This window comes from Enterococcus dongliensis (assembly GCF_031927985.1).
GTDB lineage: Bacteria > Bacillota > Bacilli > Lactobacillales > Enterococcaceae > Enterococcus_A > Enterococcus_A dongliensis.
On the sequence record NZ_JARPZC010000001.1, the window covers coordinates 173,014 to 230,684 of the forward strand.

A 57,671-nucleotide genomic window follows, 5' to 3' on the forward strand; every position below is an offset into this window, starting at 1 on the left:
GCTTCATCATGCCGATACTTGCCAAACGTGAACAGGAAAAATCACTCCAACAATAACTTCATCCTAACTGCAGATTATTCTTTACGAAAATTGTCTGCAGTTTTTGCTATTCAAAAACATTTCTACTCGTGGTAAGATGTTCTTTATGTAATATTTAATTATTTTTTAATCAATTTCATAGAAACAGGTGAAAGTTATGTTATTAGGATCAGTGGTCAACTGTCTTGCCATTATCGCAGGGAGTTTTTCCGGCATTATCTTACGCAATATCACAGAACAAACAAAAGACACAGTCACCAAAGGAATCGCTCTAGGAGTCATTGTTCTAGCGTTGCAAATGTCATTGCAGGCGAGCTCTTTTATCGTGATTATCATCAGTATCTGTCTTGGTGGGATGATCGGCGAGTTCTTAAAAATCGAAGACTCTATGACTCGATTAGGTTTGTTTTTAGAAAAACGTTTTGCCCGCGGAAATAGTAATTTTGCTGAAGGCTTTGTCACAGCTACGTTGATCTATTTGATCGGTTCGATGGGGATTATCGGAGCGATTGAAAGCGGGGTTTCCGGCAGCCATCAAACATTATTTACTAAAGCCGTGATGGACGGTTTCATGTCGATCATGTTGACTGCTTCATTAGGTATCGGTGTTCTTTTTTCCGCTTTTCCTGTTTTGATTTATCAAGGAGCAATCACTATTTTTGCTAGTGTCATCGTTCGTTATTTACCAAAAGAATTACTCGACAGTCTGATGAATGAGATCAGTGCTATTGGCGGATTGATGATCTTAGCAATCGGCTTAAACGTCATGAAACTGACTAAGATTCGCGTTTCTAACTATTTACCGGGGATTTTGGTTCTGATTGCTATCATGATCGTTCAATATTATTATTGATCCATTAGCTGATTTGAACCAGATAAGTGATTTTTTAATTTCTCATTATTTAGAGGTGTTATGACGGTATATTTGTCATAGCACCTCGTTTGTTTTAATCTGGATACATCGAATTTTTTAGTAACAAATTGATAGATTTTATAATCATTTTTGGCAGTGTATACTAATAAGGACTTAGAAAGAAGGCCGTTATGTCTGATTATTTTAATGAACTAGAAGCGTTTTGGGATGAGTTTGCTGAAGAGTATGAGATCATCCAACAAGAATCTGCCTTACCGATCGCACAAGAGCTGTGTGATTTCCTATTAACTCAAAAAATTTTGCCTTGCCAAACATTTTTAGATTTGGCAGGTGGAACAGGCCGCTATCTCCCCGCTTTGCAACAATATGTGAAAACATATGACCTCGTAGATATTTCTAAGAAAATGTTGTCTTTAGCGGCGACCAAAGCAGATTCCCATGTCCGACTGATTAAACAAGCACAAGAAATATTTTTGTCTCAGCACACTCACAGGTATGATCTTGTTTTTTCTACGATGAATCCTGCATTGCAGACTCAAGCAGATTTATTGGCATTTTGTCAGGCAAGTCGTGATTGGTGCTTAATATTTCGACTAGTCAAAGAAGAAGATCAGCTCTTCTCCCCTTATGAGAAGATCAACCCTGATTTATTATTAAATGAACACTACAAACAATTGTTAGCTGATCTAAAAATTCCTTATCACACCAAGCGATTCTGTTACAGCCAACAGGAAATGATCCCTCGAGAATTCTTTCAAGCCTATTTTTCTAATGAGTTTTCTCCAGCAGAATTGGCAAATATGATCAAACAAAACTTTGGTACTGCAGATCAAAAGCTTAATCAGTCATTTTTCGACTTTGAATTGATTTATTTTCAAGTTTCAAATGCTTATAATAAAAAGGAAGTTAAATTTCCAAGGAGCTGAAAAAAATGGAAGAAAGAACCTTTCAACGCATCAAAGAATTAACAGAATTACAAGGAACTAGTGGGTTTGAAGAAGATATCCGTCATTACATGAAAACAGCGCTTGCTCCATTAGTTGATGACATCCAACAAGATGGTCTAGGCGGAATTTTTGGGTTGCGTCATGCAGAAAAAAACAAACCACGAGTGATGGTCGCAGCTCATATGGATGAAGTCGGCTTTTTATTGACTGAGATCACTTCGCGTGGATTATTCAAAGTAGTACCTTTAGGTGGCTGGAATCCTTATGTCGTTTCAGCTCAGCGTTTTACGTTAAAGACAAATAAAGGCAATTATCCTTGTATTTCTTCTTCTGTTCCACCACATTTATTACGAGGAACCAATGGACAAGGTCAAATAAAAATCGAAGATATTCTTTTTGATGCTGGCTTTGAATCAAAAGAAGAAGCCCTATCTTACGGTGTTTTACCTGGAGATACAATCGTTCCCCAAACCGAGACAATCAAAACAGCCAACGGAAAAAATATTATCAGTAAGGCTTGGGACAATCGTTATGGCTGTACTGTTGTTTTAGAAGCGTTAGAAGCGTTGCAAAAAGAATCATTGGATTACACATTGATTGCTGGCGCAAATGTACAAGAAGAAGTTGGATTACGCGGTGCAAAACCTGCTGTTACGAAATTCCAACCAGATTTATTTTTCGCAGTAGATTGTTCAGCTGCAGATGATCTGACCACAACAAACGGAACCTTTGGTCATTTAGGTGAAGGGACCCTCCTACGAATTCAAGATCCTGGCATGATCTTACTGCCTCGTTTGCGAGAATATTTATTAGATACTGCCGAAACACACAATATCCCTTATCAATACTTTGTTTCTAAAGGAGGAACCGATGCTGGCGCAGCACATACTTCTAATCAAGGAATTCCAAGTACTGTCATCGGTGTTTGTGGTCGCTATATCCATACTCACCAAACGATGTTCAGTATCGCTGATTTTGATGCTGCAAAAGAAATGTTAATTCAGGTGTTAAAAGGATTAGATGAAAGTACTATCCAAACAATCATTGCTGGAAAATAGTTGTTTAATAAAAATTAAATAACTTACAAATCTAAGCTATTCAAGCAGAATTCTTAACTAAGTAAAAATTTTTCTTTGTTAATTCAACATTTTTCTTGTAATCGGAAATACTTTCCGTTAAAATTTAACTATATTAATAACTCCTTAGGGGAGTAACCGGCAACAAACGTTGTTGTGATATCAACAGTAAGAAAACCAGTAATGGTTCTCTGGTATCGTATGAAATGGTGAGACCTAAGACAAGTGTGACCCACTTGCCTTAGGTCTCTTTTTATTTTAACAAGTTAGTGAGATGACATACATACCGCTGATTACAACAGAGAAAATGGCCGGAAAAAGTAAATAAACTTATTGGAGGATGAAAATTGACAAAACACGTTTATCAAAAAGAAACAACACAATTGATGCAAGACTTAAATACAACTACAGCTGGTTTAACTCAAGCAGAGGCGCAACAAAGGCTGCAAGAAATGGGACTGAATCAACTAGCAGAAGCTAAGAAAAAATCAGCTTTGTTCTTATTTTTAGAAACTTTCAAAGATGCGATGGTAATCGTCTTATTGATCGTTGCCATTGTTCAAATGATCATGGGTGCCCATGTAGAAGCACTTGTTATTTTTGCCGTATTATTATTAAACTCACTGGTCAGTGTGATCCAAGCAAAAAAAGCAGAAGGTTCACTTGATGCGCTGAAAAAATTGGCCGCTCCTGATGCTAGTGTGCTTCGAGCAGGACAAGAACAAAGTATTCCGGCTAAAGAAATCGTGACGGGAGACATCGTCATCTTAGAAGCTGGCGACTACGTTCCTGCCGATGGTCGCCTACTTGAAGCAAGCACTTTAAAAGTAGATGAAGGAATGTTGACAGGTGAGTCAACTCCAGCAGAAAAAGAAATTACGACTCTTTCCAAAGAAGCGCCGATTGGTGATCGAATCAATATGGTCTTTAGCGGAACAATCGTCACATATGGTCGCGGAAAATTTCTAGTCACAGCAACAGGTAACACGACCGAGATCGGACAAGTCGCCGATTTACTCAAATCAACTACTGAACAGAAAACACCCTTACAACGTGGATTAGATCTTTTCAGCAAAAAATTAAGTTTTGCCATTTTAATCCTATCGTTAGTAATTTTAGGTGTGCAACTGCTTCGAATCTTTTTAGATGGTTCCGTCGATGTAACTCAAGATATTTTGAATGCCTTTATGTTTGCTGTTGCTGTTGCTGTCGCTGCCATTCCTGAAGCATTGCAATCTATCGTAACAATCGTCTTGTCATTAGGAACAAAAAAAATGGCCAAACATCATGCGATCATTCGCAAGTTGCCGGCTGTTGAGACTTTAGGATCGACAAGTATCATTTGTACTGACAAAACAGGCACGCTGACTCAAAATAAAATGACTGTCGTAGATCATTACTTAGCTAATGGACAAAGCGGGGAATTTTCAACTGATCCTAAAAAATGGCAAACAGATGAACAACGTTTGATCGAAATCAGTGTTTTAGCAAATGATGCAACGATCAGTAAAGACGGAACAAAATTAGGCGATCCAACCGAAATCGCGTTGATCGACTTTAGTGAAAATAAAAATCAATCCTATCAAAAATTGCGAAAACAATATCCTCGCGAGGATGAACTTCCCTTTGATTCTGATCGCAAGTTAATGTCAACGCTCCATACGATCGATCAACAAAAAATCATGGTCACTAAAGGCGGCCCAGATATCGTCTTTGAACGCAGCACAAAAGTATTACGAAATGGCCAAATTGTTGAATTTACTGCAGAGCTGAAAAATCAGTTTCAAAAACAAAACGAAGTCTTCGCTGAACGTGCTTTGCGTGTTTTAGCCTTTGCTTATAAAGAAGTTGCCACCGATTCTCTTACATTAGCTGAGGAAGAAGACCTTGTTTTAGTGGGATTGTTAGCAATGATTGATCCGCCGCGCGCAGAAGTTTTCCAAGCAGTCGCCGATGCCAATTCTGCTGGTATCCAAACAGTGATGATCACTGGTGATCACAAGACTACAGCAGTCGCGATCGCCAAAGAGATTGGGATCTTCCAACCAGGTGATCAAGCATTGACTGGTGTTGAATTGGATCAGTTAAGTGAAGTCGAACTGGCTGAAAAATTAGCAAAAATCACGGTTTACGCACGCGTATCGCCAGAAAATAAAATTCGAATCGTTCGAGCTTGGCAAGAAAAAGGAAAAATATCGGCGATGACTGGAGACGGTGTCAATGATGCTCCAGCTTTAAAACAAGCGGATATCGGGATCGCCATGGGAACTGGAACAGATGTCGCAAAAGATGCTGCTGCGATGGTTTTGACTGATGATAATTTTGCATCGATCATTAAAGCTGTTGAAGTTGGCAGAAATGTTTTTGATAATATCAAAAAAGCAGTCGCTTATCTATTTGCTGGAAATTTAGGTGCTATCATCGCAATCGTTTTTGCTTTAGCAATTGGTTGGTCAAACCCGTTCACTGCTTTGCAATTGCTGTTTATCAATTTAGTCAATGACTCGCTTCCAGCAATCGCATTAGGAATGGAAAAAGCCGAACCAACGATTATGAAACGTCAGCCGCGAGATCCTAATAGCGGGATCTTTACTGGAAAAACATTGATCTCTGTGACCTATCGTGGGATTTTGATTGCTTTAGCTGTAATCACTGCTCAATGGTTAGGAAATCAACAATCACCTGAACTGGGGGTTGCGATGGCCTTTACTACATTGATTTTAAGTCGAACGCTGCAAACTTTTGCCGCTCGTTCAAACACACAAACCTCATTACAAGTAGGGTTGTTCTCTAACAAAATGGTCTTGCTGGCCATTCTTGTCTGTGGTGGACTATTCAGTTTGACCTTGTTGCCCGGTTTACGCGAAGTTTTTGCTATCCCAGGTACTTTTGCTCTAAAAGAAATCGGCTTAGCCTTATCGCTAGCCACATCAGCTGTGTTGCTGATGGAAATCACTAAATTGATTCTAGTAAAAATTCAGGAACCAAAATCAGAGATACAGTTAACTAGAAATTAAAAATATCCACAAAAAAACTTCCTGAGTTCGATTTTCAATCGAATTTAGGAAGCTTTTTTATCGAATACTACTTTATTCATTTATAAAAATTGTTGCAAATATCTTTGAATTCGCGGATTATCACTTTCAAAGAAGGCTTGGCTGCTGCCGTCAAAAGTAACTTTCCCATCTTCTAAAAAAACAATGCGATCTGCGACTTTGCGTGCAAACTCTAAATGATGGGTCACAACAATCTGACCATTTCCTGCTTCTGCTAACTCTTTGATTACTTGCAATACTTCTTGAGCTAGTTCTGGATCAAGTGCGCTCGTAGGCTCATCATACAGCATAAACTCCGGTTCCATCGCTAGAGCACGAGCAATCGCTACTCGCTGCATTTGTCCGCCAGACAATTGTTTGGGGCGTTCAAGAGCTTTATCTGACAAACCAACTTTTTCTAGCAAGATTTCTGCTTGCTTTCGTGCTTGATCTTTTGGAATTTTCTTCACCTGTGTAGGACCTTCCATGACGTTTTGGATCACTGTCAAATGGGGGAAAAGGTTGTATGCTTGAAAAACGATACTGAAATGTCCACGATATTCTTTCAATTGACGAAAAGATAAATTTTGCGGAAAAGAAAGTTTGTCTTGATCAATTGTGATCGTACCTCTGTCTGGTGTCTCTAATAAATCGATTGAACGCAATAAAGTACTTTTGCCTGAACCAGAGGGTCCTAAGATGACCGTTGTCTCACCAGGCTCAAACGTCAGATCGATTGCTTTTAACACTTGGTTGCCGTTAAAATTCTTGTTTAATTTTTCGATCGTTAACATGGTCATTCCTCCTAATAAATCATCCGTTTTTCAAGTACCGATTGGAGATAATTCAAGAAGGTACAAAAGATCAAATAATAAATCGCCACCATACTATAAAGCAGCAACGGCTCATACGTCCGAGCAGCGATCCGCTGTGCAGTCATGAAAATTTCAACAATCGTGATACTGGCTGCTAATGAGGTGTCTTTGACCAGACTGACAAAACTATTCGATAGAGGCGGCAAAGCAATCTTGAAAGCTTGCGGCGCAATGATCCGGTATAAAATCTGCCAGCGGCTCATACCTAATGAAGCGGCCGATTCGTATTGACCTTGCGGGATTGCTAATAAAGCAGAACGAATATTTTCAGAAGCATACGCGCCGGTATTCAGTGAAAAAGTCAAAATTGCGGCAGTCCAAGCGTCCATTTGAATTCCTACCGATGGCAGTCCAAAGAAAACAATAAATAATTGGACCAATAAAGGCGTTCCTCGAAAGATCCAAACGTATAAAAAGAAGATTCCGTTTAAGATTCGATTTTTTGTAATCCGTGCCAAAGCAGTGATCAACGCTAGGACCATTCCCAGCGTAAAAGAAATCAAGGTCAAAGGGACCGTCATTTTCAACAGTGCCCAAAACAACGGCAGCGCTGAGCTTTGAATGATATCAATTGTTCGTTCCATTTTATTTACTCCTTGTTTTAGCCGAATCTTTTTATTGTTCGTATAGAAAAAACGAACTTTGTTTTGCAAAGATAGCTGACAGTATTTTTACTTAGAGATATCTTTTTTGAAATATTTTTCGGATAGCTTCGTCAGCGTACCATCTGCTTTTAATTCTTTAATGGCTTTATCGACTTTTTTTGCTAACTCTTTATCCTTTTTATGGAACATCGCTGCTACTTCTGTGGCTTCGTCTGACGTTTTTACGATTTTAATCGGAGCCTCTGGTTTTTGATTCAAATAGTCATAATAAGTCACGTCATCATTTAGTGTCGCATCTGCACGATCATCACCAACTAATTCCACCGCTTTACTAAATCCATCTACACTCGAAATTTTTGCTCCTAGATCTTCTGCCATCTGGGCGTAATTACTCGTCAAAGATTGTGCTGCTGTCTTTCCCTTCAAGTCTGCAAAATCTTTGATCTCCGTATTGTTCTTATTCACAATCAATGCTGGATGCGAGATCGAATACGGTGTGCTGAACAAATATTTCTCCTGACGTTCAGGAGTGATTGCTACTTGGTTGAAAACTACATCTGATTTGTTAGCATCAAAGGCTGCTAACATGGAATCCCATGGCGCCTCGACAAATTTCACTTTGTAATCGATCTTTTTAGCAACTGCTTTTGCGACCTCTACATCATAGCCTGTCAATTTGTCATTGTCGTCACGAAAAGAAAAAGGTGAATAGGTTCCCTCTGTTCCCACTCGCAACGTATTATCCGAGCTTGTTTTGTCCGTCGTTTTTGATTGGCAGCCGGCTAAGAACAAAACTCCTACGACTAACAAACTAGCAATAGCTATCATTGATTTTTTCATTTTATTTTTCCTCCAGTGATCGTCTAAGTTTTTTTGATAAACGATCTAATCTTAATATTTTTTATGAATTATCGGCCGTGATATTTGTAAGCAATGCTTGATTTAAATCACTTTGTAAGTCTTCAACTGCTTCAATCCCTACCGATAAACGAATCAGACCATCTTTGATTCCTGCAGCTTCTCGTTGTTCTTTTGGAATCGAAGCATGCGTCATGATTGCAGGTACTTCGATCAAACTTTCGACACCGCCTAAACTTTCAGCCAATGTGATGACTTTCAACGATTCAACAAAGTTTGCAACCTGGCTCTCATCTAGCAATTCAAAAGCGATCATTCCGCCAAAGCCGCGCATTTGTTTAGCAGCCACGTCATGACTCGGATGCTCAGTCAGACCAGGATAATAAACTTTTGCAACAGCCGGATGATTTGATAAAAAGTTTGCAATTATCTCCGCATTTTTTTGATGTGCCTCCATCCGCACAGCCAATGTTTTGATTCCTCGTTGTAGTAACCAGCTATCTTGCGGTCCTAGAACACCGCCGATCGCATTTTGATAAAAACCAATTTTTTCTGCTAGTTCAGCGTTATTTGTTGTTGCTAGTCCCGCAACTAGATCACTGTGTCCACCTAAATATTTGGTTCCGCTATGCAATACGATGTCCGCGCCTAATCTCAACGGCTGTTGCAGATAAGGTGTCGCAAAAGTATTGTCTACAATCGTCAGCAATTCATGTTTTTTTGCCCAAGCCGCACTTTTTTCTAAATCGATAATCTTTAATAACGGATTGCTAGGAGATTCTAAATACAGTGCCTTTGTTTGATCAGTCAGTGCGGCTTCAAGTTGAGAAAGTTCGCGACTGTCTACCATCGTATAACTCAATCCTAAAGGTTTGAATACTTTTTCAAGCAAACGAAATGTACCGCCATAAACATCATCGCCTAAAATCAGATGATCTCCCGGCTGAAACACAGATAAGACCGCATGAATTGCCGCCAAGCCTGATCCAAAAGCAAAACCTTTCACACCGCCTTCAAGTTCTGCGATCAAAGCTTCTAACGCCTGACGTGTTGGGTTGCCAGAACGAGAATATTCAAAGTCTCCAGGCTGTCCCAATTTTTTTTGACGATATGTTGATGTTTGATAGATTGGTACGCTGACTGCTCCAGTCAATGGGTCTTCACTGATTCCTCCGTGGATCAATTGGGTGGATAATTGCATAAGATTCTTCCTCCTGATTTTGTTTTATCTGAATTTTGCTGGATAGCGACAACACATGGTGGTTCCTCCTCTTTTTAGCAAAGTTCCTAATTTTACGGACAAAAAAAGAGGTGCAAGCTATTAAAGCTGCACCTCTGATCGTTAAAAGTTAGACGTTGCCTTCTTTTCAAACGAGTCCAGAACAGTTAATAGACATGACAAAATGGTATGCTGCTTTTTGCACCATACAACAACATGCTGATTCAACTGTTTGAAACTGACGAATTGTATTGTTGTTTGTCATGTGTCCTGACCTCCTTAAATGATTGCCCTAAATTTATCATTTACAAAATGAGAAGTCAATAAATAAATTATTAAAAAATATTAAATAACAAAAAAAGAAAAATAATTTCTATTGTCTACAATCTGAAAAGACTTGAACTAATTAGTTCAAGTCTTTTTCTAAAACATCGGAAACATGGTAATAACCTGGTGATTGTTTGGCTAAGAACACCGCACAATCACATGCACCTTTAGCAAATCCACGCCAGTCTGTCGCATGATGACTAATTTCCAATCGTTCGCCAAAACCACCGAATAAAACAGTATGGCTGCTAGGAGTATCCCCCATTCGCAAAGAATGAAAACCGATCGTTCCTGCTTCTCGCTCACCAACACCTTCTCGACCATAAGTTGCGCTGTCTGAAAGGCTTATTCCTAATTCATCAGCAATCAATTCTCCCATTTCTTTTGCCGTACCACTTGGTGCATCTTTTTTCCAGCGGTCATGCATTTCTACAATCTCAATATCGGTCTCTTCTCCAATCATCGCTGTGGCTATTTGTAATAAGTTGTTCATCACATTGACCAATTTCGATGTATTCGCAGCATAAAGTACAGGAATTGTTTCACTAGCTTTTTGAAAAAATTGTTTCTCCTTTGGATTAAATCCAGTCGTCCCACAAACGAGGGCTTTTTTGTATTTTTCTGCCAATCGTAAAACTTCTAGTCCCATTTCCTTAGTGGAAAAATCAATAATCACATCGCTTGCTTCAATCACTTCTGTTAAGTCATCCACGACTGGTACACCTAGATTACGCCCAAGAAGAGTCACTTGTCCTAAATCTTGCCCAATATAATCACGACCTTTAGGACCGACCCCTGCAACTAGCTTTAACTCTTCACTCTCAGCAGCAAGCTGAGTAATCAAGCGTCCCATTTTTCCGCGTGGTCCAACAACAATCGTTTTTATCCTTTTTTTCTCTTCAGTCATTTTATAAAAGATCCTCTCTATTATTTTATTGACTTCAAATAAACCGCTTTCAATACCAGTGTATCATAAAAATTTAATAAAAAAATCACCTGAGAAAAGATCTCTCAAGTGATCAAAAAAAGATTCGTAGAAACGACCATAAATAACGTAATAAACGATATAAAATAAATAAAAGAAAGATATTCCCTAAGACAAAACGCAGACCATTTCCAACACTTGCTTGTAAATTACGCAAAGTGAATCGCCGTAAAAAACGCGGCATTTTAGTATAGCCATTCCGCCTTAAGCGAAATTTTTCTTCGTATGTAAGATCTAATATGTCATAATAGATGATCTGTAATGGTTCTCGTGTAAAAAATGCCTTAGAAAAGCCGACCATCAGTGTGTATTGTTTATTATTCGAAGGTAAGTTACGGACACCTTTTTTATTGATCCGAATTTTTTTATCATCCATCACATTGTAACTGTATTCCTCTTCTTGAATTTTATGAATCTGGATTTGTGGTTGATTCTCTCTAAGAAATGCCTGATACACTTCGGAAAACTTTTGCTTTTCTAAAAACAAAAAAATCAAGATCCCTATTAATACGACCATCAACAAGAAATTCAATACCAAATTATCTTGAAAGATTCCACTGTACCCCATGATTATGGCTAATGCAATCCCGCTAATGACGATCCGCTTCCAATAATAGTTTTGGTACATGGTCCGGATCGTACGCTCATAATAATCAAAATCCGCTGCAGCACTCATCATTGCTCCTCCTTAAAGTTTATTTTCATTTAGTATACCGGAGCACCCGTTAAATGTCAGGTTGTATAAATTATAGACATGAAATGACTCTCCTCTTTTAAGTTATCTTTAAAAATAAAACAATATCCTAATTTGTGTTCTATCATTATTTCTAGTAAGGAGTATAATAACTATAGAAAATCGTCTAGTTGAGCAAGGGAGTATACGTATGAAGATTGCCATTATTTTTTCATTTATCATACTTGTGTTAGTTAATTTTTATCTTTTTCATGTCTATTTTAAAGAGAAAAAAATCAGCGATACATTTGAGCGGTTAGCTGTAATGTTTGGTGCAAATATGAGTGTATTGTTTGTCGATAGTTTGATCCTTTTCTTCAGTGCGTTGATAGAAGAAGGTTCTTTTTTGATGATTATTCTTTCGACACTCTAAATTTTTCTACACTCGCCTTTCTAATGATCCCTTTAACTCAAAAGGATATGGCTTAGATTCAGCCATATCCTTTTTTTGCTATTTTAATTTTTCCAATCTGTGCTGCTCCAATTGCGCCTGTATGTTGGGACAATGGGTCTCTTTTGACTGAATTTTTTCTACTCAATTAGTTGATTTGTGTCGCAGCTAAGGCAAAGTCACCGATAGCATTTCGAATTCCTGCTACGCTAGTCATATTTTTAGTCAATACGACCAGCGCAAACGGATTATCTTCTGTTAAGACCAGTCCGATATCATTTTCTGCATTATCCAATTCTCCAGTTTTATTGGCTACTGTGATTTCACCGGCCAATTTACTTGGGATTTTTGTACGGACTGTTTGACCTTTCATAATTTCTAGCATCGTTGATTGTGGATAATTTTCCCGTTGTTGATAAAGTTTCTTCAAAAAAATCATGCAATCATTCAATGAAGTATAATTCTCTTTGCCTTGACTACGTGCTACATTATCCAACATTTTCCGCTCTACTCGCGTATCTCGGTACCCTTGTGCTTGAAAAAACTGATTCAATGTCTCCATCCCAAAGTGTTCAATCAATACATTCGTCGCTTCGTTATCACTTTGCTGGATCATCGGAATAATCCACTCATTCAGCGATTTCCCTTGAACAATCTCCGTTGGATTGGCTTTAGTAAATGCATATTCCATGATAAAAACTTTGATTACACTAGCAGAAACAGTCGGTGCAGAATTATGACTGGATAATTCTTGATTGTTTTTAAAATAATAGACTCCGTAATAAACCTGTTCCGCATTGGCAAGCAATCCAGAAGGATCTAATTGTATTTGCACTTCACTTGACTGCTGCGTACTGATAGTACTCGAATGGGTCGTCTTCTGACTTGTTTCAATTACTGACTGTTTGCTGCTTTTTTCTATGCTGCTCGACTCAATGACTGCCGGTGTTGCTTGTTGAGCAAAAAACTTAGTGACTACTAAATAAGTAGAACTAGCTAACAGCAAAAATAAGATCCCTATCCAACTATATTTTGTAATTTTTGATCTTTTCGGGCTGGAATGTCTTCCCAAAAGACTTCAACTTCTTTCTTGTAAAATTTTTTAAGAAATCCAGACCTCGTTGACTCCGTCATTTTTCGAGACACCATCAGTCAACGCCAACCGTGAAGAATAAGAAAGATACCCGTAATAGATCTGCGTGCCGCCGCCATCCCAAGCAACTGTAATTTGTACGTTTGGATTGATTAATTTAGTATCCGGCATATCAGAAGGATATTGTTCGTTTGTTTCATAACTTAAAACATCTCCGCTTGCGCTAGTAATCGTAGCTTTGCCAAAATATTGCGTGCCATTAACATTTTTTTGAGTCACACTACCATTGGCTCCGATAGTCAAAGCACTTTGTCGTTGGCTTGTTTGCGAATAATAAAAATAGTACGTATTTGCCCACTTAGCATAATCACCGCTAAAAGCACTTGAACTTCCGGAAGTCGTTACATCAGGACGCTCTGTTTCTTGAGCTTTTTGTGCAGCTTCTTTATCATCTGCTTGTTTTAATCCTTCTTCATTTTTCTCAGTCAGTTCATCAACTTCATCTGCGATAGCGGAAAATTCATTCTTCCCTAGATCACTAGCTGAGATACGACTCAATTTTAAATTTGATTTCTTATATTCTCCGTTAATCGTTAATTCTTTAGCTTCAGCGATGATATCATCATACTTACTTGTATCTACTGAACTAGACGAAACAGTTGTCGTCGGTGCCGCTTCATTAGTTGATCGATTTGCCACAGCAAAACCAACACCAACAATAACAGCTAATAATGCGACGCCTCCAATAATAAACCATTTTGAACCATTGGATCTTTTAGCGGCTGGTGCCTGACCCATTTCCTGTAGATTACTCCCTTGATTTCTTTTAAATGATTCAGTTTTAGCAAATTCATACCCACAATTTTCACAAAATAACGCTTGATCACTGTTTTCTTTCCCACACTTCGGACAAATCTTCATTTTCCCCTACTCCTTTTCCTTGAGTTCGATCAACTAAAATGATGCTTGTTTTTATATTTATTTTATCATACTACCCGTTCTAAAAAATAAATTTTTTATTGTTTCATGTCGCTATTTTTTTATATAAAAAAGAACTTACCTTTTCTGATAAGTTCTCTAGTTTCATTTAGTTGCGGCCAAACTAAAATCAGCGATGGCGCTTCGGATTTTTACGATATCTGAAACATCTTGGGTCAGTACAACAATCGCAAACGGATTGTCTTTTGACAGTACGAGCCCACCGTCATTTTCGACGTTCTGCTGTTCTCCGGAGATATTTGCCACAGGAACATCCGTTGGTATTTTTTGAGGAATCTTAGTTCGAATCGTTTGTCCTGTTAAAAGTTCCAACATAAATTTTTGCGGGTCTTTTTCACGGTCAGTATAGATTTTTTTCAGTAACTTTAGACAATCATTTAAAGAAGTGTAATTATTTCTATCGATGATTCGAACATTGATATCGACTATTCGGTGTTCAATTCGCGTATCCAGATATCCTTGCTCTTTAAAATACGTATTTAAATTATCCATTCCATAGTGATCGATTAATACATTAGTCGCATCTCTATCATTTTGCTGAATCATTGGGGTTAACCATTCAGATAACCGTTTTTCTTGGATTATTTGATCCTTGCCATCTTTTTGAGCAAGTGCGTATTCCATAATAAACAGCTCAATAATGTCGGCTGCAATCGTTGGTTCAGAATTTTCACTTGAAAATTCCTGCTTATCATTGAAATAATAAACACCATAATAGACTTTTCCAGCACTTTCGGTTAACTCTTTGGCTGGTGAAATCAGTTGTTTTTTAATTTGTGCAGCTGTTCTAGACTTTTTTTTCGGATCTACTGTTTTTTTGCTCATGCTCGTTCGTTTAGCAGACTGCGGTGCTGTTTTTTGTTTTTCACGACTTTGGGGTGTTGTTTGTGCCGGTTTGCTTGCAGTATGTTTCTCCTTTGAACTTGTTTGGCTCTCTTTTACTGCAATCGTTTCTTTTGAGTTTTTCAAATGGCTTGAAATACGTGTCACACCAAAATAAGCACCTCCCGCTAACAAAAGTGCTATCAAACCTACAGTCAAATATCTTACTGTTCTTTTTTCATTGGGAGCGGTATGTTTGCCCAAGTGATCCACCTTCTTTCAATAACAATGACTGAGTCAATAATAATTTTATCATAGTTCCCTATTAAAATAAGTTATTTTGAAAATAATTCTGCTTTAATCGATTTAGTAAGTCTGAAAATCACACATAAAAAAGCCTTTAACAGTTTTAACAGCTGTTAAAGGCCCTTATTTCTATTACATCAATGTATCAAACCGATTTTCAATCACTCCTAAATGCAGCTGTTCAAAATCTTGAAAGGCTTGGCAAGTGACTGTTTTTTTATAACAGTTTTCAGCAAGATAGATTGATTTGAATCCAAATTCTTCAGCTTTTTTTACTTTCTCCAATGAATCTTAAATATAATTAACTTTTTGATAAGTCAATTCTACCTGTAAAAAATCGACCAGTTCTTGGGGGATTATCTCCGTCTCTTTCCCTTTAATAGTAAAATCCAAATAATCAGTTAAATGGTCGTTCAATAAAATCTGATTCATCTTTTCTTGATCATAAAAAACCATACCTATTTGCTGCTTGCGACTTTTTAGATACTCCAACAGCTGCTGAATATTCGTCTGATCTTCTTTCAAAAAGATATCTTCGCTAGAAAATACAAAAGTTTCAATCATTTCATTTCCTCCCATTCTTATTTGTTCATCTATTCACTAATATATCCAAATAAAAAATTCTCTATTTAAATAAAAGTAACAACGTTTTTGTCAGTTTTATTGCTTTCAAACTTACATTAAATTTTAATAATTGTCAATATTTTGTTACTTATTTCACTAATAAAATTGTTTCTTGCCAAAAAAGGTGAGACATAATCCATGTCTCACCTTTTTCACTAATTTATAAAAGTTCTTTTACTTTATTAAATAATGTTTTAACATCTTCTGGACGAGTATCGCCTGTTTCAGAATCAATAATTGAGCTATATACGTGAGGAATAACTTTTTTCACTCCTGCATCTAGCGCAATTTTAACGATTTCTTGGAAGTTTTCCAAATCGATTCCACCAGTTGGCTCTAAATAGAAGTCATTTTCAGCACACGCTTTTGCAACGGCTTGATATTCTTCTTTGTGTGATAGTCCTTTCATTGGGAAATACTTAACTGAGCTGCCGCCCATATCTTTCAATAAAGCGATTGCTGTTTCAATTGGGATGATTGCTTCTGGTGATTGAGAACTCAATGGACCAGTTGCTACATTGACATAACCAACTTTGCCACAAGGAGAAACTAAACCGTTGATGATTGTGTCATCTTGTCCCAACAAAGCACGAGAAGCACCTACACCGGTAAAGACTTGATTCACATGTTGTGGTTGTAAATCGCCAGATATCCGTGAAACCATTTGGCTTTGATTTGGATCGCCAGCACCCAGTCCGACTGAAAGAGCATTGTTTGTTGCTTCTTGATATTTTTTCATATCTTCAATAGCAGCTGCATCGCTATCATAGTTTTTCGATAAAACACCTAGAACTACGTGGCCGTCTGCTGCACTGTAACAATCACGGGCATTTTCAACTGAATTTGCTAAAACATTTAAACATACACGATCTTTATAATAATTTGGGGTTAATGACATATCTATTTACTCCTTATCCATAGTAAAGTTTTTTCTTTAGAAAAACAAATCTGATACACCTGTCACTATCTATTGGCAAGCGTTTAGTACTCATTACATGATTGCTTTTAATCGAGTAACGATCTTGTTCATTTCTTCTTCATTTACGGCACGAATATCAAATTCAATAATACCGTTATTGGCTTGGTATTCTCTTGTGTAAATTGCTGGATTTTCTTCTTTTAACGCAGCAATGACGTCTTTTGCTGATCGTTCTAAGACTTTTACACTTGCGCGATAAATATCACGGCCTGCACCATCTTGTACGATAGTTGCTTTTAGGCCTTCGATTTGATTGATTGCATCAATAAATGGAGCCAAACGTTTTTTCATTGAATCGCCTGTTTCACTGCCATCTTTTAAGCGATCTTCTAACGCTTGAGTAAGGCCTAGGATATTGTCTTTACCGATCTTCATCGCACGGCCAATTCCTTTGCCTTGTAGACGAATCCATTCGATATATTTTCCTTTGCCGATTACTAGACCGCTGCTTGGACCTTCAATCGCTTTTGCCCCAGAATAGATCACAAGATCTGCCCCGGCTTTGCTGTATTTATAAAGATCTTCTTCTGCTGCAGCATCTACGATCAACGGCAATTGATGCTTTTTAGCGACCGCCGCTGCTTCTGCTACTGTCAACATACTTTTTTGTACAGTATGATGACTTTTAATATACAAAATTGCCGCTGTATCTGCTGTTATCCTCATCTCGATGTGTGCTGCTGAGCACATATTCGCATAGCCTGCTTCAACCACTTTTCCGCCGCCTTGGCCTACCATCACTTCAACTGGTGTGCCATAGTCAACATTGTGGCCTTTTGGCAAAATAATTTCTCGCTTAGTTATGCGTTCTGTATAAGGGTGATATGCATGATACACACTTCCTTCACCAATCACCGCTGCAACAGATTGTGCGATCCCCGCTGACGCTGAAGATACGATTTGAGTATCCTCTACTTCTAAAAGTTTTGCTAAGTAAGCTCCCGTTTGAACGTGCAGCTCACTCATTTCAAAAAAGTGTTCTCCGCCGAAACGTTGTGCTGCTAGAACATTTTCTGATACTTTTGATACACCTAAAATCGTCATCTTACCTGAAGCGTTGATCACTTCTTTTAGCCCAAATTTATCATAACTAATTGTCATAAACGGTGCCTCCAATAATTGTTTTAACTGGTTTGATCAATTCTTTGGCTGTACGTGTGAATCCATTTGAATCGGTCAATGTTTTTTCTCCATTTGCCAAATCAAAAATCGTCAGATCCGCATCAAAGCCCGCTGCTAATTGACCTTTTTTTGCTAAATTGAAAGAGTCTGCTGGTACAGCCGTTACTTTGTCCAAAATCTCTTCCCATGAATAGCCAACTACTCTTAATTTTTCCATCGTAGTCGACAGATCATAGACCGGTCCGCTTTCACGATTATGATGGTAAATATCTGTGCTAATTGATGTTGCTTTAATTCCTTCGTTTAAAGCTACTTCAGCAACGTGGAAGTTGAAACTATCTGTTCCATGACCAATGTCAAAAACGATTCCTTTATCATACGCTGCTCTAGCAAAATCTTTGATTTTATCTGTATCCTTATTTAAGATACCATTTGGCTTGCCGTTGAAGCAGTGAGTCAAAACATCGCCCTTGTCTAACAACGTCAAGACTTCTTGTAATTCTGGCGGTGCTGAACCAATATGGATCATCAATGGCAGATCATCATTTTCTCGTTGAATATTTTTGGCTAATTCTAAAGGTGTGATTCCATTCTCACCGACAACCGTCTTACTCATTCGTGCTTTAATTCCGACAATGAATTGCGGAAGTTGGGCTAAACGATCATGGACAAGATCTGCTTGGATCTTCGTTAAGTCAGCTAACTCATCTTGTTCAACGATTCCCCATTTTGAGATATTGATCAGCGCATAGACGTTGGTCTTTACTTTCTTCGTCAACTCATAGAAGTCGCCGATATTTTCCGCACCGGTCGTCCCAGCATCAATTACTGTAGTGACTCCTTTGGTTACACCGATTTTGTCTGGATAATCATAGTAAAGCGTCATTTTTTCATAGCAATGAACATGATCATCAATCCATCCTGCTGATACATAGTGTTCTCCAGCTAAATCGATTACTTCCTTTGCTGCTGATTCGATAGCCGTATCAACAGATACAATCACACCATCTTTTATAGCAACTTCAACTTTTTCTCCAGTGATAAGTTTTCCATTTTTGATTAATAAATCAAACATCCTTTACCCTTCTTTCTACTGGATCGCTACTGGGAAGATTGCTCCCAATATCATCGCACCTAGGATTGCTCCACCTGCAATTGGTTTTTTCCAAATATAAAAGACCAATGCTCCAAGCGTTGCCCCGATACCGATTGGAATTGATGCAGTCGTTGCACTCAAGATGATCAATGGGCCTAAGAAACGACCGGAGGAATTTCCGGCACCCATCATTACATCTGCACCAAAGGTAGAATTTGCTTGATTGATCGTAAATTTACGAATCAAGATAATTACACCGCCAACTAATAATCCTAAAACAGTTCCCGTTAATAATGAGACTGCAAAATTATCAATTGGTGCATGGATCCCCATGCTTAAGAAAATCGCAGGAACACCAATACCGATACCTGTTAAGATCGATCCTCCTAAGTCAAGGATTCCGACTAAAGAGCCTTCTAAAATCCGAGCAAACAAGAAACTTGCGCCAAATGCCGCTGCTGCTCCATAGGAACCGCCATCTAATCCGGCTTTTAACATCGCGACGATCGACACTTCATTAAAAGCACCGACTCCATAAGTTACATACATATGTGTCCCAGCAAAGACTGCTGCAGACATGATCCCTACGATGATGGGAAATGACCAATCAGCATACCAGAAGCTTTTGGCTTTTTTTTCTTCCAAAAGGGCCGCCTGATCTTTCTTCAACTCTTCTGTGTTATCCATTTGTTTCCCTCCTATTTCAAATAAAGGTATTCATTTTTTTCATATGTCTTTTCTTGAGTATTTAATTATTTCACTGTGATTGCTTTGTGCATATTTTCAAGCCAATTTGGTGCTTGTAAGTTAAAGCTCTTCAACATTTCCAAATCAAATCCACGGAAGAATCCACTTAGAATAAATAATATTATAATAGCTGCCATCATGACCTTCGTTACTTTAGACCAGCCGATTTCATCGACGCCTTTACCAATTAAGATACCTAATACCACACCAGGAACAGCGTTGCCCATGATCAATTGAGCGATTCCGCCAAATAATGTTCCCCAAAAACCTGTCCGTTTTCCTGCATCTAACGCTGCTAACCAGAAAATAATCGGCATTACGATATTGATCAAAGTTGTTGCTGCTGGAACCAATACGGCTACTGCAGTTACTTGTAATGCTTCAGGAATTGCTGCAGCGGTTGAATTTAAAAAGGCAACAACGACTGCTCCAACGATTGCCCCAACAAAACCCATTTTTTTAGGATCATGCATCGTTTCTGAAATGTTTTTATTTTTGATTAATAAGATCGAAGCTGCCCAGTTCGGAACGATCCGGTGCGTAACATCTTGTGTAAATGCTCCCGCTCCTACCGTTGATGCCCAAGCATTGAAGAAAAATCCTAGTCCAAATGAGAAATGCGATGCTGGATCGCCCATACAGGCGTTCATCTCGCCTAATGTACGAAAGGCACCTAATCCTTGCGTACTTGGCGCATGGAACATTCGAGCCGCCCCCATTGAGGCAGAAAAACCAAGTAAGCCGCCAATGATAATAGATTTGATTAAGATTACTGTAAATTCCACTTCGTTACTTCCTCTCTATACTCATATTTTTTTGGAAAAAACGGGGATTTTGATACCATCTGGATCACTCGTCGTCTCCTGCGTAAATGTCACTTCATTCAATTCAATCGTCGTCACATTTACTGTTACTTTCAGCTCCACGTAATAATGTGTTCGTATTCTTGGAAAGAAGAAGAAAAGAAATCGTTCTTTGTACGACTGTTGCACAGCCTTGACTACTTCCACTTCTACAGGCTCAATTCGTAAAATCACTTCTGATTCTTGCATCATTTTCTTTTGGATTTCTCCTAGTGCGCTCGCAAACGCATGCTGCTTAGAATCTCCCTTGCCTTCTACTGTCACGACAACTTGTTGGCAATCTTGAACACTCATTTACTCATCTCCTAGCTATTTGCATGTTTCTTTTCAAATGCTTCTGTCAGACGTTTTCCTAATTCTTCTTGGTCCATAAATCCAAATCCTAAAACGGTTTTGCCATCATTGATAGCAGTCAATCCTTCTTCGATTGAACGCATGCCATGACGTTCTGGGTATCCATATTTTGTTGCCGCTGTTAAGGCACCCGCTCCGCCGCTACCACAAAAAGAAATTCCCATATCGGCATTTTCTTGTTGCATCACATCACCTAAACGCATATCTGCTCCCATTCCTGGTACAACAACTGCTCGTCCGCCTGCTGCTTCTACACCTTTTGCTACATTTTGTCCTTTACCCATACGGTCTGCGATTACTACTGTGATCATGTGTTTTTCCCCCTAAATTATTATTGATTAATTTTGTTTTGCTGTTTCAAAGTGAATAGATAATACATACATCTCATCTTGCGGCAGATTGCCGATTTTTTTGACTACGCCATCTGCAAGTGTTAACGCGTCTTGTGATACTTCACTGAATAACTCTGGATCAACTGCTGGGATGGATTCTTGTCCATTTGAACGGTTCAACATCTCATTTAAATGATTGATCAAGATCGTCCATTGTAACTCAGTCGGCTCGATTTCTTTTTCGGCTAACTCGCTGCGGAGCCAAGTGATCAATTCTTCTAATTCCTTTTGGTATTTACTGGTTGAAATGATTTGTAGCGCTTCTTCAGTCACGATCATTCATGTCCTCCTTTAAATCATCCTTTGATATAAGCAAATAGTGCGTTGATTTCTGATTGATTAATCGTTAAATTATGTTCAGCAAATAATTGTTCAATCTCTTTGCTGATTGACTCAGAAGCCAGCTGCGCTTCGTCTGTCTTTGTTCCTTCCATTACATATTGTTGATCAAAGATAATCCGATGGACCATCAAAAACACATGTAACAGGAAAGCTTCACGATATTCTTGACTCAATTTCTCTTGGAAAAGTACTAATAATTTTTCATAAATCGTATACGCTTGTAGAATCAACTCTTTGCTGAAATCTTCTAACGATGCTCGATTTCCTGCTGATTCCAGTCTTAATTTTCTGCGACCATTTTGTGGTGATTGACTCAATATTTTTTTAACCGTTTGTCGAATCTTATCTAAATCTTGTTTTGTTGGTAATGGATGGACTTTGATAAATTCACAATCCATTCCTTCGATTGGAAAGATACTGATTACTAAATCAGGTTCTTTTTGTTTAATGACCTCTTGAGCATTCAATACCGAAGCAAAAGCTGCAATTTCGATATTCGTTAACTCTTCTGAGATTTTTTGCTTAATCAAGCTTGTTACACCTAAACCGGTCGAACAAACATAAACCACTCGTACACTTCTCAAATCGGCTTCTTTTTCGTAAGAAACAAGAAAGTGCAACGCGATATAGGCGATAAACGAGTCATTGATCAGTAGCCTTTCTCCCTGAATCTCTTTTAATACCACTGCTTCGATAGCTTCAAACAATCGTGGATACTTAGCCTTGATGTCGTCTTTAAAAGGATTGTATTCGTTCACAAATTTTTGTTTACGAGATAATCGCATAGACAAGTGGGCGTAAAGATTTGTCAAAAGCTGCGGATCATTATAAAAAGCGTGATTGACCTTTTTACTCACCTTTTGGATCAAATTTTCGGTTAGGAGCATCACATCTTGTGCGGGGCTATTTTCAAAAGTATCGCTGTAAATGTAACGATATTCATCTTCAAATAGCGGCAATTGATAATGGTCAAACACTTCTTGCATCAATAAGTAAGAGAGTTCTTGTTGTTCTTTTGGATCATTCAATAGCTGGTATCGACCAATCGTGTATTCATTTTTTAAACGAACCGTCGCTATCGCTACTCGAATCACCATATTCAGCAATTCTGCATAATTCAAATCTGATGTATCAATCTGTTTTAGTAATTGCCGCATATCCGCAAGTACTTCATTCAACACCACTTGAAAAGCTGTCCCTTTGGCGGCATATAGTTCATAGCCTTCACGTTTTTCACTTTGTAAGAGCAAATCCATGATTTTATAGATATCGTAATCAGTCAAATCTTTTTGCACCACTTGTTCGATGAGCAAGCGAATCTGACGTTCCGGACCAGTAATCAAAAAACCTTTTCGCGGTAAGCGTTCAAGTGTCATCCCTTGAGCGATCAGTTGTTGTTCCAAAGCATCTAAGTCATGCAAAATCGTATCTTTGCTGACCATTAAACGATCGGCTAACTCAAATGAAGTGATTGCTTGATTGGTGAGCATCAGCTGGATACTCAATCGATCCAAACGCAATGTTTGATCAGCAAACAACTCTAAGCGTTCTACTTCCATCAATTCGCTTTTCAGCTTGATCCGTTCAGAATCGCTTAATACTAACCAAACGCCTTGACTTCTTTTGCTAGCTAAATCTTGATTTCTTTCATGAAGCCATAGACGAATCGTATCCAGATCATACTTTATCGTACGTACGCTTACATTTTGTTGTTCAGCCAACTCCTTAGTCGTTGTCGGTTCTGAATTTTCCAGTAATTGAAGCAAGATCTGAATCTGTCTTTTGGTTATCTGTTGCATTATGCCCTCTCCTTACATTTCTAACTATAGTGCTTCATTTCACTTATAACAATATGAAATGGTTGCACTTATCCTAGTGCAAAAAATGCAAATATTATCAGACCTAACGTTTATCTCAACTTGAATTGTTGATAACTACCACTAAATAGTTGAAAAAACACTGAAATATGATTGCACTAATGCATACTTAAGATCATACTTCATTTACTTGGTGCAAGTGTTAAAAAAAGATTTTTTTGAACCTAGTACAAAACTTCACGATACGATTGCTGATCATTTTCAAAAAGATAAACGCTGCCTATCTGCAAACTAAATTTCATACAGCACAAAAAAACTAACGAACTCTTCAATAAAAGAGACCGCTAGTTTGATTTTCATTAGAAAAGGTAGATAAAAAAAGACCATGCCAATCGGCACAGTCCTTATTGTATTAAAACAAGGGAGTTTCAATTACTTCAATCAATTTTGCACTAGTTACTTGAGTAAATAACCGAACACCCTCTTTTTCAAACAGTTCTAATTCAGATAATTTCTCTAAATGTTCTTGCACTTCAATTCCCGTTAAGTCTCTATTCGGCTCGTTGAAGCTCCAACGATGGACTTTGCCTAAACTATTTTCGAATTTGGCAGATAATTTCAACATAGTGATTCCTCCTTTTTTTATTTAGTAATCCGTGATTGCTCAGTCAGCACGATACTATCTAGTTGCTTGTCTTTTGATAAATTAACTAAAACATCTCCTAACGCTAGAATCTTTTCTTCCGTTGGCGTAGCGATTACATGACTAAAATTAATATTTTGCTTGTTTCCATCAGCTGTTTCTAGTTGTACTTGTAATTTGTTCCCAATTTTTTGGATCATTTGAAATCCTCCTATCATTATTTTTGTAAGGTCGCGACAGCTTACATTATTATTAACGAAAGTTTTAGATTGAATGCTTACTTAAAAATCATTTTTTAAGAAAATCGTTTGGCTAATCTGCGTTTCCAGTTTAAAACCGTAGAACGGCTGACTTTATAAGCCTGCATAATTTGATTCATTGACAGACCTAAACACAATCGTGCAAACAAAAAGCGGCGTTCTCCCAGTGAAAGTTTCGGCCATAGACGGGCCAAGAAATCTTCCCACAAGACCCGATCTTCTAGCGACACTTCTTGATCAAGATCATAACGCATGACTTTTTCAATCAGTGTCTGCTGATTTTTTTGTTTCCGTTGATAGTCACGTACACGCCAGCATAAAAAGCGGTACATCAATGTTAATTGATCACCTTGTGCCAAATCTAATTTCTGACTTCGTTCAAAAAAGCTTATTCGAATTATCTGTAAATAATCTTCATACTCAGGATTGTGATAAAAGATTCCGCATGATCGTAATACTTTATGAAACAATGGTTCATATTTTTGTACTAGCTCTTCCGCACTCTCTGTCCTCATTTTTTTCTCCTTCACTGTACTTTTTCGGCCGATGCCTTAAAGATGAAGGAAACTATATTTTTTTACGAAGATCAATCTGACAAATTACGAGACAATATTGCAGATTTATCATTTGTTTGATGATTAAATGGCGCTTTCAAGACTAGTTATTCTGCTAAAGTGGTAAAATCGTATTTTGGCTTTTTAATCTTTTTTTGGCAAACTAGCGATACATGATCATGTAAATTCAATGAAAGAAGGAAATAAAATGATTCGACCAATGATTATTGACATCAGTGAATGGCAACGTCCCGACCAAATTGATTACCCTCTATTAGCCCAACAAATCGATCACGTCATTATTCGTGTCCAATATGGTTCTGCTTATTGTGATAAATTTTATCAAACACACTTGCAAAGATTTCAAGAATTAGGTGTGCCCACCGCTGTTTATGCTTGGGTCCGTGGTATTAATCATGAGGATATGGCCCAAGAAGCACGTATCTTTTTTGAACGTGCCAAAATTTTTCGTCCCTCTTTTTATTGGCTGGATGTAGAAGAACAAAGCATGACTGATATGCGTGGCGGGGTAGAAGTTTTTCGACAAACATTGAAACAGCTTTCAGGTGGAAAAATTGGTGTTTATATCGCTCATCATTTATATCGTTCGTTTAATCTTGCTGTGGAGAATTTTGATGCCCTTTGGTTACCAAGTTATGGTAACAATTCGGGTAGCTATCATGGTGTTCAACCAACTGTTAATAAAAACTATGATCTCCATCAATACACTTCTAATGGACGCTTATCCGGATATAGCGGTACGTTAGATCTTAATCGTTTGACGGATAGAAAACCCTTGAATTTTTTCACCAATAAAATACAAGACTTTGCTGCTTGGGGAATTGTTGAAACAGGCTCTTTTACCTTACAAACAGCGGTTTATTTACGAACTGCACCAACTGTTCATGCAAAAAGTATCGCTCTCTTGCAAGCAGGGCAAACAATCTATTATGATGCCTTTTCTCATGAACAGGGACATGTCTGGATTAGGCAAAAACGTGCTGACGGAACCTATGGCTATCTAGCTACAGGCCCATCCGATGGAAAAAAACGAACTGCCCCAAGTTGGGGAAGATTTAATTAATCAAAAAATAAGAGACGAAAGAAAAATTCTTTCGTCTCTTATTTTTTGATCAATACATGCATAAATCCCCAATTTGTCGGTAAATAATAGCCTGCTACTGTTAGATTTTTTAAATCACTAGAAACTAATTGTCCAGTGATGTAATAAATTCGTTTTGCCTGACGTTCGGCTGATCCAATTTTTGCTAACAAGCCATTTAATTCATATTCTGGCATCAAAAAATAATGAAAATCAAAGCCCTTCAAGCGTTCATGCGTGATTGCTCCTTCGAATGTCAATATTTTTTGTAGTTCCTCATAACTAAATGATAAGTCTGTTGGTGTCAAAGTCAAACCTTTGTAATCAAATGTCTCTGTCATCTCGCCACCCCTTCGACTTATTTTATCATATTCGAAATAAGGTCACTAACCTTTCAGCCACTCACGAGCATTTTGGACTTCATCCATAGTTATTTGATGACCATGATTTGTTTTTGCTACTACGATATTGGCTTGACGCTCACGAAATGCTGAAACCAATGTCATAAATGACGCTTCACTGACGATTGGATCTTGGCCTCCACCATAAGAGACCCAAACATTCTTATCGGCTAAAGCAAAAGATTGAGTGTGAACTTCTAACGACATTGGATGGAAAAAGATTCCTTTAGTTAATGCAGTTTCACGCTCCAACAATAAATGTGCCGCGATATTTGCCCCATTTGAATATCCGACCAACGTCCACTCATCTAAAGCAATCGCTTTTTCCTGACTAAGTTGTTTGATTACTTCATACAAATGATCAGTTTCTTGTTCCAAACTCTCAAAATCAAACTGATTCAAGCCATTTCGTTTAAAAAAGCGGTTCATTCCTTCTTCTTTGACCGTTCCTCGAAGGGACAAAATCGTGCTATCTGCATCTAAAATCTTAGCCAATTCTACTAAAGACGTTTCATCCCCGCCAGTTCCATGCAATAAAATAAACTTTTTCCCATTTGATTTTCCTGCTTGATAAAGATATTCCATCTCCATACACCTCACTTACTAATTGTAAGTTAACATAGATCACTTTTTTGAACAACTTCTTTGTTTGTCCGCGGCTGTTCTCCAGTACGATTAATCGGATGAAATAGACGCTAAACGCTTTTTGATCTGGCCAAAAAGTTGATAGCCAATGATACAGCCTGCTAAATTTGTCAAAATATCCAAAATATCAAATGTGCCTAAATAAAAAATATATTGAATCGTCTCAATTCCAATAATTGTTAACAATGCAATCACAAGTGCTTCAACTTTTCCAGCGCGCATGCCATACAAACAACCTAACGGAATGAAATAACCTACATTTAGCAATAGTTCGATCATTTGTTGTGGATTATTCAAGTACAATGTCATCGGGTTCAAGTTGAAGGAATGATATGCAGGTGCTTTGGTGAACAGCATAATAAACAATAAAAGCAAATAACAACTATAAAAAAGATACAAATAGCTGTTCCAGATTTTTCGTTGTTCCCACTGCCAATAAAAAAGCCACAAACTTAAAAAAATGAAAAACCAAAGCGCTCCATCTGTGTATTCAGAACGTTGTACCATCCCGGCTAAACGGGGATAATTTTCTAAAGTCGGCAAGACTAAATAATAAACCATCCCGTAACTTATTATCAAAGAAATGATTCCCGCAATCACTTTCTTCATCCATCTCCTCCTCTCTTTAGATAAAACTAGGTTATTAATGACTTCGATAAGTCAGTGTCCAAGTGAAGTTTTAACAAAAAAACCAAAGGCAAGCCAATGGTTTTTTTGCTAACTTAATCGACTGCTTTGAGAATCAAAAAGACTGGTTCATTTTTTTTCATGGGGCAAACGAATTTTCTTTCCGAGCCATCGCTCGATTTCTTCTGAATAATTATCTAATCCAGCTGCTGGCGTAAAAGTCAATTCTCCAAGAAAAAGTCGATCATCACTGATAAAAAAATCAACGCGAACAAAAGGAAATTCGGCAGCCAAAATTCGGCCGTACTCAATCATTTGATCAAACTGCACTGGCAGATCAATATAACGCAGCGCTTCATACTCAGAATTTGACTCAGTCAATGATTCTTCATCTGCATCAATTTGCAGCACTTTTCCCTGAAGATCTGTAGTAATATACACAGTCTTTCGATGCCCAATCATTTTTTCCTGCTCGTCCCATAAATACGCTTCAACCATACAAGGTTCTCCATTACAAAAAAAGATCTTCCAATCGCGGTCAATATTCGGCAGATACTCTTCAATAATAAAACGACTAGGCATCTTCCTATAATGCGGCTCAGCTGTCGTTAAGCCAAAGGGTTGTTTCTCCCACTTTATTAAGATTTTTTTTATTTCTTTCAGCGACATCTTTGTAAAATTTTTAACGATTAGATTCATTCTGGAAGCATTGGATTTTTTGATCACAAATTGATTGGGTAATTTTTCCCAACGAATTTCTTTGACTGAATTGGCAACAGCTAGTATCGGAACGGTCAGATCAACTACTTGTTTTTTTTTCAAGAAATCATGCAAGCCAATCTTGTCACCAGCTAAAATGGCCTGTTCATCATTGGCGTAATACAATTTAAGATAATTTATTTTTTCAGTAAATGTTCTCGGTTCATCCAAGTTCAACTCATACCCAAATGTTTTCTTGAAAAGTTGTTGTACATGACGTTTATCCTCGAGTATATACTTATAATAAAACTGGTTAATCTTTTGATATAACGATCTAGCATAAGGGATTTCTTTGACTTTTGATTTGAATTCCATCGTTGTTACCTCTCGTTCCCTAGCCGCTCAAACTAGTCAAATTTAGGATTTTTTTGCTTGTAAATACCCCTGCAACATTTCCACTAAAGGATTAACTTTTAACATGCTCGTAATAAGAATATACACACCTACCGCAATGACTAATTGAATACTGTTCGTTATTATATTCGCTGGCATATTGGTAGTCACCGCTCTAGTAATTATCATCATTACCAAACCAGAAAGTGTATAAGAAATTATTTTTTTCAAATCAAATTTAAATTCCGTCTGTTTTAAAAAAGACCTCATCCTTACAAAAGTGACAAAAAATTCAGCTAAGATATTCGAAAAGACTGCTCCGAAAAAACCAAATAGCGGCAACAAAATAAGATTTTCGACCATATTGATTCCCGCACCAATCGTAACAGATCGATTATATTTGTTCACTTGACCGATTGGAATCAAGTATTGGGTAGCCAGCGACGAACCTAGCGGGATAATCACTATTAAAACAGAAAAGAAAGGAACGATATAATTCATAAACAAAAACTTATTTCCAAAAAACCAAGGAATCAGTTTATCATACACTGTCAACATCCCAAACATAATCGGGATACTGAAAAATAGTTGCAAATGCAGCGTCTTTTCCATTAGTTGAATGATTCGTTCCGTATTGTCTTTAGCAAATAGACTACTCATATGAGGCAATAAAACTAAATCTAAAGTAGTAATTACTGTGATAAATACTGTGTTTATCGTAACTGAATTGGTATAATAACCCACCGCAGCACTGCCTAAAATAACACCTAGCACTGTCTTATTCAGGTTGGTGTACAAAATAATCGCAACTTCAGGTAAGAAAAATTCAATGGAGCCTCTTAGATGTTTAAAGACATTACCCAGACTGACTTTCTCGAAAACAATGTGTTGTTTGATAAAAAACCAGACTAAAGATTGCGATATTAATTGTCCGGTTACTTGAATAAATGTATAGATGATCAGATCCGAACGACTCTTAACAAATAAAACAATCGCGACAAACGTTATCGACTGCACGATCACATTACAAATACTTGTTTTTTTAAAATCTTCGATCCCCATAAAAAACCAAGAAATATCAAATAAAACAGCCAAGATGGTTATTCCTTGTACATACAGGATAAAGCGATTCTCAAAAAAACTGACTGTTACTAAGTAAACAAATAAAACTACGATAGTAAAAATCGCCTTAAAGAAAAACAATTCCAAAAATAATACAGAAATATTTTCCTCTCGATTATATGCTAAGGCGATTTCTCGGTTTCCATACATCGCAACACCTAGACTCGCCACCAGCACAAAATACTGTGCGATCGAATTGGTATAATTATATAATCCTACTCCAGACGGTCCTAGTGCCTGTGAGACAATGGGGATCGTGATGATTGGAACGATGATTTTCATAACTTGAAAAACAATTTGGTAAATGAAGTTTCTAGCAACATTTCTCACAAGTTCTAATCCTCCCCAAAAATATCTCGTGTATATACTTTTTCTTTGACTGTTTGAAGCTCTGCTTCAAAACGATTAGAGACGATGACATCAGAAAGACTCTTAAATTCATCAAAATTCTTGATCACTTTAGAACATAAAAATTCACTTTTATCTAGAGTTGGTTCAAATACTACCACTTCAATCCCTTTTGCTTTCAAGCGCTTCATGACACCTTGAATTGAAGAGTAGCGAAAATTGTCAGAATTTGTTTTCATCGTCAATCGATAGATTCCTACGATTTGCGGCTTTAGCGCTAAAATTTGTTCAGCAATAAAATCTTTTCGCGTCGTATTTGCATCTACGATTGCCCCGATGATATTGCTAGGAACCTCTTCATAGTTTGCCCGCAACTGCTTCGTATCTTTCGGTAAACAATATCCTCCATAGCCAAATGATGGATTATTATAATGAGACCCAATTCGCGGATCCAACCCGACTCCTTCTATAATTTGTCCAGTGTCTAATCCTCTTGTCTCAGCATAACTATCCAATTCATTGAAGTAAGCTACTCGTAAAGCTAAGTATGTATTAGAAAAAAGTTTAATCGCTTCGGCTTCTGTAGAATGCGTCAGCAAGACTGGGATTTCCGCAGCATGAGCATTTTTTAAAAACATCGTTGCAATCTCTTTTGCTTGTTCTGAACGACTTCCAACAATGATTCTAGAAGGATATAAATTATCTTGTAACGCATTATTCTCTCGCAAAAATTCAGGTGAGAAAATTATCTTATTAGTCTGATATTTTTCCCGTAGCTCTTCTGTATACCCCACCGGAACTGTTGACTTGATGATAAAAGCTGCATCCGGTCGAATAGCTAGCGCCTTTTCAATCACGTTTTCTACTGTCTCGGTATTAAAATAATTCTTCTGTTCATCATAATCTGTTGGCGTAGCAATGAGTAAATAATCACCAAAATTCACGGTGCTTTCAAAATCATGACTGAACTCGATAGTTAGATCTTCTCTTAAAAGAAATTCTTGGATTTCCTTATCTTCCAGATAGGATGTTTTTTTCTGAAGTCTTACGATCTTTTCTGGTATGATGTCATATGCTTTTACTTGTTCATTTTGGGCCAGCAACAGCGCATTTGCTAGACCCACATAGCCTAAACCAAAAACAGAAATCTTCATCTAATCCACCCTCTGCCTCATAGTTTTAACTCTCATCCATTCCTCGTTTTAACATCTTTCAAAAAATTTATACCCTTTACTAGATCTCTTTAAATCAATACCTGACCAAATAAATATCAAGCCTGAACAATACGTTAATACTTTGTCATTAAATGACATCTCGGCATCTCTGAATATATCGAGAAACGCTTTGGTTTGATTATTGCGCCATTTGTTTAAATAAAAACGAAACTCGGCGTAATCCGTTCTTTTCATATCCTTTAGTAATCGCATGCGATTGACTATTTGTAAATTTTTGAAGTATAGATTGGTTTTTTTATCAAAATCATCAGTCGCCTCCACACAATATTGAAACGCTCGGTCTCTTAATAGATCTTTTTCGCGAAAACCAGGAGATAGACGATTACGGCTAGCACTTTTATCATAGATATAGTAATGATATAAAATCTTATTAATCAGTTTTACTGATTGAATCTTTGTAAAATATTCCATATGAAACGGCCAATCTTGTGCCACGATAAGTTCTTCATGAAAACGAATTCTAAATTTTTCAATGATACTTTTTCGAAAACATTTGTTCCATAGATAGGCATGATAAGAAGGAAACTTTCCTACTTGAATAGTCGCTTGTGGATTCAGTTCTTCTAGCCCATCATTTTTAAACGACATGACTATTTGTTTTGTTCCATATTCGATTCGATTATATCCACAGATCGCCACTTCCACTGTTTCATCAATGACTTTGGCAAATTCTTCTAAAAAAGTATTTTCCACTTGATCATCTGCATCAAGGAAGAAGAGCCACTCTGAAGTTGCTCGTTCAATCCCAAGATTGCGAGCCGCTGCACTGCCTTGCTTTGATTCGCTCAAGATAGTCAATACTGGAAGTTTGTCGATAAATTCTTTTGCAATGGCAATCGAATGATCTGTCGAGTTATTATCTACAATTAATACTTCAAATTGCTTGTATGTCTGTGCGGAAAGCGAGGTTAACATCGCTCTCAAGCGATCACCTGCATTATAAACAGGAATGATTAATGAAAATTTTTCTACATTAGTCATTTTCCAGCCCCCACAATTTGCTCTCCACTTTTTTTATCTCCGCTTGGTTATTTTTCAACAGGTTGGATAAGTACGCTTTATTGTTTAGGTAAAAACTTATTTTCAACACCCATATGCGCGATTTAAAATCTTCACGGTACCCAAAAATCATTTTTTTCTTTTATTTGTATAAGTCGCTTCAGTAGCAGCTTGTTCCTTATGATAAATCACTAGCTCTGGCGTATATATATCGCAACTCTAATTGTCGTAACACGATATAAAGCAATGTCTCTTCTTCATACATGAACGTAAGATCAGGGATTTTATCAAAACGCTCGTTAAATTTTTTTGTTAAAATAAACGCTGCGCCATGGAACATATAGTCATCCGTATCACTTTTCAACTTTCTAGTGGATAGACCTAATGTATAATCTCTATCAGTATTTCCTTTCTCCCAAAATTCCGTTGAACCCAACAAAATAAAAAGATATTTGACTAAGCCGATCAAAGCTAGTCTGATCGCCATCCACTTATTTTTAATAAAATGACCAGTCACCATAAATGGATTTTGATCACTGTTGTCTATCACTGAGAGGATTCTTGGGCTAACGATATAAGACTCTGAAAGATCCATCTTGTAATAGTTTGTGATAAATTGTTTGTCCTTAATCAGCGTATCATTATTAATGACTGCTATATCTGTTGCCCCTTTTTTTTGGGAGAACTCGATGCCGACATTGTTTCCTTTTGAAAAGCCTAGATTTTTCTTCGTTCGTATGACATCGATGTTGTTTTGCTCACGATATTTTTCTTCTACAATTTCAAAAGCATCTGTCGTTGAACAATTATCAATTACAACAATCATAAATTCATCACTTGTTTGTTCTAATAAGCTTTCGATACACACAATCGTATCAAGGTGATTGTTGTATTGAAGAACTACAAAACTGAATTTGCTCATGCTACTCCTCCTTTAAACCAAAAATAGTAATGATGGACAGTGAGAATACTAACGCCGAAATATCAAAAAACGGACGAAAAGATAAACTGTTAAAAATATTGATCGCTAGAAACACAATGATCACGATCACATATTCATAAGTTATTTTCAATCTACCTAGTAAAAAATTAACTCTTGCCCACATGAGAGTAGTGACTATGCCCCCACCAGATAACAACATCATCGTTGAACTATGAGATACGACACTCCCTAATCCAAAACCAAAAATTGGTCGTAAAAGAAAAATTTTCATATTTTCATAAATACTCAAAATCCTGACACGGTTCGACCATTCTAAAGAACGAGTAGAGTGGCGCCAATCTCCAGAAATGACCATTGAAATTTCTTCAAACATACTTTTGATTCGTCTTTCCCAAAAACCGGTAGTAGATAGACGCTTTATCCATTCCGGCAAAAATTGAGTAGCTAAAAAAAACAGCAGCACGATACTAGCCAATTGAAGTAAATTAAGCAGAACTTTCTTTTCAATTTTTATTGCTTTAAATCTCCACAGCAATCCGATATGTATGATCGCAATAAAATATAGTACACTACTAAATGACATGGAGACCGCTAACAGTAGCAACAGTATGCCCAAGCGATAAAGATCTGAGCGTTGCTTCGTTAACACATAACTTGCTAAGATTGAAAAGAAAAGGATAAATAGTACATAAACGTAGTGAGAACTTTCTTGTGTTAATCCTTGCAGTACAAATCCGTTTCCTCGTATCGTTAATTCCACATAAGTTGATTCAGTAATTCCAAAAACACGGTTGATGATTGCGTTGAATGCATCACTTTTAAACACGTATTTGCTTATAAGCTCAATCACGCCTATAGCTAAAATCAAATCTGTGATTTTTTTTAATGAGGTGACGACGATCCTCGGACTATCCTTTTTGAATACCGACATGATAACTAGAAAAAGCAAGAGATAATTTATCAAGTAAAACAAATTCAGTAAATTAAATGCGGTCAAATGGATCTTTTCAAATACTATTCCCGGTAGGATGATCTTATCATCCCAACTGATATTTATATTGGCTGTCCTTACTTGTGTAGGAAACAATATCAACAGAATATTTCCGAGCAAAACAGAACCGCTGAGACATATTCCTGCTACAAACAATTGTTTAGGAATTCGTTCTTTTACCAAAGTAAAAAACAGATATATGAATAAAAAGAGATTGATTAAAAAAGAATAGCCGATTTCGATTCCGCCAATTCTCAAAAAATACCCTACTTCTAAATAAGATTCATAAAAAAAAGTCAACGGAATAAGATAGACCAACTGCTCTTTTTTCCCTTTTATAAAAAAGAGCCTGATTATCCCTAGCACAGTGATAAAACTAAATAGATTGATCATAATTGTTCTCCGATACTTGTTTATAAACCGTTAGTACATTATTTACATGTTTTTTTATTGAAAAATTTTCTCTAATATACTCAATACGATACGCTCGATCTAACTTGTAAACTTCCGTATCAATTATCTCTTTAAGTTTCAATGCATTTGCTTGCGGAGCATCGGAAAAATCAATCAGCCAGCCTAATTTATCGTCTGTGATGATTTCCGGTGAGGCTCCGCTGGCAGATCCCATCACAAATAATCCTTGTTCCAAATATTCCGCTGTCACTCGACCAAACCCTTCCATAAAAGAAGCATTCACGCCAATATCGTACTGGCCCACCTGTTTTAAGATGTCATTCTTATATGGATAGAACATAAAAACATCAGACAACTGCCGATATTTCATTTTCAAAAATTGGATATAGTGACTAGGTCCATTGCCGATGAAATCAATCTGAATCTTAGCCAATGTTTCCGGCGGCAATGTCGCAATAATTTTTAAAAAACGGTCTTGTCCCTTTGTTTTGGTGATTCCTCCTAAAAAAAGAATTCTCACTTTATCTGATTTTTGGACATTACCTGGATAGGTTGTCGCATTGATTCCATCATAGACCAACGTGATATTTTCGATTCCATACTCTTTCCATTTGTTCAAAACAGATTGTGAAATGGCAATAAAATGACTATGAAATGAATTCATGTGTTTTATCGCATCAGTCAATAATAGATTTTGTAAGTTAAAATCATCGCCGTGTTCTCTTATATGCCAAACATGAGGAAGGGTATATTTTTTTGCCAATTGTGCACCTATATCAAAGCGATCTAAGTTTGAATGAATTAGATCAATCGACGCAATCTTTAATCGATTTTCTACTGTTTTAAAAAAATTTCGTTTAGCTAGCAAATATCTACTCAACAGTGCCACTTTCCAAAGTATTTTAGGATGTCTTTCGGTGGTCAAAAAATTGTTGAAATTAATGACGTGAATTTCGACGCCTTTTTTTGCAAAATAGCTCGCGAGTGTATTATTTTTTGCCAATAAAATTATCGGTGTGATCTCAGGATGATTATCCAAAACTTCATCGATCATATCCTTAAATGCCAAGGCTGCACCACCTTGATCCACATTATTCATAATGTATAGAACTCTCATGATGACACCTTCTTTTATCGTTTATTTAATCGCCTCAAACAAATATTTAACAGATTTCGCCTTGATAGTTAGTTGAATGCCCAGTAGTAAAATTTTGATTTTGCTACAGACAATATTGCTAGCTGGACTAACTCGACCATATTGTAAGACGTCTTTTTTTCTGATAGAAAATCTAGTCAAATATTCCTGCTTTCTAATTGGATTTCTTTGACTAAAATTTTGCTTAATTGTGTGATCAATAATCAAATAATCAATCGACTTCTTCCGCATGTGATCAAAAAACAATTGATCTACTTGATCTAAAAAAAGTGCTTCATTGTATTCAAAGGAAGTAAATAGTGTGAGTTTCATAGTCAAACAAGAATTAATCCCGTTGATTTTGCTAAAATCAATCTGGTCATTTTGATTCAACACCAGTTTATTTTTGATCGCCCCCCGTTCATTTGGGGAATAGATAATACCATTTTGCCCCACGATTTTTGGCAAAATGATGTCATACCCTTGCTTGATTCCCGCCATGATTTTTTTAAAAAAAGAGTCGACAGCTCCGTATCATCATCAAGCCACATGAGATAATCTTCTTTATTGTCTTTGGGTAGTTGTTTTAAAATAGAATTATAAGCTCTAGATAACCCAATATTCCCGTTGTTATTCTTGTATTGGATAGCATTTGTTTCTGCATAGCGTTGATTCTTTCTCCTAATCGTTTCAATATCGCTGTTGTCTGAAAAAATAATCGTACAATCAATCCCATTGATATCCGTAGTTAAAATCTTGGAATGCTCGATTAATGAGTTATATAAAACAATTCCGATATACAGCATACTACCCTCCTAAATGCTCCTCATACTTATCAATGACATAATCCCAACAAAAACGTTCCGCGATTGGATTTGTTGGTGCTGTTGTTTCAAACAATCTATTTATATTTCCTTATGACCATGCAGATAAGCAAAAGCCTGTTGTCGAATATATTTCAATAACTCTTGATCATAAACAGTCCCAACAAATTTGATGCGAGGGTCTTGATCAAATTGAGTCTGTTTTTTCAACCGATCATAAAACTTATTTTGCTCAACATTTGTGATCAAAACGAAATCTTTCTTAGTCTCCGATTGCATGAATTCTTGAATCATCGTTTCATAATTATTCTCAGGCACAAATCTGCCTACAACTAAGTAATAATTATTGGGTTGGACTTTTTTTTGAGTGAACCAAGCCTGGACTGTTGGACTAGAAGCAGTCAACTTTGATTTTTCTAAGTCCGTCCCATACGCAATATAAGTAGTTTTTGGATGGTATCGATGGTAGTCATTACGGATATATTTTTCGATTGTTTGACTGTCACAAATCAATAGATCCGCATGTTTTACCATTAGTCGTTCAGAATGTTTCCAATAACGCCGCACTGGATAACTTCATTTTCCCCGCTTCCATTCATGACCATCTGGATTGACAAATAATTTACCATTTAAATTACTGATTTGTTGTTTCAATTTGCCAATAAATGGACCGATTCGACAAGCCAAAACATAAAAAATAGGTTGATGATCCTGATTATCTTCGGCTAATCGAATTGCTTGCTTTAGCGCTGCAATATCATAATAGATTGCTCTTGCCGGACCAATATTAGGAACTGCCACATTGAAACATTTAGCTCCGTTATACTCAAAATCAGGACCATTAATACCTGATTTAGCTGAGTTTTCAGCCATGCAAGCGACATGGTATTGAATCTTTTCATTTGATTGATATTCCGTTAATTTTTCAACAAACGTTTCAAATCCACCGTATTTTGCGGGAATTCCTTTTGAACCAATAATATAAACATGCTGTTTTTTTTCTCCCATAAAAACTCCTTAATAGGCGCCATCTCTTTTTAAGATTACTTTTATCGTTTTAGCAATCAAAGAAATATCGTACCCTAAGCTCCGCTTTTTGATATATTCCATATCGAGTTTCACCATTTCCTTAAATTGGATCTCGCTGCGACCACTAACTTGCCATAAACCAGAACAACCGGGTTTGACAAGCAAACGCTGTATATCCTGACGGGTGTATTCTGCAACTTCTCTTTCTAGCGGTGGACGTGGGCCGATTAAGCTCATATCACCTTTGATGACATTGAATAGTTGCGGCAATTCATCTAGACTAGTTCGACGAATAAATTTACCAAACTCAGTGACCCTAGGATCTTCTTTCATCTTGAACATAGCCCCGCTAATTTCATTTTTATGCATAAGATCACCGAATTGATCCTCTGCATCGACACACATTGAACGAAATTTATACATCGTGAATGGTTGACCATTTTGACCAATGCGCCGTTGTGAGAAGATCACCGAAGCAGCAGGATTTTCTTTATATACTTTATACGCAATCCATAGCATGATAGGTGAAATAAAAATAAGTCCCAAACATCCTAAAACGACATCGATGATCCGTTTGATCCGGTCATAACCTTTTTTGTGTTCGATTTTTGATTTGTCTAGCCAACTCAGTTTAAACTGCCTGCGATCAACGTGAATCTGAGTTTTCAAACTCTTCGTGATTCTATAGGGTTTCTTACTCTTCATCATTGACTCCCCCCAACAAATTATTTTGAGAACGCAAAGTGTGACTTTTTTATCCTTTGGTATGCGGATCACATGGTCGAATTACTAGTTAGTTGCCTGCATCGGGACCATAATAATAATATGCTTCATTGCCTTTTTTCTTTCCGTTATAGACCACTCCGATAATTTTCGCTCGAACTGTATCCAATAATTTTTTTGCCTCTAAAATCGTACGCATTTCCGTCACTCGTTCACGCACTACTAAAATCGTCCCGTCAACATAAGTTGCCATAATTTGAGCATCAGTCACAGGAACCACCGGGGGCATGTCAAAAATTACAAGATCAAACAAATCCGTCAACCGATCGACTAATTTTTGCATACGCATTGAACGTAATAACTCAGATGGATTTGGCGGTGTCGGTCCGCTTGGCAATAAATAAAGATTCTCAATCTCCGTTTCAATCAACTGGCTTTCCATTTTTTCTTTTTTTTGTGCCAGCGTTTCTCCTTCATTGATAATGTTTGAAAAAGTATCATCAACTAAATTTTCTTCTACTAAGTAATCACTCAAGCCATTGACGTTTGGAACCTTGAAACTCAAAGCTACGTTTGGTTTTCTTAAATCCGCATCTACCAATAACACTTTATTTCCAGCTTGAGCAAAAACGACCGCTAAATTCGCAGCAGTTGTCGTTTTTCCTTCTGAAGAACTTGAGGATGTTACTACCAATGAATTGAATTTTTCCTCTGCAGAAGAAAACTCAATATTGGTTCGAATCTTCCGATATTGTTCAGCAATGGCTGAAAAAGGATTGAGTTCTGAAACTAAGTTAACTGTTGAATCTTTTTTCTTTTTATTTACCATCTTTCATCCACTCCTTATACTCGTTTCTGTTTGCAGTTAGGAACCACTAAATCATTCAGAATCTTATTTTCTTCAGGTGATTGTTCATTTTTACGCTTATACAGCAGATCTTTTTTATTGAACTCAGATACTTGACCTAAAAGCGGCAATTCTAAAACATCTCTGATGACTCGTTCGTCTTTGATTGTCTTGTTGAATAATTCTGTCAAAAAAGCCAACCCCATACCCAAGATCAAACTTAGCAAGGTTCCTACTATCAGATTCAATCCATTATTAGGAAAAACCGCTTCAGTTGGGATATTTCCCTTAGAGGTAATGAATACCTCAGTAATTGCTAAGATCTCTTCGGCTTTTTCTTGGAATATCTCTGCAGTAGTATTGACAATGATTGCTGCACTGCGCGGTTTGGTAGATGTCACAATGATTCGAAACATTTGGGAATTTTCCGCTTGTTCGATCTCAATCATTTCTTTTAACTGACTATTGCTATAGTTGTATTGGTATTCTTTTTTCAATTCTTCTTGAACAGCATCAATGACAATGTCGTCTTTGATCATATCTTTGTATGTGTTGATCAACAGTACATTTCCACTAATATTATTTTGCAAATTTCCATAAACATCGTTCGTTTGTTTTGTTTGTACTATTAATTGTGCTGAGGATTCATATTTAGGCGTTAGTACAAAAAAAGTGATTCCTGCTGTAAGTGCGACTCCAATAATTGTGACGAGGGCAATAAACAGACCTTTCTTTTTCAATATCAGAAATATTTGTTCTAAACTGACTGTCTCTTCCATGTTTTCTCCTCCGCAAATCAATTTTTTTGTTCCGCTGATCCTATAAAAACTTGAGCCAAAATCCGTAGCAAGACAATTACATCTGACAATGATTGTGTAAAAACTTGTTGGTACCATCGATTGCTATTTTTTCAATCAAGACTTTGAAACAGCATTACTTTTTGATCAAAAATATTATAATGAATATTATTTATATTGTTATTCATAAATATATTTATATCATTTAAAGAAATATTTATTCTTACAACTTAGTATACTTGCTATTTATTAAAAAAACAACGTAATTACTAATTTAATTTTCATCTAATCATATTATTTATAATATAATTTATCATATTCTATTTATATAAACTATCATTAGCCTTAAAATAACTTGTCATTTTTTATGATACTACCGAATGAAACAACTTTTTTAACAAGATATCTTCTTGTACTTATTACTACCGTGACCATCTTGATTGGTTTTTACCATATATTTCTTGGTTAAAACTCTCTAAATAAACTCATAGTTATACAGTTTCTACCCTATATTTTGATTGCGATTGATTGTTGAGAAGATTGATGATTCCAATGTGATCTTCTAATTAACAAATCCGATTTATCGCAGCCAAATAACAATGATAAATCTACTTTTCCATTTGTATAATTGCTATTTAATTCACTTTTAAGACATTTTCCATAAAAAAATACAAATCAATCTCTTTAATCTTTTTATAAAAAAACACACTTAATCTTTCTGCTCCAAAAAGTCTAATGAACAATTTAAATTTATTTCTATACTTAGTTGTAATAAAACGAATTAATTGTGTAATTTTTTCAAACGATCACTTTACCGAAATTAATACTATTTCAAGGAACAAAAAAGCTGACACTCACTATATCGTGAGCATCAGCTTTTCCTGTTTAACTATTTAATTCTTGTTTCCTGATATTTTTTTGTTCTTTTCAATAAACCTAATATACTTGTAGCACTCATTACAACCAAACCCAAAAAGGATAACCGTTGTTCAGCTTGCTCACCTGTTTTGGTAAACTTAACTGCATGTCTTGGCTGATAATGCACATGACTAAACTATTGATATCTCGAGATACATCACCTGATAAATGAATCATTCAATTACTGCTGATTATTTGAGCGGGTTCACTATCTTATTATAGGACTCAATCAGTGGGTCTTTTAACTACTAGGTCAATGTTTGCAAGGATAAATTATCACATTTATTAAGATATTTCAGTTTTATAGATGTCTATTTTTTTATAAATAACCCAAATATCTTCTTTGGACCACGGCTGCATAAACCCACTGGATGAGTGTAATAAAATCAAATATCGGTAAGCCGGTTGCTTGTTGGATAGCATATGAATATGGCGGTAAATCGCTGCATTCTAATAAAATAGCTCCAATAGTGTCGGTCTCCGCCAATTCACTTAAAACGACCTCCACCAAATCGTTTTCCAAGCGTTGATTGTCCAAATTTGAATTGCCCCAGCGAATTGGTGCAAAACTTTCTAATGATCCGATCTCATGAATGATACAATCAGATAAATTAGCTCCCGATGCCTGGAAAAAATCTGCTGTTATATCTTTTCCGCTTGCAACTAATACTAAGATCTTTTGCTTCTTTTTAAGTCCTAATTTGATAATCGGTATTTGCGTTATACTAGAAAGAAAGACCGGAATAGCCACGGATTCAGCTACGATTTCTTGGAAATGACCGAAGTAGCCGCAAGCGCCAACGATTGCTCGTACACCTCTTTTTTCTAGTTTTTGAGCGGCTTGAATAATCTGCTGTTCAATTTCTTTGCTTCCTTCAAATAATTCTTCAATCTCAAAATCAACAACTTCATACAGTACAGGGAAATCAAAAGTTGTCGCGTTTGCGACATTGCCAGGCATCTTGGGATAATCCAAATTCACCGTAATGATTCCGATTGGATAACCTGAAAAAGGTGATGGAAAGAATTGCGGATTCTCTTGCAAGTCTTTTTCTGTTCTGATATTTCTATGTTTTAACATTCAATCACTCCTCAATTAAAAGACAATAAACAGTCATATGACTATAAAATGATTATTTGTATACTAAAAAAGTCCTTGATTTGTATTAAACAAATCAAGGACGACAAATCGACTTATCGCGGTACCACCTCAATACTTGCTATTAGGCAAGCAACTCATTGGCTACAAAAAAACTATAACCTATCACTATAACGGGTGAACCCGTAGTATTTCGAGAATATTCTCTTGATAACTATCACTCCAAGACCATTTTCATGACGTGCAAATACCTCTTCTCACCAATCAGAGGCTCTCTAAAATTTTTACATCATTACTTATCTCATCACAGTTTAACCATTTTATAATTTTGTTAAAGAATACTCGTTATCTTTGATAAAGTCAATATCTTTTTATATTCGGATCACTGATTTATGGCGTTCATTTTTAGTCTGAAGTACAATAATAGGAGCCGGTGTACCTTTAATAGTCCACCAGCTCCTATTCTTGTCTTTAGGCAGGGCTTTTTTTCTGCATATCTAAATACAATAAAAACTTCGCCATATTTTTTGATGTGATTTTGCGAATCTCTCGCGGAGTAAATTGATGGATTTCGTCTTCATTATACCCCACCTGAAATCTGGTCTCGTCAAAAATTAGCGGCCGTCTCAATAAATTAGGGTATTTTTCGATTAATTCGACCAGTTCATTAAATGATAATTCATCAAAATCAATCGCTAATTTTTCATATACTTTTGAGCGGGTTGAAATAATTTCATCTGTGCCTGTTTTAGTCATAGAAAGGATCATTTTGATTTCTTCTTTCGTCAATGGATCAGAGATAATGTTGCGTTCTTCAAAAGATAAGTTATTTTCTGTTAGCCAAGCCTTTGCCTTTCTACATGAGGTGCAGCTAGCTGAAATATATAGTTTGATCATTTTATCTATCACCTTTCCGAATAATTTATTTTAAAATTGCTCTATACCGAATACGATACCGTATTTTTCTCATTTTGTTAACCAATTAATATTAATTAAATATCCTAAAATAATATTTTATAACTAAAAATGATATTTAAATAATTTAAACTACTGTTTTTTCCATTAAAAATACCGTTCCATTTTGAAATGATTCAGTTAGCACCGCGATTTTTAATCGCTAATAAAAAATAATGAAATAACAATAGTAATAACTTAGATAATGCTTACTCAATAATTTCTTTGATCGTGAAAAAGATGATTGTAACTATGATGTTAGTATGTCTATCATTTCATCTGCCTTGTTTCTTAGCAAAAAGGTATACTATAAAAAAATATCCGAACGATATACGTGTCACTTCTGCAGTAAACACACTATATCTAGTTCGGATATTTTTTCTGTCTTTTTAACTGATAACAGTCACTGTGACTGAACGACGTCCCCATTGAATACATTCTTCAACTGTTGAAAAATGGCAATCAATGATATTTCCTTTAATCGCACCACCAGTGTCGCCAGCGATTGCAATACCGTAACCGGAAACTTCTACCATTGATCCCAATGGAATAACGCTTGGATCCACCGCTACCACTTGAGGATTTTGGCGTAAGTCAATTCCCATTGCAGTAAAATACGTATTAACTGATTCCGCACAAGAGTAGGCTGTTGATTCCATTTGCAATGTACGGCCAGAAGTCGTTGGTGTACTTGGTACAGCTGGTTTTGCTGGTTCTGGTTTTGGTTGTTCGCTGGTACTTGCAGCAGGTTGTTGTGAACTTGAAATTGACGGTGTCGTTTTAGCCGGCTGTGAAGAAGCTTGAGCTTTGACAGCTTGTGAGGCTTTTTTTGTTTCAGCTGCTTTTTTTATCGCTTCTTTTTCGGCTGCCTCTTTTTCAGCTGCTTCTTTTGCCGCTTGAGCTTTTTGCGCTTTTTCAGCAGCTTGTCTGGCTGTTTCAACTTCTTTTGCTTGGCTGATTTTTGCTAAATTTGTTTTATTATCAGCTAATTCTTGTTTTAAATTTGCCATTTTATTGTCTAATTTGGCTGTTTCAGCCTCAAGTTTTTGACTATCTTTTTTTAATTGATTCTGTGTTTTTTCTTGAGTAGCCTTTAACTCAGTCAATTGATCTTTAGCTTCACCCAAACTAGCTACTTTAGTCTTTTCTGCATTTTGGATTACAGACATCACAAACGCACGATTCAAAAATTCACCTAGATCTTTCGCTTCCAATAGCGCCTCGATTGAGCGATCAGTCCTATTATTAACTTGTGCTGTTTTCATTCGCTCGGCGATTACTGCTTTACGTTGTTCAATTTTTTGTTCAGTTTCGATAATGTTTGCTTTGGTTTTTTTCAAAGTCGCCTCATTTTGGCTGATCTTTATTCGAATGTCATTGACTTCTTGATATTTCTCGTTGACATCATTTAATGCCAATTGTAATTCTCCACTGATTTTATCGCTTTGACGAACGATTGCAGATTCTTTTTTGTCTAAATCACTGAGAGACTCTGCTTGTGCAAAGACTGGTAAAAGTATGTTAGCCCCCAACAACAGCGTGGCAACGAACCCAAACATTTGCTTTTTCACTTAAACGTCCACCTTTCTACTTATCCTTCGTTATTATACGAGAAAAAAAGCGACTTTTTGTTTCAACTGTATTACAATTCATTACAAAATGAAGTAGTTTCTTGTAAGATGTAGATCATTTTATAGGAATCAGCGAAAAAATCGTCCACCCAAGTCTGGGGGACGATTTTTTTCAGATATCTCAGCAGATTATTTCTTTCGCAACTCTTTAGCTAATTGCCGAATTTCTGTTAAAGGACTCTTTATTTCCTTAGACTTCATATTGGGAAAACTAGTCAAAAAGCGGCGTTCTTGAAAATTCAACTTAGGTAATTGTTTACGCCACTCTGGTTGTTCTTTGATTTCAGTCAACCATTGGTGATTTTGCAATCGCTCTTCCGCCGCAACTTTCAACTCGCCAAGATCAGCTTGCACCTGTTCTTTTTTGTCCTGGATTGTTGTACTCATCTTGTTCATCGCTTGGCGTAATGAAGCTAGATTCGCTAAGGTGAATCCTAGATCAAAACTTATGACCATCAACAAGATCATAGGCAAAAACAGCCCAAAACGCTGTTGCCAACCAGTGATCAAATGCATCAAATAGGGATTTAAAACGCGAACAATAAACACACATGCTACTCCCCAAAAAAGCGATACCGGTACGGCTATGCGTCCATTAATATTCAATGGAACATCCTTATAGTCCCACAGCGTTAAATGAAATATTTTCTCTAGCAAAAAACTCGTCAGATACTCCAAGACCGTCACTAAAATCAGGGCTAAGAAAAAGAGTAAGACGATATTTTGTTGATACGGTTCAATCAAATACAACACACCTACAACGCCGAAACCATAGATTGGTGTGATAGGCCCTAATAAAAACCCGCGATACACGAAATGCCTGGCTTTGATCGAACAATAGACTGTCTCCCATAACCAGCCGATAAATGAATAGCAAAAAAACAATAGCACGACATTTGTAAAAACCTGTTCCATGTCATTCCTCCTAATCCTCAGCTCAATTATTCCATGGATGAGCAGAAAATGCTAGTACAGCAACTAATTAATAAAACTAAAAAATTTCAAAATTCGATCACTCTTTTAAATCACACGAGTTATCTCTTCCCACTTTTTAAAACACCATCTTCAGATTCGGTTGACAAATACGTTACAATAGAAGCAATTCTATTTTGCTTATTAGCACTTATTGGAGGAACTTATATGTTTCAACTTTTACGTTATGCCAGAAATTATCGAAAAGAAATCACTTTAGGGCCTTTTTTCAAATTCCTAGAGGCCGTCTTTGAATTGATCTTGCCTTTGTTTATGGCACGCTTAGTCGATGAAGGCATCGCTTTACATGATCAAAAAAAAGTAATTGAAATGGCTCTTTCTATGCTAGGATTATCGATTATCGGGCTGATTTGTGCCCTGATCTGTCAATATTACGCTTCGATTGCCTCTCAAGGTTTCGGGACAGTTTTGCGAAATCGTTTGATGGAAAAAATCAATCGTTTTTCCCACAACGAACTGAACCATTTTGGTACAGATACTTTAATCACTCGAATGACCAATGACATTAATCAAATGCAAAATGCTTTGGCGATGTTGATTCGCCTAGTCGTTCGAGCGCCTTTTTTAAGTATTGGATCGGTCATCATGGCCTTTTATATTGATTGGCAGATGGGGATTATCTTTTTGGTTTTGTTGCCGATTTTTTGTCTGGTCCTTTTTTTGATCATTCATTATTCTGTCCCCCTTTACAAAAAAATTCAGCAAAAATTGGATCAATTAAACCAACTAGTTACCCAAAATCTAAGCGGCGTCCGAGTCATTCGGGCTTTTGCTCGTACAAAGACAGAAACAGCCCATTTTACTGAAGAAACAGAAGAAATCTCACGATTAAATCAAAAAGTCGCAAATATCTCTGCCTTACTTTCCCCTAGTACGACATTGATTATGAATGCCGGCGTTGTCGCCTTGTTATATTTTGGCGGTTTCAAAGTAAATCTGGGGCATTTAGAACAAGGTCAAATCCTAGCTTTGATCAATTATATGAACCAGATGCTTTTAGCTTTGATTGTCGTTTCAAATTTAGTCATTCTTTTCACTCGCGCAGCTGCATCGGCTAATCGAATCAACGAAGTTTTTGCGACCGACCCATCATTAATCGATACTGGAACGATTCACCAAGTAATCGAACACGCACCGTTAGTTGTATTTGATCACGTAGATTTTCGTTACACGAAAAAATCTGGATTGGCCTTGCAAGATATCTCATTCACTTTGGAAAAAAATAAAATTCTTGGCATCACTGGAGCGACCGGCAGCGGAAAATCTACATTGATTAACTTGATTCCACGCTTTTACGACCCTTTTGCTGGAGCAATCCATTTTGCAGGCAGCAATGTCAAAGACTGGGCATTGGATGACTTACGCTCAGCTATCGCACTTGTGCCTCAAACAGCAGTTTTATTTAGCGGGACAATCCGTGAAAATCTACAATGGGGAAAACAAGATGCTTCTGATGCTGAATGCTGGGCAGCCTTAGCAACTGCTCAAGCTAGTGAGTTCGTTGAACATTTACCAAACGGATTGGACACTCCCATCTTAGAAAATGGGAAAAATTTTTCCGGTGGACAGCGTCAACGTCTAACAATCGCACGTGCCTTGATTCGCAAACCCAAACTTTTGATTTTAGATGACTCTCTATCTGCCTTGGATTATCAAACAGACCTAGAGTTGCGCCAAGCATTGAAGCAAGAACTAGACTGCGGCGTCATCATTATTTCTCAGCGTTTGCGTTCAATCCAATCAGCTGAGACCATCTTATTGATGTACAACGGAAAAATCTCTGCTCAAGGTTCTCATGAAGAGTTGTTGAATACTTCTGAACTTTACCAAGAATTAGTCGCATCTCAAGCAGAAAGCGAGGCCAGCTAATGCTCACTAAAAAGAATCTTTTTCAGTCGTTAAAATTATTTCTACCTTACCTATCAGCGTATCCAAAAGAATTGACCGCTGCAATCCTTTTAGGCATTGCTAGCGGAGTCACTTCAGTTCTGATGACTTATTATATCGGGGTAGCCGTCGATCAGATGGTTAATCAAGGAACCGTTGATTTTGATCACCTTTTTCAAATTCTGCAATTGTTCATCGGAATTTTTTTAGTGACCGTCGTCAGCCAATACCTCATCCAACGCTTAGGAAATACGGTCGCCTTTGACTCTGTCGCCAAGTTGCGGGAAGAAACATTCACACATTTGAATCAATTGCCCTTAAGTTACTATGATCAAAGCTCAAAAGGCGATATTGTCAGCCGATTCACTAATGATATGGATAATATTTCTACTGCCATCTCCGCGATTTTCAACCAATTATTCTCTGGTATGACTGTTGTTTTGGTGGCTTTCGTTTTTATGCTGCATCTTAGTCCGATGTTGACTGTAGTCGTCTTAGTCGCAACACCAATCATCTTTTTATTGACCTATATTGTTGCTCGTACTTCACAGCAATACTTTACAAGCCAACAACAATTAGTCGGCTCGATTTCAGGCTTTATTACAGAGATGGTTAGTCATCAAAAAATCGTCAAAGCCTTTCAGCGAGAAACTCAAAATCAACTACAGTTTGAAGCATTGAATCAAGAATTATATGTACGAGGACAAAAAGCACAATTTGCTTCAGCCATCACAAATCCTTCATCGCGCTTTGTTGACCATCTAGCATATTTGATGGTTGGACTAGTCGGTGGATTATTAGCTTTAAAAACTAATAGCGGTGTTACGATTGGGATCATCTCTAGTTTTACCATTTATTCCAGTCAGTTCACCAAACCCTTTATCGAACTTTCTGGTATCACGATCCAGATACAAACAGCCATCGCCGGACTTGATCGCTCATTTGAATTGCTGAAAGAACCGATTGAACAAGCTGACGCTCCAACCGCACTAGCCTTGACTGAAGCTAAAGGAAAAGTCGTTTTTGATCATGTGTCCTTTTCCTATCAAAAAGATCAACGATTGATTGAAGAGTTTAACTTGACTGTTGAACCCGGTGAAACGATTGCTATTGTTGGAAAAACGGGCGCAGGTAAATCAACGTTAGTAAATTTGTTGATGCGTTTTTACGAAGTAGATCAAGGAAAGATTACCATCGATGGTACGGACATACGCAAACTTACCCGGGATAGCTTACGCCAACAATTCGGGATGGTCTTGCAAGAAACTTGGTTGATGGACAGCAGCTTGCGTGCAAATCTTCGTTACGGTCGCAAATCAGCAACCGATGAAGAAATCTATGCTGCTTTAAATGATGCCTACATGTATGATTTTGTACAACGCTTACCTGATAAGTTAGACACAATCGTAGGTGCTGCTGGGATCAAACTTTCTGACGGACAACGTCAATTGTTGACCATCGCTCGAACCATGATCAGCCGCCCAGCCATGTTAATCCTTGATGAAGCAACTAGTTCTGTTGATACATTGACCGAACAAAAAATCCAGCGGGCATTTCTTGCCATGATGAACAATCATACTAGTTTTGTCATTGCTCATCGTTTATCAACAATCCAAAATGCCGATCAAATCCTTGTCCTCGATCACGGACAAATTGTGGAAATTGGTAATCATCAAACCTTGCTAGAAAAAGATGGCTATTATAAAAAATTGTATCAAGCTCAGTTTTCACTGAATTAAATCATTTTTCTTAAAAACATCAATACACATGCTAATGATGTCTTGTACTTAATAATTCTTTTGTGATTCTCTTTTAGACTAAAACACACAGATAGAAGCTTGATATTGATAGATTTTCCCCTGAGATCTTATTATTTAGTACGTCAAAAAGGACTGGCTCTCAAAATTTGAGATTCAGTCCTTTTTATATAAATTGATTGTTTCTTTGTTTAATTATAATTACATCGTCCTTCAATCATTGAATTAATAACTTAGAAATCTGTAAAGAGCTGGATTCTCTCGACTACTGTGTTCTTATTTACTCTTTTTATTCAAAGACATCTATAATAGTTGAACCAATTAAGTAGTCATAAATTAAGTCATTTACTTTAACATTCATTGCTTCATGCCCATATTCTGGTAAGATTTTTATTTCCTTTTCTGTTTGTATTCGATTATAAATTGCGAATTGTGTTGACGGAGGACAAACGTCATCCTCCAATCCTGTTATCATTAAGACTGGACATTTGATCTTAGAAGCAAAATTTTTTACATCAATATAAGATAAGTTAGATAAAAAAAATTCTTCTGTATTATGAAATGGATCAGAAAACTTAAAATACCTAAATAATTCGTCATATGGTTCACTATGGTTTCCTAACTCCAATACCCGTTTAAAATCTGATAAGAAAGGATAAATCGCTACTGTTTTCTTGATTTTCTCATTCAATGCTGCACATATCAATGCTAGGGCACCACCCTGTGATCCACCACAACTCATTAAGTTAGTCTCATCTACAAAATCTAATGATGCCACGATTTCAACTAATTGATAAATGTCTAAATATACATCTTTGTAAAAAAGTGTTTCTTTTCCTTGAATTGCCCCACGAATTACTTGGCCTTTAACTGTCATTCCATCAAATAACCCTAAATCTTGAGACCTTCCTGCTTGACCTCTAACATCCATACAGACTACACCATAACCTGCACAAACATATTTTAAATTCTCTGTCCAATCAGGACTTTGACCTTGATAACCATGGAAGTAGAAAAGTGTCGGTACTTTATCAACTGCCTTTGGAAATAAACATTTAGAATAAATCTGTGAACCATTTGTTCCTGTAAAAGTCAATTCATAGCAATCCACAAAATCAAGATTAAAGGCTTTTTTTTCAAGATGATAATTAGCTAAAGTGCTGACTTTATTCTTTTCATTCTGCCAGAATTTATCCATATCAATTGGCGGATCTTGACGACCTGTATAGTTCATCATTTCTTCGATAGTCATCGTTTCAATCATCATTAATCATCCTCTGTATGACGATTTCTAAAATGATAATATGCACCCAAAAGTCCAGCATCATTTTCATGATGGGCAAATGTAATTTTAGTTTTAGTCGCTAGACTACTTAATAGGTGTTTATTTACTGCTGTTTCAATTTTTCTCGCTAAATATTCCTTTTGAGCCATGATTCCGCCACCTAAGACGACCGTTTCTGGATTGATCACATAACAAATTGTTGCAATTCCTTGACCCAAGTAGTCAACCATTCGATCGATTGCTGCAATACACTGCTGATTTCCCATTTTAGCTTCCTCAAAAATACGGTACCCATCCCACTGCTCAGTATTTATTTTTTGGCCTTTTGATACGTAATCGACTAATGCAGTTGTCGATGCTAATTCTTGGAACGTTGAATCTGCCATTTTTAAATAACCGATTTCACAAGCACTATTACTAAATCCATGAAACAATCGATTACCAATTAATAGGCTGCCGCCAATTCCTGTTCCGATTGTCAAACACACAGTAATCTTACTGTTCTTAGCTGCACCAGAAAATACTTCAGCTAAACCAGCGCAATTCACATCATTTTCAATCTCGCAAGGGAGTAAGTATTTCGCTTCTAGTACTTCTTTATATTTAGTCCCTGCATAATCGGGGATTGCTGGACCAGAATAAAAGATTTCACCTTTTTCTGGATCAACCATACCCGCTGATGACAGACAAATTCCTGCTAATGAGTATTTCATTTGGTAAGAATCAATGATTGAACAAACCTTTGCCATAATCCCTCTACCACCAAGCTCTGCTTCCGTTGTCCGTTTGGCTTTTTCAAGTAGATTTCCTGCTTCATCAACGAGACCGTATTTAATCATGGTCCCACCGATATCAATCACTACATATTTTTTCATTCTTCTACCTCGATTTTAGTGGCAAAATTTTTGTTTCGTTGCTTGAATCAACTCCGCAGCTTTTTGAACAGTTTCACGATCATCATCATTAATCGAAGCCAGTGGTGAACGTGCATCCCCGATTGAAAACCCTTCATTTATGCGTAAAATTTCTTTGACTACTGAATACATGTTTCCATGTCCAGATACCATCAAAGTGATGATTTCATTAATCGTATTTTGTAGTTCTTTAGCTACTGTCAGCTTTTTGGTTTCGATCAGCCGATTTAATTGTAAGAATAATTCTGGCATCACACCATACGTGCCGCCAATCCCAGCTCTTGCGCCCATCACACGACCGCCTAAAAATTGCTCATCCGGTCCATTAAAGACAATATGTTCTTCTCCTCCAAGTACTGCAAAAGTTTGAATATCTTGGACAGAAACAGAGGAATTTTTTACGCCAATCACATTTGGATTCTTTAACATTTCAGCATAAAGACTTGGCGTTAACGCTACTCCAGCCAATTGCGGAATATTATAAATAATAAAATCTGTATTGGGAGCAGCTGCGCTGATTGAATTCCAATATTCTGCAATTGAATATTCAGGCAAGTGGAAATAAATCGGTGGAATTGCAGCAATACTGTCTACTCCTAAATCTTCAGCGTGTTTAGCTAAAATCATACTATCCTTTACACTATTGCAAGCAACATGTGCAATAACGGTCAATTTATCCTTAGCGACTTCCATCACGTTTTCTAAAACAATTTTACGGTCTTCGATACTTTGGTAGATACATTCACCTGAAGAACCATTGACATATACACCCTTAACACCTTTATCAATAAAATATTGTGTTAGTTTTTGAACTCTTTCAGGACTGATTTCCCCTTGCTCATCATAACAAGCATAAAATGCTGGGATAACGCCTTCATATTTAGTTAAATCTCTCATATTCTTCCCCCTACTTTTCATTAATTTTTTCAGCAAAACGTTTGGTAATTACTTGTGGTCTAGTAATAATTGAACCAACGACAACACTAAAGCAGCCTAATTCTAGAACACGTTTTGCTTTTTCCGGAGTATCGATGTTTCCTTCTGCAATCACGGGATGTTTCACCTGTGCTAAAATAGCTCTAATGATCTCAAAATCATTCGCATCTACTTCGAGCGATTGACTTTGTTCTGTATAACCGATTAATGTCGTTCCGATAAAATCAAATCCTAACTGATCGGCAAATAACGCTTCTTCTAATGTAGAACAGTCTGCCATTAATAACTGATTTGGATATTTTTCTTTGATTTCATGGAAGAAACTCTCTAAATTTTTTCCTCCTGGTCGCTCATCCATTGTTGCATCTAAAGCAATGATTTCTGATTTAGCTTCAACTAATTCATCAATTTCTTTGATTGTCGGAGTAATATATACTTTCGAATCCACATAATCACGTTTTACAATCCCAATAACCGGTAGATCAACTTTTTTCTTAATCTCAATAATATCTTCTTTAGTATTTGCACGAATGCCAACTGCCCCACCAATTTCTGCGGCAACCGCCATTCTACCCATAACAAAAGATGAATGTAACGGTTCATCTGGCAAAGCTTGACATGAAACAATCAATTTTCCTTTTAATTTGGCAATTTTCTTATCCAAGTAACTTCCTCCGATCATTTTTTTAACTCTCATTCTTATATTTATTATTCTGCTCTATCAGCAACACATGAAAATACGTTACCCATGAAAATCCAATAACTAAAAAGAACGAAAATAAAGCCATTGTTACCAATACACTTATATTAAATAATATTGAAAGAACAAAGGCCCCCGCTAGCAAAATAAAAGATGGTACAAGATTAAGACTCGCTGCGATAAAACTTTCTTTTATTAGATGTTTTAAGGATTTTTTGTAACCCAAACTCATTGGTATCGCATGAAAAAGAGTTACTAATAATAAAATACCGATACCAAAATATAGGACTTTTAGGTTATAAGAAAAATTTTTATGACTTAAATTAATAATTAGCCAGTCGAGGTAAAAGACACCTATACCAAATAATTCAATCAGACCTAAGGAAAAGCTTTTTTTTCCATATTTTTTGACGGCATCACAATAAATCACAAAGGGAGCCTGAGTATTTCCATTTTTTATTTCTAGAATACTGGCATAAAGACTACATTGGGCAATCCCAATTGTTACGACAGGAAGGCAGCAAATAATAAATAGGACATTCAAAATAAATAAACTGTAAAGCCCAGAAAGGCTTTTGGTCAATCTACTATCCATATCAAAAATACTTACTATTTCTTCCTTCCCTCTCGTCCTCATGGGAATACCTCCTTAGTCTTAATACAATTTATCTGCAACAGCTTTTGCGCCTTTTTGTTGATTGGTCAAACTACTTGCTCGATTGCGTTCATAATAAGTATGGTACAAGATATCTAACAAATAGAGCTGACTCATCTGTACCGTCATTGCTCCTCCTGCTAATGGTGATTCTTGACTACTACATAGCAAAACTGCATCTGTATAAGCTGTCAGCGGGGATTTTTGATAACGTGTGATACCTACTACTGTGGCCCCTACGCTCTTAGCAATTTCAGCAATATCGACAACATCTTTGGATGCTCCTGAATAAGAAACTAAAAAAATTAAATCTTTTTCAGTCATCATAGACGTTGTTATCGCCTGCATATGCGAATCTGTTATCAGCCTTACTTTAGGAGAAATACGAAGAAACTTACTCCACATAACTTGTGCCATTTGTAGGCTCCCCCCAACACCAAAGAAATAAATTGATTCAGCTTTTTCCATAAATTGGACAATATCAATCACATTTTTTTGATCTAATAGTTGTTGCGTTTCTCTAAGAACTGCTAGATGATACTCTAGTCGTTCCTTTTCAAAATCTACATCATATGTTACATCCCTTTTTTCAGCTGTGTTTTCATTAGATGCAAGATATAAAGACAACTGCATCTTAAACTCCTGATAGCCACCAAAATCTAGTGTTCGACAAAATCTAAAAATACTTGTCTCCCCGACATCGCAAACATTCGCTAATTCTGTAATCGACATATAAATCACTTTTTGTTTGTTTTGAAGAATATAATCAGCAATCTTCTTTTCTGCTTTTGTCAGCTCGTTATATCTAGTTTGTATTTCTAAGACTAAATTCATCTCTTTTGGCATTTTTCTCCCCCCTTTATCCCTGATTAATCTATCATTAAATTAAAATTTTCACTACTTGTTTTTTTACAAGATTCCCTCCCACTGAAATTTTTCCCGGTTGATGTGCTTCATTCGGAAAAAAAAGTAAGAAATAACCTGGTTTTAAATCAAAACTAACTTGCTCACTGCATGAGACCAAACCAAAATCGTTGGTTTCATCAAACTCCTTGATACTATTTATTCTTCCACTTCCATAGCTAATTCGTTCTGCTCCTTCTGTGACGATATGCAGATCAGCATAACATTGATGGTATTCAAAAGCTGACGATGCTTTACTAGTTAACTTATTCATTTGCTTCATCAAAAAAACTTGATTTTCTAAAATAGGATTCTTCCCAGAAATTAGAGTGGACTCCTCTGCTACTCCAGTTAGAAATTGACTAGCTATCGCTAAATTCGGATGAAGCGCCGTATAGGTATTTAAATTCTCTAACTTATCATAAATCATAGATTCTTTCCTTTCAGTACCTGTTTCTTTTAAACTTGTAATTATTTTCTAGTCATCGTTGAGCGCCTTTGAACGTCGCAGGCCGGTATCAATTGCTTTATTTCCAGATTTTACAAAAGAATCTAGTGCTTCTTTAGAAGATTTCTCTCCAGTCAAGGTCGCTTGGATTTCTGGAAATAATGCATTTCTGATTTCCGAATAGCCAGGTGTATTATTTGAAAAGTTAATCACATATTGATCATTGTTAACATATGCTGGAAGTAGCGGTAAAGTATCTGCTTCCTCTGCGATAACACTTTCCCTTACCGGTAAAAAGTTCATGCTCGCTTTTACCAATTCTTGGTTTTCAGAATAGAATTTAACGAAGTCTTGTGCTAACTCCATTCGCTCTTCCCCATTCGTATTAAAAACTGCAGAACCCAGAACATACGTAAAGGATTGCGGTCCATCCATACTTGGAATATTAGCTAAACGAATATCAAATTTATCTAAAGAACCGCCTTTCATATTGTCTAGCATGCCCTCATAAAGTACTGCATTAGCAAAACTAATACCTACCTGTTGATTTTGGAACATGGCATTCACGTCATTACTCGAAAGTGATTCAGCACCCGATGGAATCAACCCTTTTGTATTTAATTCTTTGATAAAATCAAGTGCAGCGATTCCTTTTTTATCATTGACATTCAATTGACCACTTTCATCATAAAAACTACTACCAAACATTCTGAGATACATCATATTCCAAGTATCCCCTTGATTATTCTTAGCGTAAAAGCCAAATGGAGAGACTTTATCATTATTTTTCTTGAGCGCAGTTAGCACTGTTTTGAAATCTTCCATTGTCCAATTTGCAATAGCATCTTTCCCAGCTATATATTTTTCTAACCCGGCTTGTTTAAACATGTCCGCATTATAGACGAGCATGCCAGGATTTTGCGCAAAAGGATAAAAATATGTTTTATCATTGATATTTACGTTATCCCAAATTGCCTCAGAAATATCTGCTTTATTCTTTTTATCAATAATTGAATTAAATGGTTCCAGTAGCCCTTGATGAGCATAGTTAGTCATAGCAAAACTTGATTCAAAGAAAACATCCGGTAATGTATTTGTTTGTGTAGCAACGCTAAGTTTGCTATCACGTTCATCCCCTGGGATCACCTGAATATCAATTTTTGTTCCTGGATGCTCTTTTTCATACATTTTAACTGCTGTTTTAAAGAAGCTATCATAGTCAGCACCTTTTTCATCAGCACTATAAGTTCCTTGCCATTGTGGTGTCAGCCATACTTCAATTTCATTACTTGCTTTTTCTTCAGAAGCACAACTTGAAAGACTAACCAACGCTAAACAAAACGTTACTACAGCAATGATTACTTTTTTCATGGATTTCTCTCCTTTCATTATTCTTTAACTGCTCCAGCTGTTGCGCCTTTTGTAAAGAAACGCTGAAACAAGAAGAAAATCAGAATCATAGGTAATGCTGCGATGGCGGCTCCGGCAACTCGCAGACCAATATTAGGATTCACATCTTGTTGCAAACTAGCAACTCCAATCGTCAAAGTCTTCATCTCTTTACTTCGTGCCATCAATAACTGCCATAAGTAATCATTCCAAGCTGTTACAAAATTTAAAATAAATAGTGCTCCTAAACCTGGTTTAACGATAGGGAGCATCAATTTATAAAAAACAGTCCACTCATTTGCCCCATCAATTTTAGCTGATTCACGAATCGATTCAGGAATCGCTTTAAAATAAGAATAAAGCATAAACGTACCAAAACCTGTTGCTAAATTAGGAACAATCATTGCTTGGTAAGTATCTATCCAATTTAGTCTAACGACAACATCAAACAATGGTACAATAAATGTTTCTTTTGGCACCATAATAGAAGCAATCACGACTAAAAATAGAACTGTCTGCCCTTTAAAATGTAATTTTGCAAACCCATAAGCTGCTAAAGCAGAGATCAAAACACTTAAGAGACCAGTAAAAAATGAAACAATGAAGCTATTGACAATCCATTGGAAAGCAGGTTGTCCTCGAAATAATTCTTCTAAATTACCTAAAAACCAGTGTTTTGGTAAAATATCTGGTGGCATTTGGTAAATTTCAGTTGATGTTTTAAACGTATTTGTCAGTAGCCAAAATAATGGAAGTAAAAACAAAAGAGCGATGACAAGTACGACTATGTTGGTAACTAAATCAAACTTTTCCATTCGTGCTAATTTTCTTAACATTTCTCTCCTCCTAATTACTTCGTTCTTATGAATGACTTGAGCTGCGGCACACTTAATAATAGAGCAATAATAAACATTAAGACCCCAATAGCAGAGGCAATACCCGTATTGTTAT

At 36.7% G+C, this 57,671-nt stretch carries 61 protein-coding genes, 1 pseudogene and 1 other annotated feature (2 of these 63 only partly in view); of the genes and pseudogenes, 9 read left to right on the top strand and 53 right to left on the bottom strand.

Annotated features, from left to right (window positions below; genetic code table 11):
- From P7D84_RS00815 to P7D84_RS00835, 5 genes are all read left to right on the top strand, one after another.
- Nucleotides 1-56: the end of an APC family permease gene (locus P7D84_RS00815; protein ID WP_137602887.1), read on the top strand. Its footprint begins 1,384 nt before the window's first position; the window shows 56 of its 1,440 coding nt (coding positions 1,385-1,440); its start codon lies beyond the left edge, outside the window; the stop codon is at nt 54-56.
- Nucleotides 57-196: 140 nt separating this feature from the next.
- A complete protein-coding gene (locus tag P7D84_RS00820; RefSeq protein ID WP_311804703.1) occupies nt 197-892 on the top strand; it encodes a DUF554 domain-containing protein in 696 nt (231 codons plus the stop codon).
- Between the two features lie 191 nt (nt 893-1,083).
- A complete protein-coding gene (locus P7D84_RS00825) occupies nt 1,084-1,839 on the top strand; it encodes a methyltransferase domain-containing protein (RefSeq protein ID WP_311804704.1) in 756 nt (251 codons plus the stop codon).
- Nucleotides 1,840-1,844: 5 nt separating this feature from the next.
- Nucleotides 1,845-2,918 (top strand): glutamyl aminopeptidase, encoded by a 1,074-nt coding sequence (gene pepA / locus P7D84_RS00830; RefSeq protein WP_311804705.1) that lies wholly within the window; start codon nt 1,845-1,847, stop codon nt 2,916-2,918.
- A gap of 365 nt (nt 2,919-3,283) precedes the next feature.
- Nucleotides 3,284-5,953, top strand: coding sequence for a cation-translocating P-type ATPase (locus tag P7D84_RS00835; protein ID WP_311804706.1), 2,670 nt, complete (start codon nt 3,284-3,286; stop codon nt 5,951-5,953).
- An 80-nt stretch (nt 5,954-6,033) separates the two neighbouring features.
- Here the strand turns inward: P7D84_RS00835 and P7D84_RS00840 are convergent, their stop codons facing one another.
- From P7D84_RS00840 to P7D84_RS00865, 6 genes are all read right to left on the bottom strand, one after another.
- Complete coding sequence (locus P7D84_RS00840) at nt 6,034-6,765, bottom strand: amino acid ABC transporter ATP-binding protein (protein ID WP_311804707.1); 732 nt, start codon at nt 6,763-6,765, stop codon at nt 6,034-6,036.
- A gap of 11 nt (nt 6,766-6,776) precedes the next feature.
- Nucleotides 6,777-7,430: an amino acid ABC transporter permease gene (locus P7D84_RS00845; RefSeq protein ID WP_137602881.1), complete on the bottom strand. Its 654-nt coding sequence runs from the start codon at nt 7,428-7,430 to the stop codon at nt 6,777-6,779.
- Nucleotides 7,431-7,517: 87 nt separating this feature from the next.
- Nucleotides 7,518-8,291, bottom strand: a complete 774-nt coding sequence (locus P7D84_RS00850) for an amino acid ABC transporter substrate-binding protein (protein WP_311804708.1) — start codon at nt 8,289-8,291, stop codon at nt 7,518-7,520.
- A 61-nt stretch (nt 8,292-8,352) separates the two neighbouring features.
- The gene (locus P7D84_RS00855; RefSeq protein ID WP_311804709.1) at nt 8,353-9,510 is read right to left on the bottom strand and encodes a cystathionine gamma-synthase; all 1,158 of its coding nucleotides are present in this window, start codon (nt 9,508-9,510) and stop codon (nt 8,353-8,355) included.
- Between the two features lie 424 nt (nt 9,511-9,934).
- Nucleotides 9,935-10,762, bottom strand: a complete 828-nt coding sequence (gene dapB / locus P7D84_RS00860) for a 4-hydroxy-tetrahydrodipicolinate reductase (RefSeq protein WP_311804710.1) — start codon at nt 10,760-10,762, stop codon at nt 9,935-9,937.
- Between the two features lie 112 nt (nt 10,763-10,874).
- Nucleotides 10,875-11,519, bottom strand: coding sequence for a hypothetical protein (locus tag P7D84_RS00865; RefSeq protein WP_137602878.1), 645 nt, complete (start codon nt 11,517-11,519; stop codon nt 10,875-10,877).
- Nucleotides 11,520-11,724: 205 nt separating this feature from the next.
- On the opposite strand from P7D84_RS00865, the gene P7D84_RS00870 reads away from it, so the two are divergent.
- Nucleotides 11,725-11,946, top strand: coding sequence for a hypothetical protein (locus P7D84_RS00870; protein ID WP_137602877.1), 222 nt, complete (start codon nt 11,725-11,727; stop codon nt 11,944-11,946).
- Nucleotides 11,947-12,112: 166 nt separating this feature from the next.
- On the opposite strand, the gene P7D84_RS00875 is transcribed toward P7D84_RS00870, so the two are convergent.
- The 17 genes from P7D84_RS00875 to P7D84_RS00955 form a co-directional block, all read right to left on the bottom strand.
- Nucleotides 12,113-12,970, bottom strand: a complete 858-nt coding sequence (locus P7D84_RS00875; RefSeq protein ID WP_311804711.1) for a serine hydrolase — start codon at nt 12,968-12,970, stop codon at nt 12,113-12,115.
- A 96-nt stretch (nt 12,971-13,066) separates the two neighbouring features.
- The gene (locus tag P7D84_RS00880; protein WP_311804712.1) at nt 13,067-13,978 is read right to left on the bottom strand and encodes a zinc-ribbon domain-containing protein; all 912 of its coding nucleotides are present in this window, start codon (nt 13,976-13,978) and stop codon (nt 13,067-13,069) included.
- 162 nt (nt 13,979-14,140) lie between these two features.
- Entirely contained in the window at nt 14,141-15,151 is a 1,011-nt protein-coding gene (locus P7D84_RS00885; protein WP_311804713.1) for a serine hydrolase, read from the bottom strand.
- A gap of 165 nt (nt 15,152-15,316) precedes the next feature.
- Nucleotides 15,317-15,469 (bottom strand): hypothetical protein, encoded by a 153-nt coding sequence (locus tag P7D84_RS00890; RefSeq protein ID WP_311804714.1) that lies wholly within the window; start codon nt 15,467-15,469, stop codon nt 15,317-15,319.
- A 6-nt stretch (nt 15,470-15,475) separates the two neighbouring features.
- Nucleotides 15,476-15,748, bottom strand: a complete 273-nt coding sequence (locus P7D84_RS00895) for a hypothetical protein (protein WP_311804715.1) — start codon at nt 15,746-15,748, stop codon at nt 15,476-15,478.
- 220 nt (nt 15,749-15,968) lie between these two features.
- On the bottom strand, nt 15,969-16,706 hold the full coding sequence (dagF, locus tag P7D84_RS00900) for a 2-dehydro-3-deoxy-phosphogluconate aldolase (protein WP_137602865.1): 738 nt from the start codon (nt 16,704-16,706) through the stop codon (nt 15,969-15,971).
- Nucleotides 16,707-16,799: 93 nt separating this feature from the next.
- Nucleotides 16,800-17,888 carry a DgaE family pyridoxal phosphate-dependent ammonia lyase gene (locus tag P7D84_RS00905; protein WP_311804716.1) on the bottom strand — a complete coding sequence of 363 codons (1,089 nt, stop codon included), beginning with the start codon at nt 17,886-17,888 and terminating at the stop codon, nt 16,800-16,802.
- Entirely contained in the window at nt 17,878-18,984 is a 1,107-nt protein-coding gene (locus tag P7D84_RS00910) for an amidohydrolase/deacetylase family metallohydrolase (protein ID WP_311804717.1), read from the bottom strand. Before P7D84_RS00910 ends, P7D84_RS00905 begins: the two co-directional genes overlap by 11 nt.
- A gap of 15 nt (nt 18,985-18,999) precedes the next feature.
- Nucleotides 19,000-19,692 (bottom strand): DUF4310 family protein, encoded by a 693-nt coding sequence (locus P7D84_RS00915; RefSeq protein ID WP_137604481.1) that lies wholly within the window; start codon nt 19,690-19,692, stop codon nt 19,000-19,002.
- Between the two features lie 65 nt (nt 19,693-19,757).
- Nucleotides 19,758-20,537 carry a DUF4311 domain-containing protein gene (locus tag P7D84_RS00920; protein ID WP_137604482.1) on the bottom strand — a complete coding sequence of 260 codons (780 nt, stop codon included), beginning with the start codon at nt 20,535-20,537 and terminating at the stop codon, nt 19,758-19,760.
- A 21-nt stretch (nt 20,538-20,558) separates the two neighbouring features.
- A complete protein-coding gene (locus tag P7D84_RS00925; RefSeq protein WP_137604483.1) occupies nt 20,559-20,909 on the bottom strand; it encodes a DUF4312 family protein in 351 nt (116 codons plus the stop codon).
- 11 nt (nt 20,910-20,920) lie between these two features.
- Complete coding sequence (locus P7D84_RS00930) at nt 20,921-21,280, bottom strand: glycine-rich SFCGS family protein (protein WP_137604484.1); 360 nt, start codon at nt 21,278-21,280, stop codon at nt 20,921-20,923.
- Nucleotides 21,281-21,307: 27 nt separating this feature from the next.
- Nucleotides 21,308-21,640 carry a PRD domain-containing protein gene (locus tag P7D84_RS00935; RefSeq protein ID WP_137604485.1) on the bottom strand — a complete coding sequence of 111 codons (333 nt, stop codon included), beginning with the start codon at nt 21,638-21,640 and terminating at the stop codon, nt 21,308-21,310.
- 17 nt (nt 21,641-21,657) lie between these two features.
- A complete protein-coding gene (locus P7D84_RS00940) occupies nt 21,658-23,502 on the bottom strand; it encodes a BglG family transcription antiterminator (protein WP_137604486.1) in 1,845 nt (614 codons plus the stop codon).
- A 430-nt stretch (nt 23,503-23,932) separates the two neighbouring features.
- The gene (locus P7D84_RS00945; RefSeq protein ID WP_311804718.1) at nt 23,933-24,145 is read right to left on the bottom strand and encodes a DUF2922 domain-containing protein; all 213 of its coding nucleotides are present in this window, start codon (nt 24,143-24,145) and stop codon (nt 23,933-23,935) included.
- Between the two features lie 17 nt (nt 24,146-24,162).
- Nucleotides 24,163-24,363, bottom strand: coding sequence for a DUF1659 domain-containing protein (locus P7D84_RS00950; protein WP_137604488.1), 201 nt, complete (start codon nt 24,361-24,363; stop codon nt 24,163-24,165).
- A gap of 95 nt (nt 24,364-24,458) precedes the next feature.
- The gene (locus P7D84_RS00955) at nt 24,459-24,938 is read right to left on the bottom strand and encodes an RNA polymerase sigma factor (RefSeq protein WP_311804719.1); all 480 of its coding nucleotides are present in this window, start codon (nt 24,936-24,938) and stop codon (nt 24,459-24,461) included.
- A gap of 247 nt (nt 24,939-25,185) precedes the next feature.
- On the opposite strand from P7D84_RS00955, the gene P7D84_RS00960 reads away from it, so the two are divergent.
- Nucleotides 25,186-26,061, top strand: a complete 876-nt coding sequence (locus P7D84_RS00960) for a GH25 family lysozyme (protein WP_311804720.1) — start codon at nt 25,186-25,188, stop codon at nt 26,059-26,061.
- A gap of 38 nt (nt 26,062-26,099) precedes the next feature.
- Here P7D84_RS00960 and P7D84_RS00965 read toward each other — a convergent pair whose 3' ends face one another.
- The 20 genes and pseudogenes from P7D84_RS00965 to P7D84_RS01060 form a co-directional block, all read right to left on the bottom strand.
- On the bottom strand, nt 26,100-26,420 hold the full coding sequence (locus P7D84_RS00965) for a hypothetical protein (RefSeq protein WP_246022715.1): 321 nt from the start codon (nt 26,418-26,420) through the stop codon (nt 26,100-26,102).
- Nucleotides 26,421-26,465: 45 nt separating this feature from the next.
- A complete protein-coding gene (locus tag P7D84_RS00970; protein ID WP_311804721.1) occupies nt 26,466-27,065 on the bottom strand; it encodes an alpha/beta hydrolase in 600 nt (199 codons plus the stop codon).
- A 90-nt stretch (nt 27,066-27,155) separates the two neighbouring features.
- Entirely contained in the window at nt 27,156-27,734 is a 579-nt protein-coding gene (locus P7D84_RS00975) for a VanZ family protein (RefSeq protein WP_311804722.1), read from the bottom strand.
- A gap of 147 nt (nt 27,735-27,881) precedes the next feature.
- Nucleotides 27,882-28,826, bottom strand: a complete 945-nt coding sequence (locus P7D84_RS00980; RefSeq protein ID WP_311804723.1) for an ATP-grasp fold amidoligase family protein — start codon at nt 28,824-28,826, stop codon at nt 27,882-27,884.
- A 42-nt stretch (nt 28,827-28,868) separates the two neighbouring features.
- On the bottom strand, nt 28,869-30,296 hold the full coding sequence (locus P7D84_RS00985; protein WP_311804724.1) for an oligosaccharide flippase family protein: 1,428 nt from the start codon (nt 30,294-30,296) through the stop codon (nt 28,869-28,871).
- Nucleotides 30,297-30,301: 5 nt separating this feature from the next.
- A complete protein-coding gene (locus P7D84_RS00990; protein WP_311804725.1) occupies nt 30,302-31,468 on the bottom strand; it encodes a nucleotide sugar dehydrogenase in 1,167 nt (388 codons plus the stop codon).
- Between the two features lie 48 nt (nt 31,469-31,516).
- Nucleotides 31,517-32,530, bottom strand: coding sequence for a glycosyltransferase family 2 protein (locus tag P7D84_RS00995; protein WP_311804726.1), 1,014 nt, complete (start codon nt 32,528-32,530; stop codon nt 31,517-31,519).
- 196 nt (nt 32,531-32,726) lie between these two features.
- Nucleotides 32,727-33,470: a glycosyltransferase family 2 protein gene (locus P7D84_RS01000; RefSeq protein ID WP_311804727.1), complete on the bottom strand. Its 744-nt coding sequence runs from the start codon at nt 33,468-33,470 to the stop codon at nt 32,727-32,729.
- 1 nt (nt 33,471) lies between these two features.
- Nucleotides 33,472-34,875, bottom strand: coding sequence for a hypothetical protein (locus P7D84_RS01005; protein WP_311804728.1), 1,404 nt, complete (start codon nt 34,873-34,875; stop codon nt 33,472-33,474).
- A complete protein-coding gene (locus P7D84_RS01010; RefSeq protein WP_311804729.1) occupies nt 34,859-36,013 on the bottom strand; it encodes a glycosyltransferase family 4 protein in 1,155 nt (384 codons plus the stop codon). Before P7D84_RS01010 ends, P7D84_RS01005 begins: the two co-directional genes overlap by 17 nt.
- A 21-nt stretch (nt 36,014-36,034) precedes the next feature.
- Nucleotides 36,035-36,499, bottom strand: a complete 465-nt coding sequence (locus P7D84_RS01015) for a hypothetical protein (RefSeq protein ID WP_311804730.1) — start codon at nt 36,497-36,499, stop codon at nt 36,035-36,037.
- Complete coding sequence (locus tag P7D84_RS01020) at nt 36,421-36,837, bottom strand: glycosyltransferase (protein ID WP_311804731.1); 417 nt, start codon at nt 36,835-36,837, stop codon at nt 36,421-36,423. The genes P7D84_RS01015 and P7D84_RS01020 overlap by 79 nt, the downstream gene beginning before the upstream one ends.
- 108 nt (nt 36,838-36,945) lie before the next feature.
- A pseudogene (cps2T, locus tag P7D84_RS01025) lies at nt 36,946-37,863 on the bottom strand (beta 1-4 rhamnosyltransferase Cps2T); the annotation flags it as partial.
- A gap of 9 nt (nt 37,864-37,872) precedes the next feature.
- On the bottom strand, nt 37,873-38,589 hold the full coding sequence (locus P7D84_RS01030; protein WP_311804790.1) for a sugar transferase: 717 nt from the start codon (nt 38,587-38,589) through the stop codon (nt 37,873-37,875).
- 88 nt (nt 38,590-38,677) lie between these two features.
- The gene (locus P7D84_RS01035) at nt 38,678-39,436 is read right to left on the bottom strand and encodes a CpsD/CapB family tyrosine-protein kinase (RefSeq protein ID WP_311804732.1); all 759 of its coding nucleotides are present in this window, start codon (nt 39,434-39,436) and stop codon (nt 38,678-38,680) included.
- A gap of 14 nt (nt 39,437-39,450) precedes the next feature.
- On the bottom strand, nt 39,451-40,233 hold the full coding sequence (locus tag P7D84_RS01040; protein WP_311804733.1) for a YveK family protein: 783 nt from the start codon (nt 40,231-40,233) through the stop codon (nt 39,451-39,453).
- Between the two features lie 1,255 nt (nt 40,234-41,488).
- On the bottom strand, nt 41,489-42,250 hold the full coding sequence (locus P7D84_RS01045) for an aspartate/glutamate racemase family protein (RefSeq protein WP_311804734.1): 762 nt from the start codon (nt 42,248-42,250) through the stop codon (nt 41,489-41,491).
- 93 nt (nt 42,251-42,343) lie between these two features.
- Nucleotides 42,344-42,585 (bottom strand) — a binding site (T-box leader).
- Between the two features lie 154 nt (nt 42,586-42,739).
- Complete coding sequence (gene spx, locus P7D84_RS01050) at nt 42,740-43,165, bottom strand: transcriptional regulator Spx (RefSeq protein WP_137603915.1); 426 nt, start codon at nt 43,163-43,165, stop codon at nt 42,740-42,742.
- Nucleotides 43,166-43,611: 446 nt separating this feature from the next.
- Complete coding sequence (locus P7D84_RS01055) at nt 43,612-44,793, bottom strand: 3D domain-containing protein (RefSeq protein ID WP_311804735.1); 1,182 nt, start codon at nt 44,791-44,793, stop codon at nt 43,612-43,614.
- A 189-nt stretch (nt 44,794-44,982) separates the two neighbouring features.
- Nucleotides 44,983-45,768, bottom strand: coding sequence for a putative ABC transporter permease (locus P7D84_RS01060; protein WP_311804736.1), 786 nt, complete (start codon nt 45,766-45,768; stop codon nt 44,983-44,985).
- Between the two features lie 225 nt (nt 45,769-45,993).
- On the opposite strand from P7D84_RS01060, the gene P7D84_RS01065 reads away from it, so the two are divergent.
- Together P7D84_RS01065 and P7D84_RS01070 are read left to right on the top strand one after the other, a co-directional pair.
- Complete coding sequence (locus P7D84_RS01065) at nt 45,994-47,715, top strand: ABC transporter ATP-binding protein (protein WP_311804737.1); 1,722 nt, start codon at nt 45,994-45,996, stop codon at nt 47,713-47,715.
- Nucleotides 47,715-49,472: an ABC transporter ATP-binding protein gene (locus P7D84_RS01070; RefSeq protein ID WP_311804738.1), complete on the top strand. Its 1,758-nt coding sequence runs from the start codon at nt 47,715-47,717 to the stop codon at nt 49,470-49,472. The genes P7D84_RS01065 and P7D84_RS01070 overlap by 1 nt, the downstream gene beginning before the upstream one ends.
- Before the next feature lie 307 nt (nt 49,473-49,779).
- Here P7D84_RS01070 and P7D84_RS01075 read toward each other — a convergent pair whose 3' ends face one another.
- The 10 genes in view from P7D84_RS01075 to P7D84_RS01120 are tightly spaced (at most 48 nt apart) and all read right to left on the bottom strand, a layout consistent with a single transcriptional unit that may run on beyond the window.
- Entirely contained in the window at nt 49,780-50,754 is a 975-nt protein-coding gene (locus P7D84_RS01075) for an acetylxylan esterase (RefSeq protein ID WP_137603986.1), read from the bottom strand.
- A 2-nt stretch (nt 50,755-50,756) separates the two neighbouring features.
- Nucleotides 50,757-51,650, bottom strand: coding sequence for an ROK family protein (locus tag P7D84_RS01080; protein ID WP_311804739.1), 894 nt, complete (start codon nt 51,648-51,650; stop codon nt 50,757-50,759).
- A gap of 15 nt (nt 51,651-51,665) precedes the next feature.
- Entirely contained in the window at nt 51,666-52,586 is a 921-nt protein-coding gene (locus tag P7D84_RS01085) for a dihydrodipicolinate synthase family protein (protein ID WP_137603921.1), read from the bottom strand.
- Nucleotides 52,587-52,596: 10 nt separating this feature from the next.
- Nucleotides 52,597-53,307: an N-acetylmannosamine-6-phosphate 2-epimerase gene (locus P7D84_RS01090; RefSeq protein WP_212741286.1), complete on the bottom strand. Its 711-nt coding sequence runs from the start codon at nt 53,305-53,307 to the stop codon at nt 52,597-52,599.
- 4 nt (nt 53,308-53,311) lie between these two features.
- The gene (locus P7D84_RS01095; protein ID WP_311804740.1) at nt 53,312-53,962 is read right to left on the bottom strand and encodes a DUF624 domain-containing protein; all 651 of its coding nucleotides are present in this window, start codon (nt 53,960-53,962) and stop codon (nt 53,312-53,314) included.
- An 18-nt stretch (nt 53,963-53,980) separates the two neighbouring features.
- Entirely contained in the window at nt 53,981-54,826 is an 846-nt protein-coding gene (locus P7D84_RS01100; protein WP_311804741.1) for a MurR/RpiR family transcriptional regulator, read from the bottom strand.
- 34 nt (nt 54,827-54,860) lie between these two features.
- A complete protein-coding gene (locus P7D84_RS01105) occupies nt 54,861-55,313 on the bottom strand; it encodes a NanQ anomerase/TabA/YiaL family protein (protein ID WP_311804742.1) in 453 nt (150 codons plus the stop codon).
- A gap of 48 nt (nt 55,314-55,361) precedes the next feature.
- Nucleotides 55,362-56,702 carry an ABC transporter substrate-binding protein gene (locus P7D84_RS01110; RefSeq protein WP_137603925.1) on the bottom strand — a complete coding sequence of 447 codons (1,341 nt, stop codon included), beginning with the start codon at nt 56,700-56,702 and terminating at the stop codon, nt 55,362-55,364.
- A gap of 17 nt (nt 56,703-56,719) precedes the next feature.
- Nucleotides 56,720-57,556 carry a carbohydrate ABC transporter permease gene (locus P7D84_RS01115; RefSeq protein ID WP_137603926.1) on the bottom strand — a complete coding sequence of 279 codons (837 nt, stop codon included), beginning with the start codon at nt 57,554-57,556 and terminating at the stop codon, nt 56,720-56,722.
- A gap of 14 nt (nt 57,557-57,570) precedes the next feature.
- Nucleotides 57,571-57,671, bottom strand: partial view of a carbohydrate ABC transporter permease gene (locus P7D84_RS01120; RefSeq protein ID WP_311804743.1) — the final stretch only. The gene runs 781 nt beyond the window's last position; the window shows 101 of its 882 coding nt (coding positions 782-882); the start codon falls outside the window, past its right edge — the gene reads right to left on this strand; it ends in the stop codon at nt 57,571-57,573.

Bases quoted from the DNA above. Each gene is read 5' to 3' on its own strand.
- P7D84_RS01030 (WP_311804790.1), bottom strand. From the start codon at position 38,589: ATGAAGAGTAAGAAACCCTATAGAATCACGAAGAGTTTGAAAACTCAG.
- P7D84_RS01115 (WP_137603926.1), bottom strand. From the start codon at position 57,556: ATGTTAAGAAAATTAGCACGAATGGAAAAGTTTGATTTAGTTACCAAC.
- P7D84_RS00820 (WP_311804703.1), top strand. From the start codon at position 197: ATGTTATTAGGATCAGTGGTCAACTGTCTTGCCATTATCGCAGGGAGT.
- P7D84_RS01000 (WP_311804727.1), bottom strand. From the start codon at position 33,470: ATGAGCAAATTCAGTTTTGTAGTTCTTCAATACAACAATCACCTTGAT.
- P7D84_RS01095 (WP_311804740.1), bottom strand. From the start codon at position 53,962: ATGAGGACGAGAGGGAAGGAAGAAATAGTAAGTATTTTTGATATGGAT.
- P7D84_RS00840 (WP_311804707.1), bottom strand. From the start codon at position 6,765: ATGTTAACGATCGAAAAATTAAACAAGAATTTTAACGGCAACCAAGTG.
- P7D84_RS00975 (WP_311804722.1), bottom strand. From the start codon at position 27,734: ATGAAGAAAGTGATTGCGGGAATCATTTCTTTGATAATAAGTTACGGG.
- P7D84_RS00935 (WP_137604485.1), bottom strand. From the start codon at position 21,640: ATGATCGTGACTGAAGAAGCGCTACAAATCATTTCAACCAGTAAATAC.
- P7D84_RS00865 (WP_137602878.1), bottom strand. From the start codon at position 11,519: ATGATGAGTGCTGCAGCGGATTTTGATTATTATGAGCGTACGATCCGG.
- P7D84_RS01040 (WP_311804733.1), bottom strand. From the start codon at position 40,233: ATGGAAGAGACAGTCAGTTTAGAACAAATATTTCTGATATTGAAAAAG.
- P7D84_RS01065 (WP_311804737.1), top strand. From the start codon at position 45,994: ATGTTTCAACTTTTACGTTATGCCAGAAATTATCGAAAAGAAATCACT.
- P7D84_RS00905 (WP_311804716.1), bottom strand. From the start codon at position 17,888: ATGACAATTAGTTATGATAAATTTGGGCTAAAAGAAGTGATCAACGCT.
- P7D84_RS01035 (WP_311804732.1), bottom strand. From the start codon at position 39,436: ATGGTAAATAAAAAGAAAAAAGATTCAACAGTTAACTTAGTTTCAGAA.
- P7D84_RS00895 (WP_311804715.1), bottom strand. From the start codon at position 15,748: ATGATTGAAACTTTTGTATTTTCTAGCGAAGATATCTTTTTGAAAGAA.
- P7D84_RS01080 (WP_311804739.1), bottom strand. From the start codon at position 51,650: ATGAAAAAATATGTAGTGATTGATATCGGTGGGACCATGATTAAATAC.
- P7D84_RS00980 (WP_311804723.1), bottom strand. From the start codon at position 28,826: ATGGAATTCAAATCAAAAGTCAAAGAAATCCCTTATGCTAGATCGTTA.
- P7D84_RS00990 (WP_311804725.1), bottom strand. From the start codon at position 31,468: ATGAAGATTTCTGTTTTTGGTTTAGGCTATGTGGGTCTAGCAAATGCG.
- P7D84_RS00940 (WP_137604486.1), bottom strand. From the start codon at position 23,502: ATGCAACAGATAACCAAAAGACAGATTCAGATCTTGCTTCAATTACTG.
- P7D84_RS00950 (WP_137604488.1), bottom strand. From the start codon at position 24,363: ATGATCCAAAAAATTGGGAACAAATTACAAGTACAACTAGAAACAGCT.
- P7D84_RS00855 (WP_311804709.1), bottom strand. From the start codon at position 9,510: ATGCAATTATCCACCCAATTGATCCACGGAGGAATCAGTGAAGACCCA.
- P7D84_RS01045 (WP_311804734.1), bottom strand. From the start codon at position 42,250: ATGTTAAAACATAGAAATATCAGAACAGAAAAAGACTTGCAAGAGAAT.
- P7D84_RS00845 (WP_137602881.1), bottom strand. From the start codon at position 7,430: ATGGAACGAACAATTGATATCATTCAAAGCTCAGCGCTGCCGTTGTTT.
- P7D84_RS00925 (WP_137604483.1), bottom strand. From the start codon at position 20,909: ATGAGTGTTCAAGATTGCCAACAAGTTGTCGTGACAGTAGAAGGCAAG.
- P7D84_RS00965 (WP_246022715.1), bottom strand. From the start codon at position 26,420: ATGACAGAGACATTTGATTACAAAGGTTTGACTTTGACACCAACAGAC.
- spx (WP_137603915.1), bottom strand. From the start codon at position 43,165: ATGATCAAACTATATATTTCAGCTAGCTGCACCTCATGTAGAAAGGCA.
- P7D84_RS00960 (WP_311804720.1), top strand. From the start codon at position 25,186: ATGATTCGACCAATGATTATTGACATCAGTGAATGGCAACGTCCCGAC.
- P7D84_RS01075 (WP_137603986.1), bottom strand. From the start codon at position 50,754: ATGATTGAAACGATGACTATCGAAGAAATGATGAACTATACAGGTCGT.
- P7D84_RS01005 (WP_311804728.1), bottom strand. From the start codon at position 34,875: ATGATCAATCTATTTAGTTTTATCACTGTGCTAGGGATAATCAGGCTC.
- P7D84_RS01060 (WP_311804736.1), bottom strand. From the start codon at position 45,768: ATGGAACAGGTTTTTACAAATGTCGTGCTATTGTTTTTTTGCTATTCA.
- P7D84_RS01100 (WP_311804741.1), bottom strand. From the start codon at position 54,826: ATGCCAAAAGAGATGAATTTAGTCTTAGAAATACAAACTAGATATAAC.
- P7D84_RS01010 (WP_311804729.1), bottom strand. From the start codon at position 36,013: ATGAGAGTTCTATACATTATGAATAATGTGGATCAAGGTGGTGCAGCC.
- P7D84_RS00910 (WP_311804717.1), bottom strand. From the start codon at position 18,984: ATGTTTGATTTATTAATCAAAAATGGAAAACTTATCACTGGAGAAAAA.
- P7D84_RS00915 (WP_137604481.1), bottom strand. From the start codon at position 19,692: ATGGATAACACAGAAGAGTTGAAGAAAGATCAGGCGGCCCTTTTGGAA.
- P7D84_RS00850 (WP_311804708.1), bottom strand. From the start codon at position 8,291: ATGAAAAAATCAATGATAGCTATTGCTAGTTTGTTAGTCGTAGGAGTT.
- P7D84_RS01020 (WP_311804731.1), bottom strand. From the start codon at position 36,837: ATGCTGTATATCGGAATTGTTTTATATAACTCATTAATCGAGCATTCC.
- P7D84_RS01085 (WP_137603921.1), bottom strand. From the start codon at position 52,586: ATGAGAGATTTAACTAAATATGAAGGCGTTATCCCAGCATTTTATGCT.
- P7D84_RS00995 (WP_311804726.1), bottom strand. From the start codon at position 32,530: ATGACTAATGTAGAAAAATTTTCATTAATCATTCCTGTTTATAATGCA.
- pepA (WP_311804705.1), top strand. From the start codon at position 1,845: ATGGAAGAAAGAACCTTTCAACGCATCAAAGAATTAACAGAATTACAA.
- P7D84_RS00970 (WP_311804721.1), bottom strand. From the start codon at position 27,065: ATGGAATATCTTTATCAAGCAGGAAAATCAAATGGGAAAAAGTTTATT.
- P7D84_RS01110 (WP_137603925.1), bottom strand. From the start codon at position 56,702: ATGAAAAAAGTAATCATTGCTGTAGTAACGTTTTGTTTAGCGTTGGTT.
- P7D84_RS00955 (WP_311804719.1), bottom strand. From the start codon at position 24,938: ATGAGGACAGAGAGTGCGGAAGAGCTAGTACAAAAATATGAACCATTG.
- P7D84_RS00945 (WP_311804718.1), bottom strand. From the start codon at position 24,145: ATGTTGAAATTATCTGCCAAATTCGAAAATAGTTTAGGCAAAGTCCAT.
- dagF (WP_137602865.1), bottom strand. From the start codon at position 16,706: ATGTCATTAACCCCAAATTATTATAAAGATCGTGTATGTTTAAATGTT.
- P7D84_RS01090 (WP_212741286.1), bottom strand. From the start codon at position 53,307: ATGATCGGAGGAAGTTACTTGGATAAGAAAATTGCCAAATTAAAAGGA.
- P7D84_RS00880 (WP_311804712.1), bottom strand. From the start codon at position 13,978: ATGAAGATTTGTCCGAAGTGTGGGAAAGAAAACAGTGATCAAGCGTTA.
- P7D84_RS01105 (WP_311804742.1), bottom strand. From the start codon at position 55,313: ATGATTTATGATAAGTTAGAGAATTTAAATACCTATACGGCGCTTCAT.
- P7D84_RS00870 (WP_137602877.1), top strand. From the start codon at position 11,725: ATGAAGATTGCCATTATTTTTTCATTTATCATACTTGTGTTAGTTAAT.
- P7D84_RS00825 (WP_311804704.1), top strand. From the start codon at position 1,084: ATGTCTGATTATTTTAATGAACTAGAAGCGTTTTGGGATGAGTTTGCT.
- P7D84_RS01070 (WP_311804738.1), top strand. From the start codon at position 47,715: ATGCTCACTAAAAAGAATCTTTTTCAGTCGTTAAAATTATTTCTACCT.
- dapB (WP_311804710.1), bottom strand. From the start codon at position 10,762: ATGACTGAAGAGAAAAAAAGGATAAAAACGATTGTTGTTGGACCACGC.
- P7D84_RS00930 (WP_137604484.1), bottom strand. From the start codon at position 21,280: ATGATCACAGTAGTAATCGCAGACCGTATGGGTAAAGGACAAAATGTA.